Raw genomic sequence first — 56,690 nt, forward strand, 5'->3', positions numbered from 1 at the left:
ACTCAACGACAGACCCCGCCAACGATTCGACTTCTGCACCCCCAATGAGATGATCAGAACCTTCCTGTTGCGATAACCGCTAGAAACCGCCCGCTCAGAACGACCTGATCTGCTACTTACTTGGGTCAGCTTAGGTGGGTAAGCGGGGGTGTTACGCAGCGAGCCGCCTGCGAATCCATGCGGAGAACTGGTCCACCACAATGATCAGCACCAGCACGATCAGGATGTGCGTGAGCATGGAATCGAACTGGAACGACTTGATGGACTGGTTGATCAGCAGCCCGATGCCTCCAGCGCCCACCAGGCCAAGGACCAGCGAGGACCGCACGTTGACGTCGAAGCGGTACAGCAGCAGGCCCACGAACTGCGGGACCACCATGGGCAGCGTTGCGTTGGTCACCTGCTGGATCCGGTTGGCGCCGGCGGTCCTGAGGGCTTCCTGGGGCCCGGAATCGATCTCTTCCATGGACTCGGCCCACAGCTTCCCCATGACACCGGTGTTGTGGCAGATCAGCGCGAGCACACCCGCGAACGGACCAAGCCCCACAGCGGTGACGAAGATCAGCGCGAACACGATGTCCGGCACGGCACGGAAAAACGACAAGACAGAACGCGCAGCTTGGTAAACGAGGCGGTGCGGGCTGGTGTTTTCCGCTGCCAGCGCCGCGAGCAGCAGGGCGAACGGCACGGACAGCGTGGTCCCCAGCAGGCCGATCCACAGGGTCACCAGGGTGGCTTCCAACCCGGGCCGGATGGTTTTTTCCCAACTGAGGTCCGGCGGGAACGCGTCGCCAATAAACGCGGCCATGCCCTTCCACCCGTCCACCAGCAGAGCCGGTTTGAAGTCCGTCCCTTCGATGGCCACCGCGTGAAGTCCGACGACGGCGGCCGCCACTGCCGCCGTCGTGATCCACCGCAGGGGCTTCTTCGGGCGGACCAGTGCCACCCGGGTTTGCGCCGAAGGGCTGCGGCGGGCGACGGCCGGGGTGAGGGTTTGGGGTGTCATGCTGCGGATTTCCTGTCTGAAACGTCCCGGTCCGGGGCGTACAACGTGTCAAGGTGATCGGCCGTGATCTCTGTGGAGGGAAGGTCGAAGGTCATGGATCCTTGCAGCAGCCCGATGGACCTGTCCGCATACCGCAGAGCAAGATCGGGCTGGTGCAGCACCGCAGCCACGGCCAGGCCCTCCGAGTGAGCGAGTTCGCGCAGCAGCGCCATGACTTGCTCGGCGGCGTGCGGGTCAAGCGCGGACACGGGCTCGTCGGCAAGTACGACGTCGGCCCGCTGGCACAGCGCCCGGGCTACGGCCACGCGCTGCTGCTGTCCGCCGGAGAGCCTGCCAACGCGATCGAGGGCACGGTCGGCCAGTCCCACGCGGTCCAGGCAGTCGAGGGCCTCCTGTTGAACGTCAGCGGGGAACAGCAGAGGACTGAGCGAGCGAACCGTGGGGATGCGGGACAGCGCGCCAGCACACACGTTATCCAAGGCGGTGCGCCGGGGTACGAGGTGGATTTTCTGGAAGATCATGGCCATGCGCTGGCGGGCTTGCTGCAGCTCACGCCCTTGGAGGGTTTCCAGTGCGGTTCCGTCGATGCTGATGCTGCCTGAATCCGGGGCGGTGATGCCCATGACGCAGCGCAGGGTGGTGGACTTGCCCGAGCCGTTGGCGCCGAGGAAGGCCACCAGCTCACCGGCTGCAACGGAGAAGTTCACGCCTGCCAGAACCGTCCGTCCGTTGAAGGACTTCCGCAAGCCCTGGACAGAGAGCGGCATTACAGGTCCTTCTCGGTGAGGCCCATGGTCTCGGCGAGTTCGAACAGCGGGGTGTAGTTGTCCTTGGTGACCTCAAGCAGCGGGCCGGGAGGGGTGACGTCCAGGAACTCGCCAACCTTGGCCACGTCAGCGGGATCGAGGCTGAGGAAGGCGTCCTTCACGGCGGCCTTGAACGCGGGGTCGGCGTCGCCCCGGACGGTAATGGGATCGTTGGGGATGGGGTTGGACGTCCACACCTGCCGGAAGTTCTCCGGGGTGAAGGTGCCGGCGGCAATCGCTGTGGCGAGCGTCTGCGAGTTGATCTGGGCCGCGTCCACCTTGCCGTTAGTCAGGGCGAGCAGAGCCTCGGGGTGGCCACCGGTGTAGTCCATCTTGATGTCGGCGTCGGCGATCCCGGCTTCACGGAGGCCGAAGCGGGGCAACACGTCGCCTGAGGTGGATCCGACGCTGCCCAGGGCGAGAGACTTACCCTTCAGATCCCCAATAGCCTGGATGGGGCTGTCCTTGGGAACCCAAATCCCCGCCGTGTAACTGCTGAGTTCCTTCTCCGCCGTGCCAAAAGATACCAGTGGTTCGGCACCCGCCTTGGCGTCGGCGAAGACGTAGCCCAAAGGACCGAACTGGCCCAGGTCCAGCTTGCCGTTGCGCATGGCCAGGACCTCCGCGGCGTAGTCCTCCACCACCTGGACGCTGACCGGGCATTCGAGCTTCTTGGACAGCGCTGCGGCCAGGACGTCGTAGGCCGGCTGCAATTTGGCCGGGTCCTCGTAGGGCTCGATGCCGAACTTAATCTCGCCATTGGGGCAGGTAGCACTCGTGGCTTCGGGGGAGGACTGCGCCGAGCCGCCACAGGCAGTGAGCGCCAGAACGGTGGCGAGGGCAAGCGCGGAACCGGTGAGGAGCGAGGTTTTCATGGGGATCCTTATGCGAAGGGGAGGGAAGAACGGGGGAAAATCAGTACAAACGCGACACGTTGCGGTGTGCCAGGCCGAAGGACAGGGTCATGCCGACGCCGGAGGTTACAGACACCACGGTGACCCCGGGTTGGATCTCCCGGACCAGGATCGGCGCCACATCGGAGGAAGCGTAGATGCCTTGCCAGCGCTGGATGATCTCCAGCGGTTCGCCGATCCTGCCGGTGATCTCAGTGTTGAGGGTGGCTGTGACGGCTTCGTCCAGGAACGGATCGGCCGTGTGGTGGTAGTGATGCGAGTCGCCCAGGATGACGGTGCCGTCGGGGCGTTGGGTGAACATGACGTTGGCGCCGATGTCCAAGAGTTCCGGCTGTTTCTCCAATACCTCGGAGTGGAGAGCCGCGGCGGCGGGCATGTCCGTGAAAGCGGGGTAGCGCAGCATTGATGTGGCGGTGAGGACCGCTGGCGAGAATTCCACACCTGACGGTTTGGCAGCCAAGGACATTTGCAGGGCACACCGTTGGATCCTGTGTTCCGCGGCGAGATCCGGAAAGAGGTAGTCCACGTCGTGCCCGACGCACACGAAGACCTGCTTGGCCTGAAGCTTGCCACGCGAGGTCTGGACGGTCACGCCATCAGCGTTCCCGTCGAAGCCCAACGCCGCCGTGTTCCAGTGAAGTTCGACGCCGGGTTGCTGGCTGAGCCACTCGGCTAACTTTGCCACTGTGGTGCGGGGATCCACCCGGAGATCGTCCCGGAGGAAGGCGCCGCCCACCAGGCCGGGCCATGCGCCGTGGTGAGTGCCGTCGTCGTGCGCTTCGTCTGCAGCGGAGACAGCGGCACCCAAGCGGCCCCGGGTCCCTGCGGGGGACAGCAGCTCAACCTGCCCGGGTTCACGGACTGCGGAGAGCTCGCGAAGGACGTTCATTTCTGCTTCGGTGCGGGCAAGGACCACAGCGCCGGACTCGGACGCCCAGAAGCCAGCCTGTTCGGCGAACTCGAGCCAGTACTTACGGGAGGTCTGCGCGAGTTCGTAGAGTTCGCCGGACTGGGCAGTGATGCAGCAGTGGCCGAAGTTGCGCACTGAAGCGCCTGCGGCGTGGTGGTCGCGCTCGATGATGGTGACGGTCAGGCCGTTGGCAACAGCGTGGGCCGCGTGGGCCAGGCCCACGATTCCGGCGCCGACAATAACGACGTCGGTGGGCTGGCCGGGCCTGCTGATGGTGGCTTCGGGGGAGGTGCTCGGGTTGTTCACACCATTGACATTGGCGGCTGGGAAGTGGAGAAGCAAGCTCAAAAGCGACTTGTATATACAAGTTAATCAGAATTTAACGTTTGTTCATTTGAGTTCACCATCAGTTCACCTTGAAGCTTTCAAAAGCAACGATGTCAGGTGAATCAACTTGTATTATCAACTGGTGAGCACACAGCAGAACGCACCCCTCCACGTCAGGCTGAGCGAAGAACTCATGCGCCGCATCACTGACGGCGAGTGGCCTCCGGGCTACCAGTTGCCCAGCGAGGCTGAACTGTGCCGGGAGTTCGGAACATCGCGCGGTCCCATCCGCCAGGCGCTCGCCTTCCTACGCTCGGAAGGTGCCGTGACGGGCGGCCGTGGCCGTCCTCCCATGGTGCGATCTTCGGTGCCCTCGCAGTCGTTCTCCACGTTCAACTCGTTCACGGAATGGGCCAGCGGGATCGGCAAGAAGCCCGGCCAGCGAACCCTCGAAGTGGCACGGCGCGAAGCCAGTCCCGAAGCGGCGGAGGCTCTTGGCCTCATGCCAGGAACCACCGTGGTGGAGGTCCTGCGTGTCCGCTACCTGGATGAGGCTCCGGCCATGATCGAGCGGACAACCTTCACCCTTGACGTGGGCCGCAAACTGTTCGACTTCGACACCGACTCCGGGTCCATCTTCGCGTTCCTCAAGGAACAAGGCGTGGATCTGCACAGCGCCCGGCACACCATCGACGCCGTTGCGGCCAGTGACGAGGACGCCGAACTCCTGGAACAACCCGAAGGCATTCCGCTGCTGCGCGAACGCCGCATCACCCGTTCCGCCGATGGGCAGCCCCTCGAATACTCCGAGGACCGCTACCTGCCGGCACTCACCAACTTCACCATCGACAACACCGTGGAACGCAGGGCCGCCCTGGTCCGCATCCACACCGATCCTCAATCCACTCAAGGAGCCACCCCATGATCAAGCTTGTTGCCTGCGATATGGCCGGAACCACCATCGACGAACATGGCGACGTGTACGTAGCCCTTGCCCGCTGTGTTGAAGAAACCGGTGTGAGCACCACGCCCGAGGCTGTGCAGGAATGGATGGGTGCGGACAAAGTCGAGGCCATCACGGCCCTTATTGAAGCCGGTGGGGGAGCAGCTACCCAGGACGTGGTGGCCGCCGCCTTCATCCGCTTCAAGGAACTGCTCGTGGAGTTCTACGACGCCAACCCGCCCGTTGCCTTGGAAGGCGTGGAAAATGCGTTCCGCGAACTCCGCAACCAAGGCATCAAGGTGGCTCTGACTACCGGCTTCTCCCGCGACGTCGCCGAGCCCCTGCTGGAGCGGCTGGGATGGGGCGTCGGCGACGATGACCTGTTGGACGCCGTCGTATGTTCCGACGAAGTAGCCGCCGGCCGCCCGGCGCCGCACATGATCCACCGGGCCATGGAGCTGACAGGCGTGCAGGATGTCCGGACCGTGATGGCTGCCGGAGACACCGTGAACGACCTCGCCGCAGCCAACAACGCCGGCGTCACCGCCGTGGGTGTCCTCACCGGCAAGCTGGGCCGCGAAGACCTCGCCGTGCACCCGCACCACCACATCCTGGCCGGCGTGAAGGACATTCCGGCGCTGGTGTCCTAGCAGACCGCGTTTGGTGGGGGACGTCCGGCATGGAAGATTGGGACCCGTGAAATTCCTTCACCCGTCTCCCAAGTCCTCCTCCCGCGGCGTCACCATCCTGAGGGTGGTTTTCGGCGCGCTCCTCATGGTCCATGGCTTCCAAAAGTTCATGGCCGGGCATGCTGCGTTCGCCGCGTCTGTTGCGGCCATGGGCGTCCAGAAGCCGGAGATCGTGGCGTGGCTGGTGATCGCCGGGGAACTGGGCCTTGGCCTGCTCCTGGTACTCGGCGCCCTGACCCGGGTGGCAGGGTTCCTAGCAGCGATCATGTTCGCGGGTATCTGGTTCGTGACCGAAGCGGGCAAACCCCTGCTCACCGATAAATCCGGTGTTACCGCCGAACTCCTGATCATCTATGTGGCGATCTCCATCGCGTTCGTGTTCCTCGGACCCGGCGCCTTGTCGCTGGACCGTAAACTCGCACGGCAGCCGGCCCGCCCAGGGCGTTAACGCGCCTGGGTTAACTCACGACGGCGGCACGCACCACCGGGGCTGCGTCACCTAGCGTCGTTGGGGTAGCGGATGCCCAGCTGTGATCGCACCCCGTCAAAAAGGCGCATGACGTTGACCGAGTCCTCCAGCGGCATGACCGGGCTTTCGCTGAGGCCCTGCTGGATGCAACGTGTAACTTCACGGAGCTCGTAGGTGTAGCCGATGCCCACAACGTCAAACTGCTCGCGCCGCGGCTCGTCCCAACCGATCCTGATCTGCAGCTCGCGGGGGTTGTTCACGGAGCCAACGGTCTGCAGGAACCCCAGGCCACCAGCCACTGTGGCCGTCCGGGGTCCATGTGCCATCAGCGAGGACGTCAGTTGCGCCTGTGCACCCGTGTCATAGCCGAGGGTCAGGGCGTTCTGGCTATCAACACCGTCGTCGTTGAGCGTACCGATCGCGGTAACCGACTGCGGGAAGCCCAGTGTTCCCAGCGCCCAGAGCAGCGGGTAGACGGTGATGTCCAGGAGCGCTCCGCCTCCGTCATTAAGGGCCCAGATTCGTGCGGCGGGATCGTACGGCGCCGGGAAGCCAAGATCTGCGCTGACCCACTGGATCTCTCCGAGCTCCCCGGAAGCGGCGATCTGGAAAGCACGCTGCATGCTCGGCAGGAAGCGGCTCCACACGGCCTCCATGAAGAACACGTTCTGCTCCCGGGCGAGCTTCACCAGCTCGGTGGCTTCGCGGGCGTTTATGGTGAGGGCTTTCTCGCACAAGACGTGCTTCCCTGCCCGCAGAGCTGCTGAGGCGATCTGGAAGTGTTGGGCATGCGGTGTCGCCACGTAGACCACGTCCACGGCGGGATCCTCGAACAGACGCTGGTAGCCGGGTACGCCGCCGTCGTCCCCGTATCCCTTGGTGAAGCCAAGTGTGCGGGCGAACGCATCCGCGGCAGCCTGCGTGCGGGAGCTCACGGCATACAATTCCGCATCGTCAAGCAGCGCCAGGTCCTGAGACACACTGTTGGCGATGTTGCCTGTGGACACCACACCCCACCGCAGCATACGCCCGGTTGCTGCCCGGGGATCCTGGTTGGTCTGTGTAGAAAGCCACGGCACGGCGATAGGAAGTGTCATGCCGTTCATCCTCTCATTTCCCGGGTACACGGAGGTGGCGCGCGCCCCTTCACGCCGATCGCTGCCGTAACCTCGGGTGCGCCCGGCGGGATCGGGTGCGTCGTGCACGGGTTGGGCAAGCTAAGTCCTGACGAGCGTGGGTTTCGGAATGGGCATGGTGTCGCACCCTTTGACGCGGCTCGCCCCCGTAACCTCTGGTGCGTGCGGCGGGAACGGGTGCGTGCGTGGGGAACAAGGGGTGCGCGAGGCGGGTTCGGGTGCGTCGGCTGGGAATGTGGGGTGCGTGCGGCGGGTTCGGGTGCGCTGTGCGCCGGCACGGCCGGGGCATGGTTGGCCCGGACGAGTGCGGGGTTTTGAGTTTGCTTGGTGCGCATCCGTTTACGCCGCTCGCTGCCGTAACCTCTGGTGCGCCCGGCGGGTACGGGTGCGCCCCTGGGGAACTTGGGGTGCGTGCGGCGAGAAGGGGTGCGTCGTGCACGGGTCCGGCGGGATGGGGTGGGCTGGGCAAGGTCGGTCCTGGTGAGTGGGGGTGAGTTTGCTTGGTGCGCACCCTTTGACGCGGCTCGCTCCCGTAACCTCTGGTGCGTGCGGCGGGAACGGGTGCGCCCGTGGGGAACAAGGGGTGCGCCCGGCGGGTTCGGGTGCGCCCGGCGGGACCGGGTGCGTCCCCGGGGACAGTGGGGTGCGCCCGGCGGGATCGGATGCGCTGCCCCCGGAGTGGTAGCGTCGAGCGGGAAAATGCGCTTGTTGGGGGAATATGGAAACGAAAATTAAGAGGCCTTCAGCGGGCCCGCGAATTGCATCAATAGTGCTCGGCGTGGTGGGAGCAGTGCTTTCCCTACCGGTGGCAGCGCTTCTCGGTTTTGCTTTGGGGCTTTACCCAAGCCGAATGGAATGCACCACGGGGTCGTATGGCTCAGGGTGCTACGAGGGCGGTCTTCTCAACGCCACTATTCTTTTTGCTTTGGTGTACTTGCCTTTTCTTCTGCCCACGATCGCCATCACCCAACTGCAGCGGAGCAAAGGCCGCAGAACCACGGATTTCGTGCCCCTGATCGTTCTGTCCGCCGTACCAGCCGTAGTGATTGTCTTGTGTGCCGTCCTGGCCCTGATTTCTCCCGGCTCCCTCTGATATCCCGACACAGTAAGCATTCTGTCAAGTCATAAGAATGCCCGGCGTACCGAAATTCCTCGCCTAGGCTTAGGCAATCATCCCTCGCAGAGGTTCTGTGGGGAGTTACCGAAATGGAGCAGGGATGGGTACTTTTCGGCGCGTCATTTTGCCGGTTGCCTGGTTGTTGGTTTTCGCGGTTATTGCGGTGGCCTTGGTCAAAATCGCCTTTGTGGATGGCTTGGAATCGGCCGCAGCCGGTCCCGCACCTCTGGCGCAAGTGGATATCCCGGTGGTCCCGGCCACCAGAGCTACCGTCACCAACACTGTGGAAATCAAGGGCACTGTCCAGAGCGACCCCGCCGAGACCGTCCGCAGCACATCAGCCGGAAAAGTAGTCCAGGTCTTCGTTGAGCAAGGCGCAACCGTTGCCAAAGGTGACGCCCTTTTCCAGGTCAAAGCGGAGCGCGCGGTCACTACACCGCAGCCGTCGCAGGAGGGTCCGCAAACAGCGCCCAGGCCTGTGTACGACTACTTCGACATTCTCGCTCCGAGGGCCGGAACCCTGCAGCAACTCACAACCCTCATTGACCAGCAGGTCACTGTGGGCGAGTCCGTGGGCAAGATCGATCCCGGCACGTACACGGTGGCCGGTTCGGTGACGGCCGCCCAGCAGTACCGCCTGCTGGGGAAGCCCGGTCCAGCCGACATTGCTTTGGTGGGTGGTCCTGCGCCGTTCCAGTGTGCCGATGTGACGCTCAAGAACAACGCGTCCGACGACGGCGGCGCGGCCTCGGGCGGGCTGGCCGCCACAGGTGGAGGTGCCGGAATGGGCGTCGGCGCAGCAATGGTTGGTCCCGGCGGCGGAAACCAGCCGGAGGAAGGCGGCATTCCCACGGGAACGTTGAGCTGCCCGATTCCTTCGGGCCAGCAAGTCTTTGCAGGGCTTGGCGCCACCATGACAGTCAGCGCCGGCGTTGCTCCTGACGTGGTGACTGTTCCCCTCACGTCAGTGAAGGGCAGCGTGAAGGACGGGATCGTGTGGATCGCGGGCCCGGGAGGAACGGGTGCCGCTCCCGAGCAGCGCACTGTTCAACTGGGGCTCAACGATGGTTCCGTGGTGGAGGTGACCTCCGGGTTGGCGGAGGGCGAGCAGGTCCTGGAATTCGTTCCCGGGGCACCGGCCGTTCAGGATCCCATGATGGGTCCTGGCCAGGCCGTCTACGGTCCGATGGGCTAAGGGCATGGACGAAACTAAAGAATGCCTGGTCAGCCTGCGGTCAGTGACCCGATCGGTCAGGCTGCCTGATGACCAACAACTGGATATCCTCAGGGGCGTTGACCTGGAGGTTCACAGTGGAGACCACACGGCCATAGTGGGCCGTTCCGGTTGCGGCAAATCAACACTGCTCAACCTGCTGGGACTTCTGGACATCCCGACGTCGGGGAAGTTGGAATTCCTGGGTCAGCCCGCGGATCGGCTGGGCAACAACGCCCGTGCCCGGTTGAGGGGTTCCACTGTTGGCTTCGTATTCCAGCAGTTCAACCTCTTGCCCGGCCGTAGTGCCTTGGACAACGTCATTACTCCGTTGTTCTATGCCAAGGGCAAGGAGTTTTGGCGCCGCCGTGAGATTGCCATGGACATGCTGGACCGGGTTGGCCTCGCTTCCCGGGCCAACACCATGCCCAATATGCTCTCCGGAGGCGAACAGCAGCGCGTCGCGATCGCCCGTGCCCTGGTGCGTAGGCCGAGGCTCATCCTGGCCGATGAACCAACCGGTGCGCTGGACGTGGAAACAGGGCAGTCAGTGATGGCCCTCCTGGACACAGTGGCCACGGAAACAGCTGCGGCCCTGGTGACCATCACGCACGACACCAACGTCGCAGCCCTGGCCCGGGCGTGCTACCGCCTGGATTCCGGGGTGCTCAGCCCGCTTGCCGTAGCGGAAACCGCAGGGGTGGGCGCATGACCGGCTTCATTTCCACGCTGGTTGAAGCATGGCAGGAACTCCGCATCAACAAAGTGCGCATCCTTCTGGCACTTCTTGGTGTTGCCCTGTCCGTAGCGGCGTTGACCTCGGTGGTGGGCGTAGGGAGTCTGGCCCGCGAAGGCATGAAGGTTCAGTCCGAACGAAATGGTGGCCGGGTGGCCACGCTCTCCTTGATGGTGCACGGGCAGAACATACCGGATCCCGCCAAACTTGAGAAGGCGTACCAAGGTATTCAGCAGCGCTACGGCATCACTACTTCCACGCACGTTAGCCAGACCCAGGCCGGATTTCAGTTCCCCCGCGGCGTGACTACTGTGAACGTGACCATTGTGGATGTGGGCTATGGCATCATCCACCGCGTCCCGCTGCAGCAAGGTAGCTGGTTCGCAGCCGACGATGGCACAAGGCTCGCACCCGCCGTCGTCGTCTCCGAAGCCTTCTACAACCAGGCGGGCAGGCCCAACCTGGCCACCCATCCCACGGTGAGCATCCCGGGAGACCAGCCGGCCACGGCGGTGATGATCGGCGTCGTGCCCGATTCTTACCCGGACACTCCGCCCTCGGCGTTCATCCTCGCCGAGGGTGCGGCCATGACCGGGATCAAACCCCAGATGTCCGAGTTCAAAATATGGGTAGGCCAGGAACAGGCCGGCGCCCTCACTGCGGCAATCACCGCCGATCTCCAAGGCCAGTTCCCCGGCTACTACGCCCAAGCCAGCCGGATGGACTATGCCGCATGGGGTGACCCTTTGGCTCCCGTCCAGCTGGTGGTGGGCGGCGTGGCCGGGCTGGTGCTCCTGCTCGGAGCCGTGGGAATGCTCAATATCTCCATGGTGACCGTCCGCTACAGGGTCCGTGAAATAGGCATCCGGCGAAGCTTCGGTGCAACCTCCGGACGCATCTTTGTGGGCGTCATGATGGAATCCGTGGTGGCCACCGCGGTTGCCGGCCTTGCAGGAGTCATGTTGGCAGTCGCAGTGGTGAAGCACCCGTGGATCGAATCGAAGGTGGCGCCGGGACTGACCGAATATCCGGCCTTCCCCATCGAAGCCGCCCTGATGGGGTTCGGCGCAGCAGTCCTTGTGGGCGCACTCGCCGGAGCCATTCCCGCGCTCGTGGCTGTGCGCGTCAAGGTCATCGACGCGATCCGGTTCTGACCTCCTCGGTAAGCCTGCCCTGCTGAAGCCGGAAGCAACGCTCGGTTTTCTGCGCCAGGCTGCGATCGTGCGTGACTACCAGGATGGTGGTGTTGTGATCGCGGCTCAGGGAGCTCAACAGCTCGATGATGTGCTCGCCGGTTTGCTCATCCAGGTTTCCGGTGGGCTCATCGGCGAGGATCAGCTTGGGCTCGTTGGCCAAAGCACGGGCAATCGCCACACGCTGCTGCTCGCCACCGGACAATCGGTTGGTGCGGCGCGAGTGCTTCTCCGGGTCCAACTGCACCTGCTCCAACAGCTCTTTGGCCCGCTGCAGCCTGGCCGCTTTGCGGACACCGGCGAACTCCATGGGCAGCATCACGTTGTCCACTGCGCTGAGGTTGGGGATCAGGTTGAACTGCTGGAACACGAACCCGATGTCCCGGCGGCGGTACTCCGTCAGTTTGCCGTCCGGCAGACCGGCGAGGCTGACGCCATCCACGACGACGTCTCCTGAGGTGGGTTTGTCCAGCGCACCCAGGAGGGACAACAGTGTGCTTTTGCCACTGCCGCTCTTGCCCACGATGGACGCCAACGAGCCCTTCTCGAGTTCGAAGCTGACGCCGTTGACCGGCTTGATGGTCCGGTCACCGGACTTGAACTGACGGACCAGGTCCTTGACTACAATCACGGCTATTCTCCTCGGAGTACTTCGATGGGACGGATGCGGGCGGTCAGCAAAGCCGGGACCAACGCGCCGATGATGGCTACTGCGAACACGGCTGCGATGCCGGCAGCGAGCACGCCGGGGGAGACACTGGCTGTGACCGAGGTGAGCAGCTGGGACGCGCCGCCGAACGGACCACCCTGGCCACCTCCCAGACCGCCACCGGGCATCCCGCCACCAGGAACTGCGCCGTTAGGCATGGCCCCGGCCAGTCCTCCGCCGCGCTGGGTGGTGGTGGCCGCCGTCGTGGTGGTGTTCGAACTGATGAGGGCCGAGGCGATTCCGCCGCTGGCCAGTGAAGCAATCACGGCACCCACAACACTGCCAAGGGCAACCAGGACCAACGACTCAAGGACGAACTGCAACCCGATAGTGCGGTTCCGGGCGCCGATGGCTTTCAGAACGCCGATTTCGCGGCGGCGCTCACGGACCAACATGACCATGATGAGCAGGATGATGATTCCGGCAGTGGCCAGTGCTGCGATGAACGCGATCAGCGAGATGTTCTTGACGCTGTCCAGTGAGCTGACGGCCGTTTCGAGGTTGCGCTGGCCCTGGGTGACGTCCGCTTTGTCTGTGCCGAGCGCGTCCTGAACGGCGGTTTTGGTGCTGTCCACGTTTTCCATGCTGTTGACCGTGACGATCATGGTGGAGAGTTCATCCGGGGTCTCGGCCAGTGTTTGGGCTTCCGGGAGGGTCACGTAGACGGCGTTGTTGCCAAAGGTGGTTCCGGCGTCGAAGATGCCAGCCACGGTGAAGGTCTTGTCCTGGATGGTGAACGTGGAGCCCACCGTCAGGCTGTTCTTCTCAGCCAGCGACGTACCCACCAGGGCCTTCGCCTCCGATGCCGTGTAGTCGCCCAAGCCGGTACCGCTGGTGATGTCCAAGGCCTTGCCGGTGCCGTCCACCTCGGCGCCAATGCCCGTCGCCGTGATGGGGAGAGTGCGCGCGGGCTGGGTGGTGGTGCCCGTGCTGCCGCTCGTGTTGTTGCGGTTGCCGAGCGTACCGGCGTCGACGGCGGCCGTCAGGTTGGTACTGACCGTCGCCTGCTGACCGCCGGGGCCGAAGCCGCCGCCAGGTCCCTGCTGCGTGGTGCCGGCCGTTGAATCCGTTGTTGTCGTAGTTGTTGTCTGGAGGCGCAAGGCCTTGGTACCAACTACAGAAGTCACATTGGCGACCGCTGCCGCAGTCTCAGCTTCCGCCGTCGTGAGTGGTTCGCCGCCGCCTTCGAAGCCCTGGCCGCCCGCCGGATTCACCGTCAGGGTGGTCCCCACCGAAGCGTTGAGCTCCTGGACCTTGGCGCCCACGGCCTGGTTGGCAACGAGCATGGCCAACGCCAGTCCGATGGCTACGGCCAGCACAGCTACAACCGCTGCCGTTCTGATTTTGTTGCGGAAGGCATTGCCTACGCTTCGGGCAAGGACGCTCACGTTTCTCCTCTTGACCTGCAAGTTTGTGGGCCCACTGGACGTGGGCTGCAGATCCAAGACTGCTGAGCGCTGCTGTGCGGCACACCTGCCGAAGCTATGCGTGGGCTGTGAAAGCGGCGGGAAAGCGAAAGCCCCGGCCCGCCTGATGGCGGACCGGGGCTTGCTTGTGGGTGGTGCTAAGAGGTGTTACTTGGTGATCGGGCCGAGTACCGGATCGTCGACGTAAGCGGTCTTCACGTTCTCTGCAGTAACGATCTGCGGAGGCAGGAGGAACGCCGGGACGGTCTTGACGCCGTTGTTGTAGGAGTCCTTGTCGTTGATTTCCAGTTCCTTGCCGGCCTGGAGGTCCTTCACCATGGTGATGGCGTGCTCAACGAGCTTGCGGGTGTCCTTGTTGATGGTGGAGTACTGCTCACCGGCGATGATCGACTTCACGGACTCAACTTCGGAGTCCTGGCCGGTCACGACGGGGAGCGGCTTGCCGGCGGCCTTGACGGACGTCAGCACTGCGCGGGCTAGGGTGTCGTTCGGGGACAGAACGCCATCCAGGGAAGCGGTACCGTAGCTGCCGGTCAGCAGTGTGTCAGCACGACGCTGAGCGTTTTCTGCCTTCCAGCCCTGCGTAACAGCCTGCTCGAACGAGGTCTGGCCGGAGACAACCTTGAGGGTGCCGTCGTCGATCTTCGGCTTCAACACGCTCATGGCACCGTCAAAGAAGACCTTCGCGTTGGCATCATCGGGGGAACCGGCAAAGAGCTCAATGTTGTACGGCCCAGTGGCCTTCTTGGCCTTCATTCCGTCCAACAGGGCCTGGCCCTGCAGGACACCAACCTTGAAGTTGTCGTACGCCACGTAGTAGTCCACGTTCTCGGTGTTGAGAAGCAGGCGGTCGTAAGCGATAACGGTTGCGCCGGAGTCCTTGGCCTGCTGGAGCTGCGTACCCAGCTGTGCGCCGTCGATAGCACCGACGATGATGACCTTGGCACCCTTGGTGACCATGGCACTGATCTGGTTCTGCTGCTCGGACACGCCGCCGTTGGCGAACTGGACGTCGGCCTTGAAGCCGGCGCCGGTGAGGCCATCGTTGAACAGCTTCTCCGCGAGGACCCAGTTTTCACTGGTTTTCTGCGGAAGTGCGACGCCGATCAGCGAATCCTTGGGGAACGCTTCCCCGCCTGCCGTGCTGGTGCTTGAGCCGCTGTCAGTGCGGCCGCAGGCTGTCAGCGCCAGTGCCGCGATGGCAGCGACTGCTGCTGCCTTTCCTGCTTTACCAAACATTCGCATATCTTGGTTCACTTTCTGTGTGGGTGGGGTGGAGCGAGTCGTGAGGAAACGGATTACGCTTCCTTGGAAATGACCTCTTTGGTGGACGTGGTTTCGTCCGGCTTGATCTCGTTGTTGTTTCGCTGGAATCCCTTGATCAGCATGCCCGTGATGGACCGCTTGCCCTGGGACTTGTTGTAGACATCGAAGGCGACTGCGGCCAGGAGCACCAGGCCCTTGATGATCTGGGTGAGGTCGGCGCCAACACCCAGGAGCTGAAGGCCGTTGTTCAGGACAGCCATCACCAGGCCACCTACGATCGAGCCGATCACGGTACCGACACCACCGGTAACGGCGGCGCCACCAATGAAGACGGCTGCGATGGCGTCCAATTCCCAACCGACGCCGTCGAACGGGCCGGATGCCGTGGAGCGGGCAACGAAGATCATGCCGGCCAGGCCAGCCAGGATGGACATGTTCATCATGACCATGAAGTTGACCTTCTTGGACTGGACGCCCGAGAGTTCGGCTGCGTGGCGGTTGCCACCCACGGCGTAGACGTGACGGCCGAGGACCGTCTTGTCAGCGATGAACCCGTAGATGAGGACCAAGACCGCGAGGATCAGGCCGGGGATGGGGAAGGAAGTTCCGGGGCGGCCGGTTGCGAACAGGTACGTTGCGTAAAGGATGGCACCGCAGATCAGGACCAGCTTGGTGACCTCAACCCAGAGCTCGGGAACGTCAGCGCCAAGGGCCTTGGCTGCTGCACGGGCACGCAGGGACATGATCACAACGAATGCTGCCGCCACAACGCCGATGAGCAGTGTGAGGTTGTTGAATCCGGTGTTAGGGCCGATCTCGGGCAGGTAGCCGGAACCAATGAATTGGAACTCCTTGGAAACCGGGATGGTGTTGGACTTGCCCACAAACTGGTTGAAGCCACGGAACAGGAGCATGCCGGCCAAGGTCACGATGAAGGCCGGGATGCCCACATACGCCGTCCATAGGCCTTGCCAAGCGCCGATCACCGCACCCAGAAGCAAGCCGAAGAGCACGCCTGCCCACCAAGGCAGGCCCCAGTCCCGCATGGCCAGGGCAACCGAAACGCCCACGAATGCTGCCACGGAACCCACCGAGAGGTCGATGTGACCGGCGATGATGACCAGGACCATGCCAATTGCCAGGATGAGGATGTAGGAGTTGCCGTTGAACAGGTTGATCACGTTGCCTGGGGTCAACGTGCGGCCCCCGGTGAAGATCTGGAAGAAGACGATAAGTGCCACCAGGGCGAAGATCATGCCGAACTGGCGGGTATTGCCACCAAATAGCTTCTTGAGCGCGTTCATTGTTTTGGTCCTTGTGTCAGGAAGGGGTCAGGCTGGGCCAACGGTCAGGCTGTCTTGCGGGCGGAAGTCATGAGCTTCATGAGGCTTTCCTGGGTTGCTTCGTTCTTGTCCAGGACACCGGTGATGGCGCCTTCAAAAATGGTGTAGATACGGTCGGACAGGCCCAGAAGCTCCGGAAGCTCCGAGGAAATGACAATCACTCCCTTGCCCTGGTTGGCGAGCCTCTGGATGATGCCGTAGATCTCGTACTTGGCACCCACATCGATTCCACGGGTGGGTTCATCCAGGATCAGAAGGTCCGGGTCAGTGAACATCCACTTGGCCAGCACCACCTTCTGTTGGTTACCACCGGAGAGTTTGGCAACGCCTTCCTCAACCGACGGAGTCTTGGTCCGCAGTGATTTCCGGTATTCCTCGGCTACGGAGAACTCCTTGCGGGTATCCACCACCGTGTAGTTGCTGATCTTGTTCAAAGCAGCCGAAACCGTGGTGGTCTTGATGTCGTCCAGCAGGTTCAGGCCCAGCGACTTGCGGTCCTCAGTGACGTAACCGAGCCCCGCATCAATGGCCGAACGGACGCTGCGGAGGTTGACCGGCTTGCCGTCCTTGTACACCTGCCCCTTGATGAAGCGGCCGTAGGAGTGGCCGAACAGGGACCGGGCAAGTTCCGTGCGTCCGGCACCCATGAGACCGGCGAAGCCAACAATTTCGCCCCGGCGGACGTAGAAGTTGGAGCCTTTGCAGATCAGGCGGTCCTGGATCTGGGGATGTCCCACGGTCCAGTCCTTGACCTCGAAGAAGACTTCACCGATCTTCGGCTCGTGATCGGGGAAACGGGACTCGAGAGTCCTGCCCACCATGCCTTTGATGATGCGGTCCTCGTCCACGCCATCGCGCTTGACGTTCAACGTTTCGATCGATTTACCGTCACGGATGATGGTGATCTCGTCCGCGATCTGTTCGATCTCGTTGAGCTTGTGGGAAATGATGATCGAGGTGATGCCTTTGCCTTTGAGGCCAAGGATCAGGTCCAGCAGGTGCTGGGAATCGGATTCGTTCAGAGCGGCGGTGGGCTCGTCCAGGATCAGCAGCCGAACGGATTTGTTCAGTGCCTTGGCGATTTCCACCAGTTGCTGCTTACCAACGCCGATTTCCTTGATGGGGGTGTCCGGGTCCTCCCGGAGGCCCACCCGGGCCAGCAGTTCCATGGAACGCTTGCGCGCTTCTGCCCAGTCGATCACACCCCACTTGGTGGGTTCGTTGCCCAGGAAGATGTTCTCCATGATGGACAGTTCCGGGATCAACGCCAGTTCCTGGTGGATGATCACGATGCCCGCTGCTTCGCTTGCGCGAATGTCCTTGAACTGCTGGGTTTCAGCCTGGTACACGATGTCGCCCGTGTAGCTTCCGTAGCCGTAAACGCCAGACAGGACTTTCATGAGCGTGGATTTACCGGCGCCGTTTTCTCCACAGATTGCGTGGATTTCGCCGGCCATCACGCGCAGGTTCACATTCGACAAGGCCTTCACGCCGGGGAATTCCTTCGTGATCGAGCGCATCTCCAAGAGGATGGGATCACCTTGCGTGTCGAGGGATGTCATCAGCCCTTACGCCTCCAATGCATGACTTCGTTGTCGGCCCCGCAATGGCGAGGCTGTCTGATGAAAAAGTAAACTGGATCACCCGTCTTGTCGTCAAGACTTGAACGCATGATCCAGCTAACGATTTCGTTACCTACCGGTAATACCGGCGTGTTGGAACACTAAAGCAGCCGCTCCAAGCGCTTCCGCTCGCGCCCCGAGGGAGGACATCGCCAGGTGCGTCGTCTCACCCACCACGGGCACGGCGTGACGCACCAGCCCCCTCCGGATGGGGTCCAAAAGAAGGTCGCCGAGGCCCGCCAGTGGGCCTCCGACCACGATGACTTCGGGGTTAATCAGGTTGGAGACGTTGCCCAGCGCGCGGCCTACCGCCAGGCCGGCGTCGTCCACTACGCGTTGGGTTGCAGAGTCGCCGGCGAGGCAGTTACGGACGATGTCCTGTGGCGTCAACAGTGCCTCCTGACCGCGCCCCAACAACTCGATCATGGTGGTGGTGGACGCTATCGTTTCGAGGCAACCCCTGTTCCCACAGCGGCACACCAGACCGTGCTCATGAATGGTTGCGTGGCCGATTTCGCCGGTGATGCCAACGTTGCCGTAGTAGGGGAATCCATTGAGGATCAGGCCGGCGCCGATGCCCGAGCCGATCTTGAGGAACATCAGATTTGAGACTCCGCTGTGCGGCCCCCAGGTCACCTCTGACAGGGCGCCCAAGTTCGCGTCGTTATCAACAAACACGGGGCAGTTCAGTGCTTCCTCCAGCCGATGGAGGATGTCGATTCCCACCCATTCGGGCAAGATGGCTCCCTGTGCCACGGTGCCGGATCGGCGGTCGATGGGGCCCGGGATGCCCGCGCCTGCTCCCACTACCGCAGTACGGTCGATCCCGTTCTCCTGGAGCAGTTTTTCAAGCAGCAGGACCGCGGCCTCGATGCCTTCCTCGGCCTGGTGACCCAGCGGCAACTCGATGTAATCCTCGGCAATGACGTGATAGCCCAGCGAGGCAAGGACTACCCGCAGGTGGCGCCGTCCGAAGTCGATTCCGACGGCGACCGCACCGTTGCTGTTCAGCCGAACGTTGGTTGCCCGGCGGCCGGAGCTCGTGGTCGGCTCCGTTGATACCAGCCCGGCATCCTGCATGATTTTGACGATGTTGGACACCGTTGCCGTGGAGAGTCCGGTCTGCCGCGAGAGCTCTGCCTGCGTGGACGGCCCGCTCAGCAGGCACTCGATGATGCGCTGTTGATTCAGGTGGCGCAGTGCGGACTGCGAGCCGGGTTTTCTTGGGTGGCTCTTCGTTGAGCGCTGCGTTGCGGACATGACAAGAAGATTGCCCCACAAACGAGCTTGTAGTCAAGAAGTGAACACAAGGAGTCAAGCATTGCCGACATACTCCAACGCAAGAACACCTGTCACGTACCCCTTGTGGGGCCCGTTATGCGTTCCAACTCCATGCTTTAGGGCGCAAAGTGGGCCTCGCAACGAGTGGCGGTGTGGGAGTGGGTGTTGTGGGGCCTGGTTTGCGCCCTAAGATCCCGGGTTGGCACGCAGAGCGGGCCTCGCAACGTGTGGGGATGCGTGCATTGCGTCCTGTTCCGGACAGATGCGGGTCCAATTGCCTCACCACCACCCTGCTTCACGCGCCTACGCTGGACATAAGAAACCTCCCGGGCGTGCGAAGCAGGCATCGGGATCAGGCGAAACCAAGGGGTAATGATGCTGCTCTCAGTCCTTCAGGCGAACGCTTCCGTCATGGACGTGGAGGCGAACCTGCGCACCATCGACGACGCCGCGCAGCGCGCCGCCCAAGCAGGGGCAGGCCTGCTCCTGACGCCGGAGTTGTTCCCCGTGGGATATGCCCCGCTGCGTCTGCATGCCGAATTGGACCCCGCCATTCTCCCGGACCTTCGCGAACGCCTGGCCACGATTGCCCGCATGCACAGGATTGGCTTGGTCTACAGTCTCCCGGCGCTGGCGCAGATTCAGGAGCAGCACGACGACGCCGCGCAGCCGCCTCACGCTGATGGCGCCTGGCACATCACGGCTACTTTGCTGGACGCGGAAGGCAACGAGGTGCTCAACTACGCCAAGGTGCACCTCTTCGGCCCGGAAGAGCACAAGGCGTTCGTGGCCGCCCAAGAACCTCCCGCCGTCGTGGACTTCAACGGAATCCGTACGTCGATGCTGATCTGCTACGACGTCGAGTTTCCCGAAGCCGTTCGTGCCGCCGCCACCAGAGGCGCCGAACTTCTGCTGGTGCCAACGGCCTTGTCTGCCGGTTTCGATAATGTCCCGCAGGTGCTCATCCGCGCCCGTGCGTTGGAGAGCCAGTTGAACGTTGCGTATGCCAATCACAGCGGGCACGAGGATGTGTACAACTTCCTGGGCGGCAGCGTGGTGGCCGGGCCGGACGGCTCTTTGCTTGCGGCCGCGGGGGAGTCCCCCACGCTGCTGTTCGCCGAGGTAGGCACGGAAGCGGTCAAAGCCGCGCGTGAGGAAGTTCCGTACCTGCGCGAACGCCGGCCGGAACTGTACGAGGAGTGGGAGCAGCGCGCCTAGTCGCCCGTTCCATCGGCAGGTAGACCAGCCACCAGCTCGTCCACGTACTGCAACGCGAACCACAACTCAGCACGCACCTGCGCCTGGTTGAGGTCCATGTCCAGCAGTTCGCCGAGCACGCCGATCTGCCGCCGCACACTGTTCCTGTGCAATCCCAGCAGCTTTGCGGAGCCGTCCCAGCTGCCGTTTTCGCTGAGCCATCCCCGCAGCACGCTCAACAGAGGGTCCCGACGATCGGCTTCCAGCGCGAGCACCGGCGCAAGGAGCCGCTCGGCCAGCAGGGTTCCGGCTTCACGCCCCAAAAGTCCGGCAACGGACCAGGTCACCTCATCCACGCGTGCGCTCTTGCCGGTGGTAACAACGCGACTCCGCAGTGAACTCGCCCGTTGGTAGGCGGCCGTCAGCCCGGTGAGTTCCGCGGGTTCGCCGATCACCAGCCGCCACCCCAGCTTCTCGACGTCAGCCAGCAGGGAGTCATCAACCTTCAGCCGGGTGATCGCAGCGAAGCCGTACTCGGTAATCTCTACGAGTTTGGTGTCGAACAGCCTCCGCCACTGCAGCAGCTCGCGGACGGGCCCGTCGTCGGCAGCACCGTCCACCCTGACGCCTTGAACCACCCGCATCTGTGCGGATCGGGTAGACGAGAGACTCTGCGCCACCAGGTCCTTGAGCCCGTTGACATGCTTGGTCCCGCCGGAGGTTATCGAGTCCGGGTGCAATAGAACCGCCGTGGCCAACTGGCTCGGAGCAAGCGAACCGCTGGTCCGCTGCCGCACCAACAGCTCCAGCAAGCCCACGGCCGACTGCACCACGCTGTTTTGGGCAGGAGTCAGGGGAGCATCCGAGCCGAGGATCAGGGCGCCCAGGTTGGCGTCCTTGGTACTCCGCAAAGGATGCCCGAACACCAGCGCCGATCCCGGTTGGTCAAAACCGTCCATTTCCACGCGCGGCCCGCTGCCGGTCAGCAACCGCTCCAGCATGGGCGCCAGCAAAGAATGCTCGACGCCGGTGCTGCCGCCGGCATGGTGCCCGCCGGTGCTGCCGCCGGCGTTGTGTCCACTGGTGTTATGCCCGCGGGCCCTGACCCGCCCGTCCGCGCCAACAAGGACAGCCCACACGGGCACCCGCTGAACAAGGGCCGCGAGCAGTTCGTGCTCCGGTCTGGGGGAGAGGACTGCCCGCATGAGTTGGCGATTGGTGTCTGCCAGTTGCCGGAAGACCCTCGCGTTGTCCGTTTCCAGGAGCTGCGAGAATTCCAGCCCGATCGCTGCGAACGGCAAGGATTCCGGAACTTCGAACAAGGTGAGGTTGTGCCGGCGGCAGGCATCCACCAAGACGTCGGGGACGGCGTCGAAATAGGGCCTGATCCCGAAGCCCAGCGCCGCCACCTTCGCCTCCACCAGCCGCTGGACGTAGGCATCCACCTTCGCCGCCGAGCCACCCTTCCCCAGGAAAGGCAGCCCGGCGGTCAGGAGAAACTCACCCTCCGGGAGGTAGGGCGTGGGGTCCTCCAGCTCACTGGGTTCCACCCACCGCAGCAGCGAGGCGCCGCTGCCGCCGTCGTGAAGCATTTTCAACTCCGGCGGCAACTGCTCCAGGAACTGTTCGAGCGTGACGAAACTCAGGCGGGCGGTGGCGGGCTCAGGCGACATTGCCCTGCCCGGCGGCGGCCGGCTCCTGGTAGTCGGGGCACCGGTACGCACTAGTCGCGTACGCCCGGGGGAGCCGGGGCGCAATCCTGTTGATGATCTCGTCCCCGTGGCTTCCGATCGCGGCACCCCAATCGTCGGCGCTCGCCGCCCCAGATGCCGGGTCGCCGAACAACACGGCGGTGTCGCCGACGTCGATTCCTCCTGCATCCGGTCCCAGATCCACCATGAACTGGTCCATGCACACCTTGCCGATCACGGGCACGCTGCGTCCTCCAATGTTCACCACGGAGCGGCCACTGATGCCCTTGGGGATGCCGTCCGCATAGCCGAGCGGGATGAGGCCGAGGTACCGGGGTTCGTAGGTGATGGCCTGGTGTTCGTAGCTCACGCCGGTGCCGGCTGGAACTTTTTTGACCATGACCAGCGGTGCCGTCACGCTGAGCGAGGGACGCAGTCCGAAGTCCGCCGGGTCCAGGTGATCAGCGGGGGCGAGGCCGTAGATGGCGAGCCCTGCGCGGACCATGTCGAAGTGGAATTCGGGCCGATCCAGGATGTTCGCGGAGCTGGAGACGTGCCGGAGTTCGGGGTTCAGCCCGGCTTCGTGCGCCTCGCGGACGGCGTCCTCGAACTCGGCCACGGCGGTGGCGTTCCCTGGATGTGCGGGGACGTCGGCCCAGGCCAGATGGGTCCAAAGGCCACGAACGCGCAGGGTCCCGTCCAGTTCGGCTTGCCGCGCCCGGGCCACGAGTTCGGCCCAATCTTCCTTGCGCGCGCCGCCGCGGCTCAGGCCGCTGTCCAGTTCCAGATGCACGACGGCGGGACGGCCAAGGCGCGCAGCGATGCCTTCCAGCACCTCAAGTTGGCCGACGCTCCCGAGGGACACATCGACGTCGTTTTCGAGGGCTTCAAGAATGGTGGCGCTGGTCTGGGATGCCAGATACAGCCACGAAAGGATGGGTAGTGTGATCCCCGCTTGCCGCAGGGAGATGGCTTCCGTGAGCTGGGCTGTTCCCAGCCAGTCAGCCCCTGCATCCACTGCGGTTCGCGCCACTTCCACCAATCCGTGGCCGTACGCGTTTCCCTTTACCACGGCCATGAAATACGGGGCCTTGGTGCGCTTTTTCAGGGCTTTGACATTGTCTGAAATCGCGGACAGGTCCACGGTGACCTGTCCCGAAAGGGCCGCCGGGGCAGCCACTTGATATTGTGCATTACGTCTCATGGTTGAACACTATAGGTCATTTTGCACCGCGGTGAGAGGTGGCTCACATGCCAGTCTTGTGGAGGGGAAATCGAAACTACTTTGAAGGGACGTCAAGGGTGACTGTGCCTGTGAACACCGAAAATTCAGCGGCGCCGGCCGTCGCGAGGCCAAGCCTCGGGGCTCAGCTTTTGCGCCGCAAGCCCATTGGCCAGATGGTCAGTGAAGCCGGAAGCAGCGAGGGCGGTACGCCTCTGGTCCGCAGCTTTGGCGTCCTCCAACTGACCATGATCAGCGTGGGCGCCACGCTCGGCACCGGCATCCTGGTGATCCTTGGTGAGTCCGTTCCGCTGGCAGGCCCGGCTATTTGGATCTCCTTCGTCATCGCCGGCCTCGCAGCGCTGCTCTCCGCTGTGTCCTACGCGGAAATGGCGGGGCTGGTCCCCGTGGCAGGCTCCAGCTACTCCTACTCCTACGCCACCATGGGCGAGGGCATGGCTTGGATCTGTGGGTGGTGCCTCGTGCTGGAGTACGCAGTCTCCGTGGCCGCGGTAGCCGTTGGTGCTGGGCAGTACGTCAATGAGACGCTGGCGGCCTTTGGACAGTTCCTTCCGGACGCCGTGAGCCAGCCGCCCGGCGACGGCGGCGTGGTGAACCTCCCTGCGATGGTCATCGTGGTGCTGGCCATGATTCTTCTGGTGCGCGGTGCCCGTGAGAGTGCGTGGATCAATACGGCCATCGTCATCATCAAGGTGGGCATTCTGATCTTCTTCTGCGCCGTGGCGTTCACGGCCTTCAATGCAGGTAACTTCGAGCCACTCCTGCCCATGGGTGCAGCCGGCGTTTCCGCCGCAGCCTCGAGTGTCTTCTTCTCTTACATCGGCTTCGATGCCGCCTCCACCGCGGGCGAGGAAGCCAAGAACCCCAAGCGGGACCTGCCCCGGGCCATCATGCTCTCCATGGTGATCGTCACCAGTATTTACGTCCTTGTTGCCGTGGCAGCCATCGGCGCCCGGCCGTGGAACTGGTTCGACGGTACCGAAGCTGCCCTCGTGCAGATCCTCCACGAGATCACCGGCCAGCCGTGGATCGCTTTGGTCTTTTCCATCGGTGCTGTGCTTGCGATCGCCAGCATTGTGCTGACGGTTCTCTACGGCCAGACCCGCATCATGCTTTCCATGTCCCGCGACGGCATGGTGCCCAAGGTCTTTGGCCGTGTGTCCCGCCGTACCGGCACGCCGGTGGCTGGGACGCTCATCATCGGTATCGCTGTTGCCCTCACCGCAGGCTTGGTCCCGCTCGGCGCCCTGGCTGACGCAACCAGCATCGGCACACTCTTCGCTTTCGCGCTGGTGAACGTCGCGGTCATCTACCTCCGGCGCAACCGTCCCGATCTTGAGCGGAGCTTCCGGGTCCCGCTGTATCCCATCACGCCGATCCTGGGCACGTTGATGTGTGCCTACCTGATGCTCAACCTGGGCGCCGACACCTGGATCACCTTCGGCGTGTGGATGCTCGTGGGCATCGCCATCTACTTCGGCTATGGACGCCGGAACTCCAAGGTAGCCGCGCTCAGCGAGCAGGACTACCGTGAATTAACCACCAGGGCCGTGAGCCCGGAACCTGTGAAAGCAGAAAACTCATGACCATCGCCACTGAACTCCCTGTCCTCGATAAACCAGACGCATCCGCGGACGCCGCTGGAGCGCCCATCACCATGCTGAACCCGGACTTCCCGTTCAGCTACGACCACTACCTGGCACACCCGGACGGTTTGGGCGCTGTGCCCGAGGAGCTGTACGGAACGGAAGTGGCCATCATCGGTGCCGGCCTGTCCGGGCTGGTCACGGCGTATGAACTCATGAAGCTCGGCCTCAAACCGGTCATCTACGAGGCCGACCAGATCGGTGGGCGCCTTAGGACAGCAAGCTTCCCCTCGGCTCCCGGTGTGGTGGCCGATCTCGGTGGCATGCGGTTCCCGGTGTCCGGCAAGGCCTTCTACCACTACGTGGACCTGCTCGGCCTGGATACCAACGAGTTCCCCAACCCCATGGCGCCGGCCACGTCCAGCACGGTGATCGAGCTCGCGGGCAAGAAGCACTACGCCACCACGGCCGACGAACTGCCGGAGTTCTTCCGCGAAGTGGCCGACGCCTGGAAAGCCGCCGTCAACGATGGTGCTGCCTTCGCTGAAATGCAGGAGGCCATCAAGGCCCGCGATACCAAGCGGATCAAAGAACTCTGGAACGCGCTCCTGCCTGAGTTGGATGAGCAAACCTTCTACGGCTTCATTGCGGCCAGCAAGTCCTTCAAGGAGGCCGGCTTCGCTCACCGGGAAGCGTTCGGCCAAGTGGGCTTCGGCACCGGTGGTTGGGATACCGACTTCCCCAACTCCATCCTCGAAATCCTCCGCGTGGTCTACACCGACGCCGACGACCAGCACCGCTCCATTGCGGGAGGAGCGCAAAGGCTCCCCGAGGCACTCTGGAACCACGCGCCGTCGGGCCTTAAGCACTGGCCGGAAGGCACCTCGTTGGCTTCCCTGCACTCCGGTTCGCCGCGCGGAGCCGTGGACAACATCCGCCGGGCGGAGAACGGGGACCTCCTGGTCCGCGAGAACTGGGGGCGCGAGGCCAGGTACCAAGCCGTGGTGACCACCTGCCAGTCCTGGCTGCTGTCCACGCGCATCCACACCGAGGAAGCGCTGTTCCCAGCCGAGTTGTGGACCGCGATCGAGCGCTCGCACTACATGCAGTCGTCCAAGACGTTCGTGATGGTGGACCGGCCGTTCTGGAAGGACATCGATCCCGAGACCGGCCGCGAGGTCTTGTCCATGACCCTCACCGACCGCCTCAACCGGGCAACGTACTTGCTCGACGACGGTCCGGACAAGCCCGCTGTGATCCTCCTGTCCTACACATGGAATGATGACGCCCTGAAATGGCTTGCGCTCACCGCCGAGGAACGCGTGAAACTCATGCTGCACTCCTTGGAGCAGATCTACCCGGGCGTGGACATTTCAAGCCACATCATCGGGCAGCCGATCACGGTGTCCTGGGAAGCGGACCCCAACTTCATGGGCGCGTTCAAGGCCAACCTGCCCGGACACTACCGGTACCAGCAGCGCTTGTTCACGCACTTCAAGCAGGACCAGCTGGCGGAGCACCAGCGCGGAATCTTCCTCGCGGGGGACGACGTCTCCTTCACCGCCGGATGGGCCGAGGGTGCCGTGACCACGGGCCTGAACGCCGTGTGGGGAGTGGTGAACCACCTGGGTGGCGCATCCGCTGCCGGCAACCCGGGTCCGGGTGACCTGCTGGATGAGCTCGGCCCGATCTCACTGGACTGATCTCCTTTTATACGTTGCGAGGCCCGCTCTGCGCCCCAAACCCTCGGGTTAGGACGCAGAGCGGGCCTCGCATTTGGCGTTAAGCGTGCATTTCCCTATGTGCCGCAGCGAGTTCCTTGTAGTGGGCAGCGTTGTGCTTGACGCCCTCAAACTCCTCATCGGTCAGTTCACGGCGGACCTTGGCTGGTACTCCGGCCACTAGGGAGCGGGGCGGTATGACCGTGCCTTCAAGAACCACAGCGCCGGCAGCAATGAGCGAGCCAGATCCGATCACCGCGCCGTTGAGGATGGTGGCGCTCATGCCGATGAGGCAGTCGTCCTCCACAGTGCAGCCATGGACCACAGCGCTGTGTCCCACGGAGACGCGCTCGCCCACAGTGCAGGGGAACCCGGGGTCGGCATGGAGGACCACGTTGTCCTGGAGGTTGGACCCTGCGCCGACGCTGATCGCGGCTGTGTCGGCTCGAACGGAGACGCCGTAGAAGGCGCTGGAGTCCTCGGCCAGGGTGGCCTTGCCGATGATGGACGCAGTGGGTGCCACGAAGGCGGTTTCATGGATGGCCGGGGTATCTCCGGCAAAAGTGTAAGAGGGAGCCATGGCCCCAGCCTATTCCCAAGTAGGTCGCAGATCAGGCCGTTCTCAGCGCTGGGAACGACCTGATCTGCTACTCAGTTGGGTGCGGGTCAGTTGGGTGCAGGGGTGCGGAAGACAAGGAATTGGTAATGCTGGGACCAGTTTCCCGCGCCCGGCCCCGACTCCGTGCCTACGCCTTCCGGCCACGTCTGGAAGTGTTCCACCGAGCCGTGTTCGCCAAAGATCCTATGCACGGTATCGTCGCTGCGGCGGCTGAAGAAACGCTGCGGTTCTTCAAGGTCTTCAGGGTTAAGGACTTCGCAGTCCTCACCTGACCAGAGCCCGACGGCGATTGGCGCACCAGGTGCGGTGACCCGCACAAGTTCGCGGACGACGTCGCGAATTCCGCTGTTGGGGACATGAAGGAGAGTGCTCATGGTCCATGCAGCATCAAACACTGAATCCGGAAACGGCAGGCTGCGCCCGCTTGCTACTGAGGCGTCGAGCCCTGCCGAGCACGCCACATGCACGCTTTCCGGTGACAAATCCACGCCCGTGTAATGAATCCCGGCGCGGACGAACTCCAGGCCCTCCACCCCTGTGCCACAGCCGAGCTCCACCAACGAATGACGATGTTCGGACTTCAACAGACGGACAAACCATTCCCGGCGTTCAATCCGGTGCGGGGTCAGGGAGCGGGTGTTCCGGACGGCAGCATGGCGGTTGTAGTAAACCGCCAGGTCAGCTTCGTGATCGGCCTCGGGGATGCCGTGCATACCCTCAGCATAGGAGCGGTGCTAGTTGAACACCACGGTGCGGGTGCCGTCCAGGAGGACCCGGTGTTCGGCGTGCCACTGGACCGCCTGAGCCAGCGTGCGGCCCTCCACATCGCGGCCCATCTGGACGAACTGGGCCGCCGTCCGGGCATGGTCCACGCGGATGACTTCCTGCTCGATGATCGGCCCCTCGTCGAGGTCGGCCGTCACATAGTGGGCGGTGGCGCCGATGATCTTCACCCCTCGGGCGTGCGCTTGGTGGTAAGGCTTGGCACCCTTGAACGAGGGCAGGAAGGAGTGGTGGATGTTGATGGCCTTGCCGTTCAACTCCGTGCACAGATCGTTGGAGAGCACCTGCATGTACCGGGCGAGGACGGTGAGTTCAGCATCGTGTTCGGCGATCAGCTTCAGCAGCTGAGCCTCGGCCTGTGGCTTGGTTTCGGGGGTCACCGGAATGTGGTGGAACGGGATGCCGTAGAACTCTGCCAACGGCTCAAGGTCGCGGTGATTGGACACGATGGCCGGAACGTCAATAGGCAAGGTGCCGGTGCGCTGCTGGAACAACAGATCGTTGAGGCAGTGGGCGTCTTTGGAGCACAGGATGATGGTGCGGACCTTTTCGCCCACGGGGTTGATCTGCCAGGTCATCCCGAAGGATTCGGCCACCGGCCGCAGGGCCGCAGCCAGTTCCGCCTGGGAGCTCGACGTCGTTGCCTCCACCCGCATGAAAAAGTTGCCAGTGCTGGGGCTTCCGTACTGCTGGGAGTCGGCAATATTGCAGCCGGCCTCGAGGAGGGCTCCGGCTACCGCGTGGACAATGCCGGGGCGGTCGGGGCAGGAGAGTGTTACAACGAAAGCGGTGGAGTCAGTCACACGATCAAGCCTACCTGTGCCGCGTTGTTGTACTGTTAACGGGTCGCAACTGGCGTTGGGTGGACTACCACCAGGGAGCGGCAATCATGAAGACCACGGATCGTACGCCTGGGCCGAGGGTCATGTCTTACCGTTGCACGCACGTGACCGATCCCTCCGTCAAAAAGGGGACGCGGGAATGCTGCTGCCGGTAGCCTGACCTGTAGCACCACCCGTTGCCTAGCCAGGAGATTTCCGTGACTACCACAACCACTTCCGCGTCTGTCAGCAACCAGTCGCTCGCCGATCTCGATCCCGAGATCGCAGCAGTCCTCAACCAGGAACTTGGCCGCCAGCGCGGCACCCTGGAAATGATTGCGTCCGAAAACTTCGCACCCCGCGCCGTCATGGAAGCCCAGGGATCGGTCCTGACCAACAAGTACGCCGAGGGCTACCCGGGCCGCCGCTACTACGGCGGTTGCGAGTACGTCGACGTCGCCGAGCAGCTTGCGATCGATCGCGTCAAGGAACTCTTCGGTGCTGAGTTCGCCAACGTCCAGCCGCACTCCGGTGCGCAGGCCAACGCTGCCGCTCTCTCCGCCATGATCACTCCCGGCGACAAGATCCTGGGCCTGTCCCTGGCACACGGTGGGCACCTGACCCACGGCATGAAGCTGAACTTCTCCGGCAAGCTCTACAACGTAGCTGCTTACCAGGTTGAAGAAGACAACTTCCGGATCGACATGGACAAGCTGCGCGAGCAGGCCATCGCCGAGAAGCCGCAGGTCATCATTGCCGGCTGGTCCGCGTACCCGCGCCACTTGGACTTCGCTGCCTTCCGGTCCATCGCCGATGAAGTGGGCGCCCTCCTCTGGACGGACATGGCGCACTTCGCCGGCCTGGTTGCAGCAGGGCTGCACCCGAGCCCGGTGCCGTACTCCGACGTCGTCACCTCCACGGTCCACAAGACCCTGGCAGGTCCCCGTTCCGGTGTGATCCTTGCCAAGCAGGAGTGGGCCAAGAAGCTCAACTCCAGCGTTTTCCCGGGCCAGCAGGGTGGGCCGCTCATGCACGTCATCGCCGCCAAGGCCGTTGCCTTCAAGATTGCCGGCAGTGAAGAGTTCAAGGAACGCCAGGAGCGCGTCCTTGAAGGTGCCAAGATCATCGCCGACCGCCTCAACCAGTCCGATGTCGCCGAAGCCGGCGTCTCGGTCCTCACCGGCGGTACCGATGTGCACCTGGTCCTGGTTGACCTCCGCAACTCGCAGCTTGACGGCCAGCAGGCCGAAGACCTCCTACACTCCGTGGGCATCACCGTGAACCGCAACTCTGTTCCGTTCGATCCCCGCCCGCCGATGGTCACCTCCGGCCTCCGCATCGGTACGCCTGCCCTGGCTACCCGCGGATTCGGTGCCACCGAGTTCACCGAGGTTGCCGAGATCATCGCCACCGCGCTCAAGGCCGGTTCCTCGGCAGACGTCGAGTCGCTGCAGGCCCGCGTGGACAAGCTCGCCGCTGACTTCCCGTTGTACCCGCAGCACGAGCAGTGGTAACCCGCGCTTCCGCGGATAAGTAACGCATCACCCGGGCATTGAACCGGAGCCAACGGGATCCGCCGCCACACCTTCGGCGGTGGGTCCCGTTGGCATGAGCCAACAGGTCACCCACCAGAAAGAGCAGATGGAATGACACAGTCCACCGCACAGATCCTCGACGGCAAGGCCACCGCCGCCGCCATCAAGGCAGAACTGACCACTCGCGTTTCCGTCCTGGCCGCCAAGGGAATCGTCCCCGGTCTGGGCACCATCCTGGTGGGCTCGGACCCCGGCAGCACCTGGTACGTCGGCGGCAAGCACAAGGACTGCGCCGAGGTGGGCATCCAGTCCATCCGCCGCGACCTCCCTGAGGACATCAGCCAGGAAGACCTCCTCACGGTTGTCCGCGAGCTCAACCACAACCCGGAATGCACCGGCTACATCGTCCAGCTTCCGCTGCCCAAGCACATCGATCAGGACGTCATCCTGGAGGCCATGGACCCTGAGAAGGACGCCGACGGCCTGCACCCCATGAACCTTGGCCGCCTGGTGGCCAATGTCAACGGCGAAATGAAGTCCCCGCTGCCCTGCACACCCAAGGGCTGTGTGGAGCTGCTCCGCCGGCACAACATTGAACTCAAGGGCAAGCGAGTCCTGGTGGTTGGCCGCGGCGTGACCATCGGCCGCCCGATTGGCCTCCTGCTGACCCGCAAGGAAGTCAACGCCACGGTCATCCTGGCCCACACCGGAACGGTGGACCTGCCCGCAGAACTCAAGCAGGCCGACGTCGTGATTGCCGCTGCCGGTGTGCCGCACATGATCAAGGCTGAAGACCTCAAGCCGGGCGCCATAGTGCTCGACGTCGGCGTCAGCCGCGTGGACGATGGCAACGGCAAGGCGGTTGTCACCGGAGATGTGGACCCGGCAGCTGCCGACGTCGCCGCTTGGCTGTCCCCGAACCCGGGCGGCGTGGGTCCGATGACCCGCGCCATGCTGCTCGCGAACGTTGTGGAGAGCGCTGAACGCCAGGCAGGCATCGCCTAGGGTTACTCGGACTTTTCCATTTCCAGCGCCCCAATTTCGGGGGTTCCCTGCGAAACATGCCGTGCGCACGGCACGAACAGCAGGGAACCCCCGAAATGGGGCAGGGCGTACTCCTCCGGGAGTAGGCACCCTGCTCCAATAACCCGACGACAGACCCGGGGACCAAAGCTAGGCTCTGTGTATGCAGCCCCGTTCCCCTGAGCCCACGCGGTATCCGGGGCCACCGCACATCGCAGGCCCCCGGCGTTTTGCCGGCCCGCCCACCAGTTTCATCGTCATTACGGTGGCTGTGATCCAGGTGGTGGGGACGCTGTTCTCCGCAAGCCACCAAAACGCGCCACGCCCCCTGGATGCCCTCGCGATCCTCCTGCTCCTGGCCGGGCCGGTTGGCCTGGCGTTCCGGAAGCGCTCACCGCAAGTGATGCTGCCTGTGGCTCTCGCTGCCACCGGAACCTACCTGGCTTTGGGCTACGCTTGGGGGCCGATCGTGTTGTCCTTGGCGCTGGCCATCGTCTTGACCGCTGCGGCGGGGCTGCGCTGGCAGGCGTGGGCGGGGGCGGGGATAGCAGCGGCCGCCGTGATCACAGGTGCCGCCCTGACCGGCGATGAAAACTGGCCCGTGCGGGCGTCCGCCGGCGTCGCCTGGGCTGCGATCCTGGTCCTGATAGGGCAAGGATTCCGACGCCGGAGCGAACGTTTTGCAGAATACCGGCGGCGCCGCGAGGAAGCACAGAAGGCGGAGCGAGACGAGTACAGGCTCACCCTTGCCCGGGACATTCACGATGTGGTTGCTCATTCCCTGTCCATGATCAACGTCCAGGCATCAGTTGCCTTGCACGTGGGAGCGGACGATCCGGAAAAGCTACGGCCAGCGCTGGAAGCGATCAAGGCCGCCAGCAAGGAGTCGCTCACCGAGGTCCGCCAGCTTCTAGGCGTGCTGCGCGAGGATGTCCCCCTGGCGCCGGCCGCGCGTCCTTCACTGGCCAGGCTCCCTGAACTCATCAACACCGCGGAGCTCGGCGGGCTGAAAGTGACGCTGCAGGACCTGTCGAACCCCGAAACGGTGGGGGAGGCCCAGCACGAGGCCGCCTACCGGATCATCCAGGAAGCGCTGACCAACGTCGGTAGGCACTCGGGTGCCCGATCCGCCGTCGTGCGTGTTGTCCAAACCGCGGGGGCACTGGCCGTGACCATAGACGACGACGGCGGCGGTATGCGTGGCGCGCTCCCCGGCAACGGGCTGACGGGGATGCGGGAGAGGGCGGTGGCCTTAGGCGGGACGCTCACCTTGCAGGAACTGGAGCCGGGACTGCGCGTCGAAGCGATCTTGCCCATACATTACGAAGGAACCCGCCCGTGATCCGCATCCTTCTGGCCGACGACCAAACCCTCATCAGGGCAGGATTCCGCGCGCTCCTGGACTCTGAACCAGACATGGAGGTGGTGGCAGAGGCCGGCACTGGTCGCGACGCCGTTCGCCTGGCAACACGGGACAAGCCGGACGTCATCCTCATGGACATCCGCATGCCGGACGACGACGGCCTCACCGCCAGCCGCAAGATCCTGGGGGACCCGAACCTGGCCGGAACGCGCATCATCATCCTCACCACCTTCGAACTCGACGAGTACATTGCCGAAGCCGTCCGAGCCGGCGCCGCAGGGTTCCTGGTCAAGGACACCGAGCCCGCCGAACTGATCCGGGCAGTCCGGGTGGTCCATGACGGCGATGCGTTGTTATCGCCCTCGGTGACCCGGCGCATCATGGCCCAGCTGGCATCGCAGAGCCGCGCGGCAGCTAAAGTAGTGCCGCTGGAGCAGGTGACGGACCGGGAACGGGAAGTGCTGGCGCTGGTAGGCGAGGGCTTGAACAATGCCGAGATCGCAGAACGGCTCTTCATCACACCCCTCACGGCCAAGACCCACGTCTCGCGCATCATGACCAAATTGATGATCCGCGACCGCTCACAACTGGTGGTGTTGGCCTACGAATCCGGGCTGGTGAAGCCCGGATGGAGCAGTTGACCCGTCAAGGGCCACTCCTGACGGAGTAGGCTGACGCGGCAAGTTCACTCCCGAGGGCGGACGCCTCGCCAGCGGCATCAGAGAAGACTCGAACCAGAGCCGAAAGACGGTTCACGCCGGGCACCGGCGGAGAGAGTTTGGATCACTGACATGTTCACCGCATTCACTTCAATTGTTGGGGAGCCCACAACGCTCGGGGGAGCGCTGGCGCAGGTGCCGGCCGCCGTCGCCATGCATGGTCCGTGGGGAGACGGCGTCGCTTGGCCGTTCTTCCTGCTGTTCCCGCTGTTCTGGATCCTCGTGATCGGTTTGTTCATCTTCATCGCACGCAGGACGTGGCGCCGCAATCATCACTGGGCCGCGACACAAGGCGCAGAGGGCGTACTTCGTGAGCGCTATGCACGGGGAGAGATTGATGAGACCGAGTTCCGTCAGAGGCTGGAGGTACTGCGCTCGCAGCCCGGCAGCTGACAGATCACCTCGCCGAAACGGGAGGGCTCTTGCAAGAATATCTGCAAGAGCCCTTTCACATGTCAGTGGGCGCTACTAGTCTGCTGAGGGTGCACAATGAAGCAATCCGCTCCGCAAACCCTTCAGAAGCGTCGCAATCCGGCGTGGACGTGAACCGACCAACCGTCATCAGCGCCCGTAACCTCACCAAGAGCTACGGCGATCTCACTGCCGTGGACAACATCTCCTTCGACGTACCGGCGGGGGAGTCCTTCGGGCTACTGGGACCCAACGGCGCCGGCAAGTCCACCACCATGAAGATGATCGGCGGCGTCTCCCAACGCACGTCCGGCTCGCTGACCATCATGGGCTTGGACCCCGAATCCCACGGCCCTGAGGTCAGGGCGCATCTGGGTGTGGTTCCGCAGCAGGACAATCTCGACGAAGAGCTCAAAGTCCGCGAGAACCTGATCGTCTACGGCCGCTACTTCGGCCTGCCACTGAGCTACTTAAAGCCGAAAGCCGATGAGCTCCTGGAGTTCGCGCAGCTGACGGACAAGGCCAATTCCAAGGTGGATGCACTCTCCGGGGGCATGAAGCGGCGGCTCACTATTGCGCGGTCGCTCATCAACGAGCCACGGATCCTGCTCTTGGACGAGCCCACCACCGGGCTGGACCCGCAGGCTCGCCACATCCTCTGGGACCGCCTGTTCCGGCTCAAGGAAAGTGGTGTGACCCTCATTCTCACCACGCATTACATGGACGAAGCTGAGCAACTGTGCGATCGCCTGATCGTGGTGGACAAGGGCCGCATCATGGCCGAGGGCTCGCCGGCTGCCCTGATTCGCGAGCACTCGTCGCGCGAAGTACTCGAGCTCAGGTTCGGGTCCGAGCGGAACGCGACCATCGGCGTCGAACTTCAATGCATCGGCGAGCGGCTGGAAACGCTGCCGGACCGCGTGCTCATCTATGCGCACGACGGCGAGGCTGCCCTGGAGCAGGTCAGTGCCCGCGGGTTGCGACCCGTGACGTCGCTGGTACGCCGCTCGTCGCTGGAGGACGTGTTCCTTCGGCTGACCGGCAGGAGCCTCGTTGATTAGGCGACAGTTGACTGACTCCGCGAACAAACCAATGACGACGTCGGCGCCTCCGTTGCGGGCCCACTCACCTGAGGTTTCGGCTGCCCGCGCGCGCCGGTGGGGTGCCTTCTTCTACGCGGAGCAAGTGCTTCGTGTCATGCGCAACTACGGTTGGTCCGTGGTCCTGTACAGCGTGGGACAGCCGGTGGCGTACCTGTTCGCCATGGGAGTGGGGCTGGCTAGCCTGGTGGATGCCAACAGCGAGGCTGCGTTCGGGGGCGTCAGCTACCTGGAATTCGTGGCTCCGGCATTGCTGGTTTCCGCGGCTGTGATGACGGCGTCTGGAGAGTTTTCCTACCCCATCATGGACGGCTTCAAGTGGCGCAGGGTGTTCTACGGCCCGCATGCTTCGCCGTTGATTCCGCAGCAGATCGCCAGCGGCCACATCATGGCCAGCTCCTTGCGGTTTCTGTTGCAATCGGTGGTCTACTTCGTGGTGGTGGCCATGTTTGGTGCTTCACCGAGCCCGTGGGGATGGGTGTCGGCCATCGTGGCAACGGTGGCAGCGCTGAGCTTTGGTTTGCCGCTGATGGCCTATGCCGCAAGCATCACCCAGGACAAGGGGCAGTTCGCCTTGGTTCAGCGCTTTATTGTGATGCCGCTGTTCCTGTTCTCGGGGACGTTCTTCCCTCTGGATTCGCTGCCGATCGCGGTGCGTTGGATCGGCTGGATATCACCGGTGTGGCATGGAACCGAGCTGGGCAGGGTCTTCACGTATGGCATGGATCAGGACCCGTTGCTGACCATCACGCATGTGGTGTTCCTGCTGGCCACGGCAACTGTGGGCTGGGTGCTTGTCCGGCGCCAGTTCGTCAAAAGGATGGGCTCATGAGTGTCCTGACTGGTGGCCACAGCGCCACGGACCTTGCCCGGGAGCGGAAATTCGGTTCCCTGTACTCCCGCAATGCGAAGGCTGTTGTGGGCCGTGGGCTCATGGCGGCCAAGTCCAGCACGTGGCTGGTGATGGTGTCCGGTTTCTTCGAGCCAGTGTTGTTCCTGCTGGCCATGGGCGTGGGCATGGGCTCGATTGTGGGAACGGTTCAGGGGCCGGGCGGCGAGGAGATCAGCTACGCGGCCTACATTGCCCCCGCGCTGTTGGCGGTCTCTGCCATGAACGGGGCCATTTACGACTCCACGTGGAATGTCTTCTTCAAGATGAACTTCGCCAAGCTCTACCAGGGGATGCTCTACACATCATTGGGTCCTCTGGACGTAGCCATTGGAGAGATCTTCCTGGCCCTCCTGCGCGGGCTGCTGTATGCCACCGGATTCACGGCCGTCATGGGGGTGATGGGGTTGCTGACCAGTTGGTGGGCCATCCTGGTGATTCCCGCCTCGGTGTTGATCGCGTTCGGATTTGCGAGCTTCGGGATGGGTATCACCAGCTTCATGAAGACGTTCCAGCAGATGGACTGGATCAACTTCTTCCTGTTGCCCATGTTCCTGTTCAGTGCCACGTTCTACCCGCTCAGCGTCTACCCGCAGGTCATCCAGTGGTTCATCCAGGCAATGCCCCTCTGGCACGGCGTGGAGTTGTTGCGGCAGATCAGCGTTGGCTCGTTCAGTCCTGCCACAGCCATTCATGTGGGGTACTACGTGGTGATGATCGCCCTCGGCATCATGCTGACCACCGGAAGGCTGCGCCAGCTGTTCCTCAAATGATGGAGTTTTTGTACAGCTAATGCCCCTAAAACGGCGTCTTAGGGGCATTAGCTGTACGAAAACTTAGGCCGTCTCGATCTCGGCCATGGTCAGCTTGGCGTTGTCGCGCAGGCCCCAGGAGCAGAGACCCATCACGGCCAGCGCGGAGACGGTGTAAATCACGACGCCGATCGGGTCACCGTGGGTTGCTATCAGCAAAGCCGTGGCCACGGTGGCTGCCGTACCGCCACCCAGGGCTGAGCCGATCTGGTAGCTGGCCGAGATGGCCGAGTAGCGCGATGCTGCCGGGAACTGTTCACTCAGGAAAGCGGGAAGGGGCCCCTGCGGCACCGTGTTCAGTGCGCCGCCCAACGTGAACATCAGCAGGGCCAGCCACCCCGTGTGTGTCTCGATGGCGGGAAAGAACGCCAGGAAGTAGATGATGAGCATCGCTGCGCCGCCCACCATGACCGGTTTGCGGCCGATCTTGTCCGAAAGGATTGCGGCGAGGGGTGCGGAGATGACGCTGGCTACGGCACCCCATAGCTGGAACTGCAGCGATTCGCTGCCCGTGTAGCCGTGCTGGATCACGTAGGACATGAGGAACACGGTGGCGATATAGGTGAAGGTGTTGTAGCCGTAGCTCACGCCGATGGACATCAGGATCCGGCGGGGGTGCGACTTCATGACAGCGAGCAGTGGAATGCGGGGTGTCTCCGTAGTGGAGGGCCTCTCGTCCTGCGGGAGCGTCAAACGCGCCACCAGGCCAGCCACTACCAACAGGCCACCGATCCAGAACGGGACACGCCAAGCGAAACCGGTCACGTCGCCGCCGGCAACTGCGTCCGTCAGAGAGAACACGCCGGAGCCCAACAGCACGCCCAGCCCGATGCCCATGCTGGTGAAACTGCCCCAGAAACCGCGTCGGCCTGCAGGTGCCGCTTCGATTCCCACCAGGGCAGCCCCGCCCCATTCGCCGCCGGCTGAGAACCCCTGGACCAGGCGCAAAACAATCAGCAGAAGGGGAGCTGCCGCACCGATTGAGTCCGCGCTGGGGAGGCAGCCGATCAGGAACGTGCTGCTGCCCATGAGCAAGAGTGTCAGGATCAGGATCTTGCGCCGGCCGAGGCGGTCCCCGAAGTGACCCAGGACTATGCCGCCCAAGGGACGGGCCAGGAAGCCTGCACCAAAGGAGGCGAATGCCACCAATGTCCCGGTCAGCGGGTCGAGGCTGGGGAAGAAGACTTGCGGGAACACCAATGCGGCGGCCAAGCCGTAGATGGTGAAGTCATAGAACTCCAACGCGGTTCCAAAGCAGGAGACAAAGAAGGTGCGCAGGGCGGATACGGAGCGCTTGGCCGGAGGATCATGCGGTTCCAGCGCGACGTCGGGCCGAAGGGATGGTGGCATGGAGGTGCCTTTCGTGTGAGTAGTGGTGCGGGTGGTTGGGGAAAGGGGTCAGAAAGTTTGGAAACCTGCGGAAGCGGCGTCGGCAGGGTTTGCGGCCGCATAGTCCAGGGAGCCGTCGTCGGCATTGACGCTGATGGTCAGCAGCGTCTGCCACTGTTCATGCCGCGGGGCGGTCGCGTCGGGATGGAAGCAGACCACGGAGGACGCGCCCTCGGAAGAGCAGAACTGCTTGGCCCTGTCGGTGACGCCCAGCCCGGTCAGCTCTGTCCGCACCCGCCCAAGGTGGGCCAGTCGCTGGGGCGACAACGCGCCGTCGTCGATTGCGTCGCCCTGCGCCAAGTGCGGATCGAGGAAGTGGTTCGTGTGGAGCAGCCAACCGTCACTGCCGGTATCCACGACGGCACTGCCGGCGGGGGAAACCTCGATGCTCACCGCCCGGCGCGTGGTGCTGGCAGCGGTTGCGGTGAACACCGTGTAGACAGTGGAGGCACTCACCCTGGCTGACGAAGCGATGGCGATCGCGTCGTCGATGCTGGATGCCTCATCGAGGATGCGGCGGGCGATGGCGTGGACCGGCACACCGGCGGACTCGTCATCGCGGCTATGAGCCAGGATGTTGAAGTGCAGGCCAAGGCCCTCGCTGTTCACGCCGATCTTGCCCAGCGTCCCGAACTCGGTGAACGTTTTGGTGATTCGTCCCGGAGAAGGCGTCACCTCCAGCAGCAGTCCCTCTGGAGCGAGGTGGTGGTGCCAGTCCCAGGTTTGCAGGGTCTGCGGGGCCGCTGCCCCGGCAGGTACGTAGACCGCCGTCGAACATTCATGGGAGCCGGGCTTCTTCGGGGCGGCAGCCAAAATCTCTGTACGGGCGTTGACCACACTAAGTTGCCAGATTTCCAGTCCGGCGCCGTCAGCCCATCCCTCCGCTTCTTCGGCAAGAGCGGGGCTCCAGGCGCTGAGGGCCTCGTGGCTCTGCTCGGCGATGGTGCGCACTTTCCGGGCATCGATGCCGAGGGTAGCGAAGAAATCGCCGTAGACCTTTGCGGTGTTGCGTGTTTGCGCTTTCCAGGTGCTGCCGATATCCAGGCCGCGCTCGCGGGGATTGAGCGCGGCGGAAGTATGGCGGTGAAGCTGCATGGGTCTCCTTGAGGGCGCCACCCCGCTTGGGACGGATGGCGCCGGAATGATGTGGATCACTTGTGACGCTCAAAGTACGGAACAAAAACGTTTTTGTGTAGCTGGCTCCGAAGATTTATTCTTGTGGTCGCACATCTGATCCCCAGGAACCACAGATTGGGAGCCAATGGCCCGCGAACTTCAGCACGGAGCCACCATTTGGGATGTTGCCCGCCGGGCGGGAGTCTCCATCACCACGGTGTCGCACTCCCTCAATGGCAAAGGCAACATCAGCCAGGCCACCCGGGAGCGGGTCCGAGCCGTCGCAGCGGAGATGGGCTATGTGGCGGATGCCATGGCGCGTGGGCTGCGAAGCTCGAAGATGAATGCGATCGGGCTCGTCTTCCGTTCCCTGGACAGCCTGGGCAACTACGGCCCCAACGGTGTGGACGTTTTCATGAAACTTGCCGGAGCGGCAGCTGCTGAAACACTCAACCGCAACCTGGGCCTGATGCTGGTACCGGACCTGAGCCGTGGGCCCTTGCCGCCGTTCTCCATGTCCTTGGACGGATACATAGTGTTCGCCCCACACCTGGATGATCCCGTAGTGGCCTTGCTGGAGAAGCGCGGGATTGCCTATGTGACGTGGGATCGCGATCCTGGCCGGCCCGACTTCCGGAACTGGGTGGCGCACGACGACGCTGCATCCACGCGGATTGTCCTGGATCACTTGGCGGCCGCGGGAGCTGGAACCATCGCCTATGTGGGCGGCACCGACAGAAATGCTTGGAACTTCGATTGCGAGGCCGCCTATGTTGCGTGGTGCCTGGAAACCGGAGCTGAGCCAAGGATTTACCACGTTCCCGAACGCGACGGCGTGGAGGGTGGCCAACAGGTGGGCGAACGGATCTTGGCCGATGGGTTACCCGGTGCGGTGTTCTGCCTAACGGGCAGGCACGCCAGCGGCGCAGCCCAGGCCCTGCAAGAGCGGGGAGTCCGCATCCCGGGGGATCTCCTGGTGTGTACGGGATCGGATTCCGAACACTCTCGGCAACACAAGCCCCCAATTTCCGCCCTCGACGTGGATATTCCGGCAGCGGCGGCGGCACTGGTTCAACGGCTATGCGAGGTCATGGAAGGAACCTCGGAGCCGGACCCGGTGCTTCTGGCAGCAAGGTTCCACCACCGCAAATCCACGTCTCCGGGGAAGGCAAGGACCAAGCCGCGTCCAGGGTCCTAAGCAGGCCTGTTCGCCGTCCGTGGAAGCGGGCACGGGCACTATTCCACGTTTGAGACAATTGAGCCATGCAATCTCTCGGTGACCCGCACCCGTCCACGTCCCCCGCCGGCAAAGGCATGTTCAAGGGCTTCCGCATCGGCGGCCTGGGGATGACCGTCGTCATCATCGCTTTCCTGGTAGCCGTCATTTTCGCGGCCAACCAGAACGATGTTGTGGGCTGGGTCGTGGCAGTAGTGGCCTTTGGCTGGCTGGCCCTTGCAACATTCGTGGTGCTGAGTATCCGCAAGGCCGCGCAGCGGGCCGGTGCCAAGTTGACTGAGGCGCAAAATGCTTTCAACGCCGCGGCCGGCCGCGCGCCGTCGTCGTCCGCTGCCGATCATGGTGGCACCAGGGTTGTTGCCGAGCGCAGTCAGGCCGACGAGGTACGCGACCTCAAGCTGGACCACTCATTCAAAATCGTCCAGGTGCAGGTCCGTGTGGTGGACGAGGAACGTGCCAAGGGTGGCGCAGCTGACCAGGACACCATCAACCGCGCCTTGGAAACCATCGCCATTACGGCAACCAACGCACGGGACATGATCAAGTCCTCCGGAGGCTCGGAAGAGCCCATGTCCGGCACCATCATCGACTAGAGTGGACCGGGTGAGTACGGCATTGAAGAAGGACTTCCTTCGCATCGCATCAGTAAACGTCAATGGCCTGCGGGCTGCCTACAAGAACGGCATGGCGGAGTGGCTGGAGCCTCGCGAGGTAGACATTCTCTGCTTGCAGGAAGTCCGGGCCCCTGACGACATCGTCAGGAAGTTGATCGGCGAAGGATGGTACATCCTTCACTCCGAGGCTGAAGCGAAGGGCCGCGCCGGCGTAGCCATCGCGTCCCGCGAGGAGCCGACCGCCACCCGCGTGGGAATTGGCGACGATTACTTCGATACTTCCGGCCGCTGGGTTGAAGCGGACTTCTCCGTCAAAAACAGTGCTGGCGAACCTGCCACCCTCTCCGTGGTCAGTGCCTATGTGCACTCCGGAGAAGTGGGAACTCCCAAGCAGGACGACAAATTCCGGTTCCTGGACGCCATGACTGTCCGGCTGCCGGAACTTGCCAAGCACAGCGACCATGCGCTGGTCGTTGGCGACCTCAACGTCGGACACACCGAACTCGACATCAAGAACTGGAAGGGCAACGTCAAGCGTGCCGGCTTCCTCCCCGAGGAGCGTGCGTACTTTGACCGCTTCCTCGGCGAAGAAATCGGATGGAGGGATGTCCACAGGGGCCTGGCAGGAAATATCGCTGGCCCCTACACCTGGTGGTCCCAGCGCGGTAAGGCCTTTGATACTGACACTGGCTGGCGCATCGACTACCACCTGGCCACTCCTGGTCTCGCAGCAGCCGCTTTCTCGGCTGTGGTTGACCGGGCGCCTTCGTGGGACACCCGCTTCTCTGACCACGCACCGCTGGTAGTCGACTACCGGCTCTAAGCTTCCTAAGGTATTCCTCCATGACTAGTTCCACCACGACTGAAACCGGCACGGCCGCCGCTGATCCCAAGTCCGTGACGTCCACCAAGCTTGCAGTTGGCGCCAAACACCGCGTCCTGTCCGGTATGCAGCCCTCCGCCGACTCGCTGCACCTTGGCAACTACCTGGGTGCCCTGGTGAACTGGGTCCGGATGCAGGACGAGTACGACGCCGTCTACTTCATCCCGGACCTCCACGCGATCACCGTCCCGCAGGATCCCGCAGAACTCGCGCGCCGCACCCGTGTCACCGCGGCCCAGTACATCGCCGGTGGCGTCGACGTGAACAAGTGCACCTTGTTCGTCCAGTCTCAGGTTCCCGAGCACGCCCAGCTGGCATGGGTCCTTAACTGCATCACCGGCATGGGTGAAGCCGCCCGGATGACCCAGTTCAAGGACAAGGCCCAGAAGCAAGGTTCGGACCACGCAAGCGTTGGCTTGTTCACCTACCCCATCCTGCAGGCCGCGGACATCCTCCTGTACCAGCCGCACGGTGTGCCGGTGGGCGAAGATCAGCGTCAGCACGTGGAGCTCAGCAGGGACCTCGCCAACCGCTTCAACAGCCGGTTCGGTGAGACGTTCCAGGTGCCCGAGGCCTTCATCCAGAAGGAATCGGCAAAGATCTACGATCTCCAGAACCCCACGGCCAAGATGTCCAAGTCGGCCGAGTCGCCCGCCGGATTGATCAACCTGCTGGACGATCCCAAGACGGTGGCCAAGCGCATCAAATCGGCAGTCACAGACACCGAGACCGAGATCCGCTACGACCGCGAGAACAAGCCGGGCGTCTCTAACCTGCTCACCATTTACTCTGCCATCAGCGGCACTCCGGTGGAGAAGATCGTGGCGGACTATCAGGGCAAGATGTACGGCCACCTCAAGGTTGACCTCGCGGAGCTGGTCTCCAGCCACTTGGCTCCTATTCGGGAACGCGCCAACGAACTCCTGGCCGATCCGGCGGAACTGGACCGGCTCTTGGCGCTCGGAGCGGACAAGGCCCGTGAGATTGCCTCCGGCACCCTTGCTGATGTCTACTCCAAGGTTGGGTTCCTGCCCTACCGTGGGGATTCCGCACGCGGCGAGCAGGGAGTCCGCTAACTCCATGTGCTCTGCTGGCCAGTTCAACGTCAAGACCGACACCCGTCGTGGTGCCGGTCCGGACGATTCCAGCCAGCTGGCTGTCACCGGTACTGATTGCGGTGCCGGTGACACCATGTGCGTGGGCGTGATCCTTGGGTTCCCACCGGAAATTGCCCGCGAACTCCAAGAGTGGCGGGCCTCCTTCGGTGATCCCATGGCCGAGGTTATCCCCGCCCACATCACGCTGATCACCACAACGCCTACTCAGGACTGGGCCGCCACCCGCGAGCACGTACGGGACGTCGCCAAGACGCAGGAACCGTTCAACATCACTATCTCGGGCACAGGGTCCTTCCGGCCTATCTCGCCTGTGGTGTTCGTCAACGTCGAAGAGGGCTTCGAGGAATGCGTGCAGTTGCACGAGAAACTTCAAAGCGGTCCACTCGAACGCATGCTGCCCTTCCCGTACCACCCACACGTCACGGTGGCCCACGATGTGGCCCAGGAAAATCTCGACGAAGCCGAAACGGTGCTCAGAGATTACCGGGCGACCTTCCCAGTGGTTAGCATGGGACTTTACGAGCACGACACCAATGGAATTTGGCAGCTACGGGAAGAGCTCGACTTTGGCGGCGATACTGACGAAGAACAGCAAGCGGATTCAAGCCACAGAGGCGGACGTTCCTCCGCTGCCAATTGAGCTGGCCAAGCTCAAACTGGAGCTTCTCCGTAAGCGGCAGGACTGGGGCCACGCCAAGCGCTCCGGCGGCGGCCTGCACCAGAAGGCCGGCGCGTTCTTTGCGCTCTTCATGGCCAAACTCAACACCATCCGGCCCATGCGTGCCTTCCAGCATTACACCCGCCAACACGGGCCACTGCTGAGCGCAGGTATCGGCTTCAACATGTTCTTCTCCGTGACCGGTTTGCTCACCACTGGTTTCGCGGTGGCAGGCATCGTGCTGGGCGGAAACCCGGCCCTGCAGAATGCTGTGATCAACAGCGTGGCAGCGGCCGCCCCGGGGCTCCTGCAGGTGAATGGCGGTGAAGGCCTGGTGGATCCACAATCACTGCTCAACCCATCAGGACTTGGGTGGACGGCCCTCATCGCAGCGGTGATCACTGTCTTCGTGTCCCTGGGCTGGATCGCAAGCATCAGGGAAGGACTCCGCGGGGTCATGAGCGCCGACCCCTTGGTACGCAACCCGATTCTTCAAAAGCTCATCGACGCCGGCACTCTGCTGCTCCTCGGTGTCATCCTTGTCATTAGTGCAGGCGTTTCGCTCGTCTTTGGCACGGCGGCGGACTGGCTCATCGAGTTGCTCAAGCTGGACGAGGCCATCACTGGGCCCATCGCTGCGACCGTCAAGATTGTGGTTCCGCTCCTGCTGAACTGCGCGACGGCGGCGGTGCTGTTCCGGATCGCGGGTGGCCTGAAGTTGGGGCGCCGCGCGTTCCTGGAGGGCGTGGTGCTGGCGGGCGTTGGGACCACGGTCCTGCAGTTCTTCAGCACGGAGCTTCTTGCACGCTCCGGCAACAATCCGGTTCTGGCTTCGTTTGCCATCATCATCGGCTTGCTGATCTGGTTCAACCTTGTGAGCCAGGTGTATCTCGTCTCGGCGTCGTGGTCAGCCATTCGCGAAGCTGACACGGAGTCGGGAGAGTCCCCGCGCAAGAAAGTCCTCGGATCGCGTCGGGTAGCGCCTCGCACCTGACAGTTCCAAACGGGAGTCGCCATGAACAACCAGCTGTGGATCGCTTGTCTTGTAGGGGCTGCGGCCGGACTCGTTGTTGGGCAGCTGATTTTCAACTCGCCCTTCCTGGGCATCCTCATTGGTGTTGGTCTCGGCGCGCTGGTTGGGGCGGCCGTGGGACCCCGCCGCGGTTAGCCGGAGAGGTCCCACGGAGCCAGTTTCTGCTGCCGCAGGGCCTCTAGGGCGCCTGCACCAGCCCTTCCCACGCTACGGTCCAGTCGGAGGGGAACCCTGGCGCGTGACACTTCGGTCCGTTATCCCAGCCGGCGGCCATCAGTGCCACCGCGGCCAGAAGACCACCATTACCAGGCAGGTAGAGCGGCAGTGAGTCGGTCTGGCGATTGTGTCCATTGGGGAGGACCGTATTCTTGCCGGCGCCCAGGAGGAGCGCATCAACTGCGGCCTCCGGGTCCTCGAGCCGGGCAGCAGTCATGGCCATCACCGGGTAGTCCCAACCCCAGGTGCTGGCCCAGTCCCAGTCGGCCAGGACGTCGGTGAGCGTCGCGCGCATGATGGCCGGATCAATAAGATCGGTCTGCGGGAGGACTCCGAGAGCGCACAGCATGGACGGGTGGTCGGTGCGGATGGTGAAAGGCTCCACGTCGATCGCTGCGTACACACCGTCAATGACCCGGGGCGGAACCATCCCATCGGCCACCTCCAACCATTCCTGCACGGATTCGAGTCCCAGCCGGTCCCGCCAAGCGGCAGCAGTCCGAAGGCCCCACTGCCAGTACGCCAGTTCAAACGTTGGGTTGGTGACCTTGGCCCGGATGGAGCCGTAGCTTTCCTGCGCCGGAATCAGGGGTGCGCCCAGCTCAAACCCACGTGAGGTGGGATGCGCGAAGCTGGCCATGAAGGCAGCCGATTCGAACACGATCTCCGCGAACTCCTCCAGCACTTCCTGGCTCGGATCGGCCCGGTACACCAGCTCGGCGAGGTGTATGGGGTGGGGCTGCTGCCAGATCAGGAAGGTGCCGATGGGGCTCGGGCTTTCCCTCCCGTCCGGACCTACTTGCTTGGGCCAGCGGACGCCGTCGAATCCTTGCGCCTTGGCCGTCTGGCGTGATGTCTCCAGCACGCTGGTGTACCACCGTAGCGACGGCAGGAGCAGCTCCACCCGGTTCCAGTGAGCAAAGTGCGCGGCGTGCCACCAGTGCATCTCCAGATGAAAACGGCCACGCCACGAGTTACAGACCAGCCCTGTTTCCTGCGGAGGCAACGAGCCTGAACAATTGATGGCCGTCAGGTACTGGGACAACACGATCCTGCGCTCCAGTTCCTTGGCCCGGGGATCATCTGTGGCATCAAGCTCGATTGCCCCGCCCGAGGACCAGAACTCCGGCCAGTAGGACGCGGATGCCTCCATGACGGATCGTGCAGCTGAAAGCTCGACGCCGTTGCCCGCCTTCGTGGAGCGGGTTGGCTGGTGTGTTTGACTGGCGTGCCTGTTGTTGCCTCTGGGGATGCAGTCACCATCCCCGGCGGAAACGAAAGCAACGGTGAAGTCCAGGACGCCATCGGAACCGCTGGGGGAGACCCGTAGCCGGTGCTGTTCGGTCTGCTCCACCGCAAGGTCCGCACCGGTGATCACCACTTGATAGCGGGAATCGTCCAGTTCGCGGTGGGCTGTCCAAACCGCTGGGGAGTGGTGGTCTTGCACAGGCGATGGTTCGCTCAGCGTTGTGGTGTGCGCGTCCGGGCTGTTCCAGTCCGCGGCATCATGCCAGGCTTCGGAACCGTACGGGAATCCGATACCCACAACCAAGCCGGCACCAAGCGCCGGCGACTCAACGCGGAACGCGAGCTCATCGCGGTCCGGGTGGCACGCCGTCGTGACCTTCACCGGGCGCCCGGCCACGGTGAAGCGGCTTGTCACCACTCCTGTCCAGAGATCCAGAGTTTGTTCAGTACCGGTGATGTCTGCTGGGATGAGCGGACGTTCGGTTCCGTCCTCCATCCAGCGGAAGCCAACGCGTCCCAGGTCCAGGCGATGAGAGTTAGCGCGGAGCCATGTTTCTGCTTGGGAGGTGTCCGTCTCGCGGTCGTTGACGATGTCGCCCACCATATCCACGTAAGGCACAGGACCTCGCGGCGAATCATAGAGGACGGTGGAAGCAGCCAAGTGGTAGGGCTCCGGGGGCGGAACCGAGTGCCAACCCCACTGCGCCTGAGTGCCGAGCAATGTTCCCGGTGGCAGCTCGTCGCGGGCGCCCACGGGGTAGGCCTCAGGCAATGATTGCAGGCCGGTGAGATCCATGGTGAACGCAAACTCGCCGTTGCCCACTGAAACAGGGCTTCGGGGGTCGAGGCGTTCCTGGTGGACGTTGTGGCGCTGAACCAGTGCCTTGCGATCGATGGGGGAGTCTCCGGAAGGGGAGTCCGATTCCAGCTCCACGGTGTCCTCAAGCTCTGTGAGCGGGAAGAACGCCGCCCGCTCGTGCGGACTCTTGTTGGGCTGGTGGAGCGTCAGGAACAGGCTGCCGTCGAGGTCCCGGCCGATCATGCCGTGCCCGCCATCGGTGCTCCAGAGGGGTTCTGGTTCCTGGACCCAGGGCCCCACAACTGTTCCGGATTGGCTTCGCGCGATTCCCATGGCGTAGCCCTGATCGCCGAAGCTGGACCAGAGCATGATGAGCTTCCCGCTGGAAAGCCGGAAGAGGAACGGGCCGTCGGTGACGTACACGGGAAACTCCCTGTTCCGGACTGAAGGGACGTCCAGGGCGCGGGACCATGGAGCCTCCGAAGCACTGAAGAGGAAGACCGGTTCACCCTCAGCGGTCCGCAGGTCAGGGCTAAGCCGCTGCGCCATCATGGTGCCGTCGTGGACCTGCTTCCACTCGTGGCAGAACACCATCCACGGGTTCCCTTCATGGTCCACATGGAGCGTTCCGTCCAGGCACTCCCAGTCGCCGGGAGTGACCGGACCATCGCTCCATGGCTCGTAGGGGCCCTCTGGCTTGTTCGCTGAAAGTATCTGCGTTCCCCGGGCATGCCCAGGAGCGGTGAACGTTGCAAACATAAAATACCGCCCGTGGTACTCATGGACCTCGGGCGCCCAATACTGCTCGTGGCTCCAGAAGTCGGGGGATGGGCGGAAGGCAGGCAGCGGACCCTCCCATGTCTCCAGATCGGTGCTTCGGTAGCAGTCGAAGCCTGTGGCCGGTCCCGACCAAATGTTCTTGTCAGTGCTTCCGAAGAGGAGATACTCCCCGGATTCCGGCAGGGTGAGGACGAAGGGATCCCGGATCTGGATCTGGTCCAAGTGGTGGGTCAAAGCGTGCTCCTTTGCAGGCCTAAATAGTTCACGGTGGAAACTATTGACGAATATACACTGCCTTGATACGTTTCAGGAACCGTTTTCTTGAGTCTGAAAGAAGCTTACCCAATGGCGCGTAAATCTCCCCGCAGTATCCGAAAATCCATTGCATTCTTCACTGCGGTGGGCCTGCTTGGCCTCACCACAGCGTGTTCCAGCCCGTCGTCCAACCAGCCCGAGGATGGCCCGGTCGAGATTCGGTTTTCGTGGTGGGGCAACGCCACCCGTGCCGAACTGACCAACAAGGCCATCAAGGAATTCGAGGCAGCCAACCCCAACATCAAGGTCAAGCCCGAGTACGGGGACATCGGAGGCTACTTCGACAAACTGGCTACCCAGGTCGCGGCCAACGACGCCCCCGATGTCATCACCATGGGTGGCGCCTACCCGGCGGAATACGCCAACCGTGGCGCGCTGCTGGATCTGTCCAAGGTCGAAGGACCGCTGGACCTCTCAAGAATGGATCAGGGGGCCTTGGAAAACGGTCAGGTCCAAGGTAAGCAGTACGGTGTCTCAACGGGCGCCAATGCCCTGGCCATCGTGGTCAACCCCGCCGTCTTCCAAGCTGCTGGCGTTGCCCTTCCGGACGACAGCAAGTGGTCCTGGGACGACTTCGCAAAGACAGCCGAGGACATCACTGCCAAGAGTCCCAAGGGAACCTACGGCACCGCCACCGTCCTCACCCATGATTCACTGGATGCCTTCGCCCGCCAACGCGGCGAATCCCTGTACACGCAGGATGGCCAGCTGGGACTGAGCAAGGAAACCGTTCAGGACTACTTCGATTTCTCCGTCAAGCTCAGTGAGTCCGGGGCAGCCCCCAGTGCTTCCGAAACTGTGGAGAAGCTCAACGTCAGCACCGAGCAGACACTCATGGGGATGGGGCAGGCCGGCATGATGCTCACTTGGACCAACTCCTTGACCGCCCTCAGCAAAGCCTCCGGCGCTGAACTCAAGCTGCTCAAACTGCCCGGCGAGACCCCAACCCCCGGCATCTGGCTTCAGTCATCGCAGTTCTACACCATCTCCGCCCGCAGCAAGCACACGGACGCTGCAGCAAAGCTGGTCAGCTTCCTCGTCAACAATGAGGCTGCCGCCAAGATCATCCAGAGCGACCGCGGCGTGCCCAGTAACTCCGGCATGCGCACGGCCATCCAAGACCTTCTGACACCTCAGGGCAAGGTGGAAGCCGCCTACATAGATCAGATCGGCAAGATGGACTTCGCGCCAACATTCATCGGTCCCACCGGTTCAACGGCAGTCTCCGAGATCACGGCACGCATCAACACCGAGGTCCTGTTCAAGAGGCTGAGCCCGGAGAAGGCCGCCGAGCAGTGGTTGAGCGAAAGCAAAGCGGCCATCGGCAAGTAGGCACCCATGTAGGTAGCAGATCAGGTCGTTACGAACGCTCATAACGGCCTGATCTGCTACTCAGTTGGGCGTGCAGGGCGCCTTAGTTGGCGTCCTGGACCTCAAGGTACGGGTCTGCCCAGGCTCCGATGATCCGGGCAACCCGTGCCGCCTGGCCCTTCCCGGTGAGGAGATGCTCGCTGCCCTCCAAGGAGATAAAACTCCGGGGATGACGGGCAGTACGGAAAATTTCACTGGCGTTGTCGATCCCCACGGTGTTGTCAGTGGGGGAGTGCATCACCATGAGCGGCTTGTGAAGGGTGCGGATGCAATCGCGCAGATCAGCGCGTTCCACGTCCTCCACAAAGTGGCGCCGAACCTCCATGGGCCTACCGCCCAGGTCCACCACAGCGCTGCCATCGCGCAGGATGGAGTCGATCTCGGTGTCAAACATGTGCTCAACATGCTTGGGCTCGTAGGGCGCGGCAACGGTTACCACGGCGTTCAGGCCGGGGATGTCGCGGGCTGCGGCCAGCACGGCGGCACCCCCAAAGGAGTGGCCCACCAGGAGCGAGATTCCCCTGCCTTGGTCCTGCATGAAGGTGGCAGCCAGGATGGTGTCGGCTACCTTGACACTGAAGGAGCCGGCCGACCATTCACCGGCGGAGCCGCCCAGGCCCAGGTTGTCGAAGCGGAGCATTCCAATGCCCTGATCCCCGAGCCCTTTGCAGATGCGTGACGCTGCCGGGCTGTCCTTGCCGAGAGTCAGGCCGTGGGAGTACAAACCCCAACCGCGCACGGGTCCCTCGGGCACGTCCACGATGCCGGCCAAGGTGTCGCCGGTGCTTCCGGTGAAGCTGATCTTCTCAGAGCGTGACACGCTGATCTCCTTGCGTTGGGGTGTCGATTTGAGGCGACGGCTGCGGCTGATTAACGACGACGGCGCCACTCACCATCAGTGGTGAGCGGCGCCGTCGTCGTGCTTGTTCTTAGGTGAACGCTGAACTAGATCTTGCGGGCCAGAATGGCCTGCTTGACCTCGGCGATTGCCTGGGTCACCTGGATGCCACGGGGGCATGCTTCCGAGCAGTTGAAGGTGGTGCGGCAACGCCACACGCCTTCTTTGTCGTTCAGGATCTCAAGGCGCATGTCGCCGGCGTCATCGCGGGAATCGAAGATGAAGCGGTGGGCGTTGACGATCGCGGCCGGACCGAAGTACTGGCCGTCGGTCCAGAAGACCGGGCAGGACGAGGTGCAGGCAGCGCAGAGGATGCACTTGGTGGTGTCATCAAAGCGCTCACGGTCTTCAACGGACTGCAGACGTTCCTTGGTGGGCTCGTGGCCCTTGTTGATCAGGAACGGCATGACTTCGCGGAAGGACTGGAAGAACGGTTCCATGTCCACAATCAGGTCCTTCTCCACAGGGAGGCCCTTGATCGGCTCGACGGTGATGGGCTTGGTGGTGTCCAGGTCCTTCAGCAGCGTCTTGCACGCGAGGCGGTTGCGGCCGTTGATGCGCATGGCATCGGAGCCACACACACCGTGGGCGCAGGAGCGACGGAAGGAAACGCTGCCGTCAATCTCCCACTTGACCTTGTGGAGGGCATCCAACACGCGGTCCGTGCCGTACATGGTCAGCTTGTAGTCATCCCAGCGTGCCTCGTCCGAAATCTCGGGATCGTAGCGGCGCACGCGCAGCGTGATGTGGAACGTGGGAATTTCACCGTCGCCGGCAACGCTTGCCGGGAGCTCGATCTTGGAAGCGGGCTCTGCCATTTCGGTCGTCATTAGTACTTACGCTCCATCGGCTCGTAACGGGTGAAGATGACGGGCTTCGTCTCAAGACGGATGCCCGCGACGGATTCCGCCGAGGAGTCGACGGTGACGGAGTTGTCCAGGTAAGCCATGGAGTGCTTCATGAACTTTTCGTCATTGCGGTCCGGGAAGTCTTCGCGGTAGTGGCCACCACGGGACTCTTCACGGTGCAGTGCACCAACGGTCATGACCTTGGCCATGTCCAGCAGGAAGCCCAGTTCCACTGCTTCCAGGAGATCCAGGTTGAAGCGCTTGCCCTTGTCCTGAACGGTGACGTGCTTGTACCGCTCTTCGAAGGACTCGATGTCGCGGAGGACCTGCTCCAAGGATTCCTTGGTGCGGAACACCTGCATGTTGGCGTCCATGGTGTCCTGCAGTTCCTTACGGATCTGCGCAACACGCTCGGTGCCGTTGCCCTCCAGCAAGCCGCTGAGGATGCCGCGGGTCATAGCCTCGGGATCCTCGGGGAGCTCCACGTAGTCGGCCGTCTTCGAGTACTCCGCAGCGGCGATGCCGGCGCGCTTACCGAACACGTTGATGTCCAGGAGCGAGTTGGTGCCCAGACGATTGGAGCCGTGAACGGACACACAAGCAACTTCACCGGCTGCATAGAGGCCCGGGACGATCGTGTCGTTGTCCTGAAGCACTTCAGTGGTGATGTTGGTGGGGATGCCACCCATGGCGTAGTGAGCCGTGGGGAACACGGGAACGGGATCGGTGAACGGTTCCACACCAAGGTAGGTGCGGGCGAACTCCGTGATGTCCGGAAGCTTGGCCTCGATGTGTGCAGGCTCAAGGTGGGTCAGGTCCAACAGGACGTAGTCCTTGTTCGGACCACAACCGCGGCCTTCACGCACCTCGTTGGCCATGGCGCGGGCCACGATGTCACGGGGTGCAAGGTCCTTGATGGTGGGGGCGTAGCGCTCCATGAAGCGCTCACCTTCCGAGTTACGCAGGATGGCACCTTCACCACGTGCACCCTCGGTAAGGAGGATGCCCAGGCCGGCGAGGCCGGTCGGGTGGAACTGGAAGAACTCCATGTCTTCCAGGGGGATGCCACGGCGGAACGCAATGCCCATGCCGTCGCCCGTGAGGGTGTGTGCGTTGGACGTGGTCTTGAAGACCTTGCCGGCGCCGCCGGAGGCGAACACAACAGACTTGGCCTGGAAGACGTGCAGTTCGCCGGAGGCGAGGTCGTAGGAGACCACGCCGGCAACACGCTTCTGCTTGTACGGGGTACCGTCTTCGCGTACTGCGTCCTCTTCGACGATCAGCAGGTCAAGGACGTAGTACTCGTTGTAGAACTCAACGTTGTGCTTGACGCAGTTTTGGTACAGCGTCTGCAGGATCATGTGACCGGTACGGTCAGCTGCGTAACACGCACGGCGGACGGGTGCCTTGCCGTGATCGCGGGTGTGGCCACCGAAGCGGCGCTGGTCAATCCGGCCCTCGGGCGTGCGGTTGAACGGCAGACCCATCTTTTCCAGGTCCAGCACGGCGTCAATGGCTTCCTTCGCCATGACCTCGGCGGCATCCTGGTCAACCAGGTAGTCGCCACCCTTGATGGTGTCAAAGGTGTGCCATTCCCAGTTGTCTTCTTCGACGTTGGCTAGTGCTGCGCACATTCCACCCTGGGCTGCACCGGTGTGCGAGCGGGTGGGGTAGAGCTTGGTCAGTACCGCGGTGCGTGCTCGCTGACCGGATTCGATCGCGGCGCGCATGCCGGCGCCACCTGCACCGACAATGACGACGTCGTACTTATGGACCTGCATACCAGATGCTCTCTCTTTCAAAAATTCAGATGGTCGGCGGAGGCTGCTCCGCTACGTCAGGCGAACCGGTTCACTCACTGGGAGCCACCGGGAAGCGCCGCTACGGGGCCGGGCAGAAACCGCCAGGCAACTGAACGCCGTCGACGACGGGGCACGGGTTGAAGGTGAAGATCACCAGCGTGCCAAGGATGATGATGACCAGGGTGGCCGCGTAGAGGACCATCTTGAGCCAGAAACGCGTGGAGTCCTTCTCGGCGTAGTCGTTGATGATGGTGCGGACGCCGTTGGTGCCGTGCAGCATGGCAAGCCACAGCATGGCGAGATCCCAGAACTGCCAGAACGGATCGGCCCACTTACCTGCAACAAAGCCGAAGTCGATTGCGTGGATGCCCTCGCCCACCAGCAGGTTCACGAACAGGTGGCCGAAGATCAGCACCACCAGGATGATGCCGGAGAGGCGCATGAAGAGCCAGGCGATCATTTCGAAGTTGCCACGGCTGGAGCCGGTGCGGTTGTACTTCGGTGTGATCTTGCCGCTGCGCGGAGATTCGATGGTTGTCATGGCTTAGTGGCCTCCCAGCGCAAGGGAAAGGTGGCGGATGGCGAAGCCTGCGAACGTGACAAGCCACAGCGCAAGCACGACCCAGAGCAACTGGCGCTGGTACTTTGCGCCCTTCTTCCAGAAGTCAATGGCGATCACACGCAGGCCGTTAAAGGCGTGGAAAATGATCGCGGCGACCAGGCCCGTTTCACCCAGGGCCATGAGGGGGTTCTTGTAGGCACCAATGACGGCGGTGTAAGCCTCCGGGGACACGCGCACCAATGAGGTGTCCAACACATGGACCAACAAGAAGAAAAAGATCACTACACCTGTAATGCGGTGTCCAACCCAGGACCACATGCCTTCACGGCCGCGGTACAAGGTGCCAGCTGGTTTTGTCGGCACTGATTAAACCTTCCTGCAACACAGCGGCGCTGGCATGGGATCCACGCGGGGGGAACGCCTGCTGCGAGAGCACTCGTAGCTCACGCCTAAATCTAGGCTTCGCTCACAGCATATTCAATTTAGGACGGGCTTCTCTCCTTGTTAATTCCATGTTTCCTGCCGATATTCAGGCGTTTTGTGGCCACTGCCTGAGACGAACGCCACACGTGTGTCCTGCTGCAGGGCTTCCCGCCAGCACAGGATAAAGTGTTGCGGTGAGTACAGAAGACGCGAATTACCCGGAATCGCCATTGAACCGCTTCCATGCGGTTATTCCGGCGGGCGGTGTGGGGACCCGGCTTTGGCCACTCTCGCGTGCCGCTGCGCCCAAGTTCCTCCACGACCTGACCGGTTCCGGCAGCACGTTGTTGAGGGCTACCTACGACCGCCTGGAACCCCTGGCCGGTGAACGGGTCCTTGTTGTGACCGGCGAGGCGCACCGCGCCGCCGTATGCCGCCAACTCCCCGAAATAGGGGACGACGAACTGGTGCTGGAAAGCGAGCCCAAGGACTCCGGCGCCGCCATCGGCCTTGCCGCCGCCATCCTTTACCGCCGCGATCCGGAAACCATCATGGGTTCCTTCGCTGCGGACCAGGTCATCAGCCCGGACGATCTCTTCCTGGAGACCGTGCGCGAGGCCATCTTCACCGCGGCCACTGGCAAGATCGTCACCATCGGCATCAAACCGACCCACCCCTCCACCGGCTTCGGTTACATCCGTTCAGGCGCTGCCCTCAACGTCGAAGGTGCTCCGAACGCACTTGCCGTGGCTGAGTTCGTTGAGAAGCCCAGCCAGGAAGTTGCCAACAAGTACGTCGAGGCAGGGGACTACGTCTGGAACGCCGGCATGTTCGTGGCTCCCGTAGCCCTCATGCTCAAGCACCTTGAGGCGAACCAGCCGGAGCTCTTCGCAGGCTTGCAGGAAATTGCCGAGGCCTGGGACACGCCCCAGCGCGCAGAAGTGACCTCCCGTGTGTGGCCGACGCTGCCGAAGATTGCCATTGATTACGCCGTTGCGGAGCCCGCAGCGGAAGCCGGCGATGTCGCCGTCGTGCCTGGCACATTCCGGTGGGACGATGTTGGCGACTTCGCAGCGATCGGCCGCCTGAACAACGCAGGTGACGTTGATGAAGTGACGGTGCTTGGCGAGGGCGCACGGGTGTTCGCCGAGAACGCCAGCGGCGTGGTGGTTTCCGATACCAAGCGCGTCATCGCCTTGATCGGCATCAAGGACGTGGTCATTGTGGACACTCCGGACGCGCTCCTGGTCACCACCAAGGAACACGCACAGCTGGTCAAGGGCACTGTTGACGCCCTGAAAGCCAGCGGCGATACGGACGTGCTGTAGTACATCTGCCTTATACCGTGAGCCACCTCTTTGGTTGTCCTGCGTCTGAACGCAGCGTAACCAAGAGGTGGCTTTCGTTCTTCAGGAGCCGCGCATGGCTAGAGTTGTGACGTGCGCAATTACACCACTGAAACCGAGCCCGCTCCCGTTGTGAGTCCTTGGGTTGATGAACTGCTCCCCGGACTCATCGAATTCCGGCGCGACCTCCATGCGCACCCGGAGTTGTCCTTCAAGGAGTTCCGCACCACGGACAAGCTTGTGGAGCGGCTGGAAGCAGCCGGGTTGAAGCCGCGGCGGTTGGAGGAGACCGGGCTGACGGTTGACGTGGGCGAGGGCCCCATTGCCACGGCTCTCCGCGGGGACATTGACGCACTGCCCATCATTGAGGAAACCGGTCTGCCGTTCGCCTCGAAGAACCATGGCGTCACCCACGCATGCGGCCACGATGTCCACACCACTGCCATGCTCGGCATTGCCCTCACGCTCCAGCGGATGCACAAGAACAATCCTCTGGGCGGCACGGTCCGGATCATTTTCCAGCCAGCCGAGGAGACCATGCCGGGAGGTGCGCTGTCCTGCATTGAGCAGGGAGTGCTGGAAGGCGTGCCGCGCATCCTGGCACTGCATTGTGACCCCCGGATTAACGTGGGCCAGATCGGCACCCGCATCGGTGCCATCACCTCGGCCTCGGACACCATCAAAATTGAGCTCTCAGGCCGCGGCGGCCACACGTCACGGCCGCACCTGACTGAGGACCTCGTGTTCGCGCTGGCGCAAATTGCGGTCAACGTTCCGGCCGTCCTTTCCCGGCGGGTGGACGTACGCAGTGGCGTATCGGTGGTCTGGGGCCAAATCTCTGCCGGGTCCGCACCCAACGCCATCCCGGGCTCCGGCTACATGGCAGGCACCATGCGCTGCCTGGATCGCGATGCCTGGCATAGTGCGGGGGAGTTGCTGGACGACGTCGTGCGGCAGGTTGCCGCGCCCTATGGCGTGGACGTGCACCTGGAACACACCCGTGGCGTGCCGCCCGTGGTGAACTCGGAACACGAGACGGCCCTCATCGAAGCCTCGGCCCGCGCTGAGCTGGGTGAGAACGCAGTGGTCCTCACTCCGCAGTCCATGGGCGGCGAGGACTTCGCCTGGTTCCTGGCCGACCTTCCGGGAGCCATGATGCGCCTGGGAACGCACACTCCCGGCGGCGAAGAGTACGACCTCCACCGCGGCGACTTCATTGTTGACGAACGCGCCCTCGGCTACGCCATCCGCGTCCTGACCGCGGCTGCCCTGCGTACCATCCGCGACCTCGAGCAGTAAACCCAACTGAGTAGCAGTTGAGGTCGTTCTGAGCGCGCTGAATCATGCGGTGATCGCAACACCTGAATATTGAAGGGTGTCGATTGCCATGGTGAAGTTCACGAATCGTTTGGTC

At 63.1% G+C, this 56,690-nt stretch carries 52 protein-coding genes and 1 pseudogene; 28 read left to right on the forward strand and 25 right to left on the reverse strand.

What is annotated here, in order from left to right; all coding sequences use genetic code 11:
• Window positions 1-151: 151 nt before the first annotated feature.
• Genes phnE through ACIQH5_RS20995 form a run of 4 tightly spaced genes read right to left on the reverse strand, consistent with a single transcriptional unit; the run spans window position 152 to window position 3,942 of the window.
• The gene (phnE, locus tag ACIQH5_RS20980; RefSeq protein WP_400407340.1) at window positions 152-1,006 is read right to left on the reverse strand and encodes a phosphonate ABC transporter, permease protein PhnE; all 855 of its coding nucleotides are present in this window, start codon (window positions 1,004-1,006) and stop codon (window positions 152-154) included.
• Window positions 1,003-1,773 (reverse strand): phosphonate ABC transporter ATP-binding protein, encoded by a 771-nt coding sequence (locus ACIQH5_RS20985; RefSeq protein ID WP_400407343.1) that lies wholly within the window; start codon window positions 1,771-1,773, stop codon window positions 1,003-1,005. The genes phnE and ACIQH5_RS20985 overlap by 4 nt, the downstream gene beginning before the upstream one ends.
• Window positions 1,773-2,687, reverse strand: coding sequence for a phosphate/phosphite/phosphonate ABC transporter substrate-binding protein (locus tag ACIQH5_RS20990; protein WP_400407345.1), 915 nt, complete (start codon window positions 2,685-2,687; stop codon window positions 1,773-1,775). Before ACIQH5_RS20990 ends, ACIQH5_RS20985 begins: the two co-directional genes overlap by 1 nt.
• A 40-nt stretch (window positions 2,688-2,727) precedes the next feature.
• Window positions 2,728-3,942 carry a TIGR03364 family FAD-dependent oxidoreductase gene (locus tag ACIQH5_RS20995; RefSeq protein WP_400407347.1) on the reverse strand — a complete coding sequence of 405 codons (1,215 nt, stop codon included), beginning with the start codon at window positions 3,940-3,942 and terminating at the stop codon, window positions 2,728-2,730.
• Between the two features lie 163 nt (window positions 3,943-4,105).
• Between ACIQH5_RS20995 and ACIQH5_RS21000 the strand changes: the two genes are divergently transcribed.
• Genes ACIQH5_RS21000 through ACIQH5_RS21010 form a run of 3 tightly spaced genes read left to right on the forward strand, consistent with a single transcriptional unit; the run spans window position 4,106 to window position 6,043 of the window.
• The gene (locus tag ACIQH5_RS21000; RefSeq protein WP_400407350.1) at window positions 4,106-4,888 is read left to right on the forward strand and encodes a GntR family transcriptional regulator; all 783 of its coding nucleotides are present in this window, start codon (window positions 4,106-4,108) and stop codon (window positions 4,886-4,888) included.
• Window positions 4,885-5,556 carry a phosphonatase-like hydrolase gene (locus tag ACIQH5_RS21005; RefSeq protein ID WP_400407352.1) on the forward strand — a complete coding sequence of 224 codons (672 nt, stop codon included), beginning with the start codon at window positions 4,885-4,887 and terminating at the stop codon, window positions 5,554-5,556. Before ACIQH5_RS21000 ends, ACIQH5_RS21005 begins: the two co-directional genes overlap by 4 nt.
• 46 nt (window positions 5,557-5,602) lie before the next feature.
• A complete protein-coding gene (locus ACIQH5_RS21010; protein ID WP_062066779.1) occupies window positions 5,603-6,043 on the forward strand; it encodes a DoxX family protein in 441 nt (146 codons plus the stop codon).
• 47 nt (window positions 6,044-6,090) lie between these two features.
• Here the strand turns inward: ACIQH5_RS21010 and ACIQH5_RS21015 are convergent, their stop codons facing one another.
• Window positions 6,091-7,161, reverse strand: coding sequence for a Gfo/Idh/MocA family protein (locus ACIQH5_RS21015; protein ID WP_400407355.1), 1,071 nt, complete (start codon window positions 7,159-7,161; stop codon window positions 6,091-6,093).
• A gap of 889 nt (window positions 7,162-8,050) precedes the next feature.
• Between ACIQH5_RS21015 and ACIQH5_RS21020 the strand changes: the two genes are divergently transcribed.
• From ACIQH5_RS21020 to ACIQH5_RS21035, 4 genes are all read left to right on the forward strand, one after another.
• A complete protein-coding gene (locus tag ACIQH5_RS21020) occupies window positions 8,051-8,293 on the forward strand; it encodes a hypothetical protein (RefSeq protein ID WP_400407357.1) in 243 nt (80 codons plus the stop codon).
• A gap of 124 nt (window positions 8,294-8,417) precedes the next feature.
• Complete coding sequence (locus ACIQH5_RS21025; protein ID WP_400407359.1) at window positions 8,418-9,512, forward strand: biotin/lipoyl-binding protein; 1,095 nt, start codon at window positions 8,418-8,420, stop codon at window positions 9,510-9,512.
• A gap of 4 nt (window positions 9,513-9,516) precedes the next feature.
• Window positions 9,517-10,242, forward strand: a complete 726-nt coding sequence (locus ACIQH5_RS21030; protein ID WP_400407361.1) for an ABC transporter ATP-binding protein — start codon at window positions 9,517-9,519, stop codon at window positions 10,240-10,242.
• A complete protein-coding gene (locus ACIQH5_RS21035; protein ID WP_400407363.1) occupies window positions 10,239-11,420 on the forward strand; it encodes an ABC transporter permease in 1,182 nt (393 codons plus the stop codon). Before ACIQH5_RS21030 ends, ACIQH5_RS21035 begins: the two co-directional genes overlap by 4 nt.
• Here the strand turns inward: ACIQH5_RS21035 and ACIQH5_RS21040 are convergent.
• From ACIQH5_RS21040 to ACIQH5_RS21065, 6 genes are all read right to left on the reverse strand, one after another.
• Window positions 11,398-12,090 carry an ABC transporter ATP-binding protein gene (locus tag ACIQH5_RS21040; protein WP_024820032.1) on the reverse strand — a complete coding sequence of 231 codons (693 nt, stop codon included), beginning with the start codon at window positions 12,088-12,090 and terminating at the stop codon, window positions 11,398-11,400. The genes ACIQH5_RS21035 and ACIQH5_RS21040 overlap by 23 nt on opposite strands.
• 2 nt (window positions 12,091-12,092) lie before the next feature.
• Window positions 12,093-13,556 (reverse strand): ABC transporter permease, encoded by a 1,464-nt coding sequence (locus tag ACIQH5_RS21045; protein ID WP_400407366.1) that lies wholly within the window; start codon window positions 13,554-13,556, stop codon window positions 12,093-12,095.
• Window positions 13,557-13,742: 186 nt separating this feature from the next.
• Window positions 13,743-14,840: a substrate-binding domain-containing protein gene (locus ACIQH5_RS21050; RefSeq protein ID WP_400407368.1), complete on the reverse strand. Its 1,098-nt coding sequence runs from the start codon at window positions 14,838-14,840 to the stop codon at window positions 13,743-13,745.
• A gap of 53 nt (window positions 14,841-14,893) precedes the next feature.
• Complete coding sequence (gene mmsB / locus ACIQH5_RS21055; RefSeq protein WP_400407370.1) at window positions 14,894-16,165, reverse strand: multiple monosaccharide ABC transporter permease; 1,272 nt, start codon at window positions 16,163-16,165, stop codon at window positions 14,894-14,896.
• 44 nt (window positions 16,166-16,209) lie between these two features.
• Window positions 16,210-17,766, reverse strand: a complete 1,557-nt coding sequence (gene mmsA, locus ACIQH5_RS21060) for a multiple monosaccharide ABC transporter ATP-binding protein (RefSeq protein WP_024820036.1) — start codon at window positions 17,764-17,766, stop codon at window positions 16,210-16,212.
• 129 nt (window positions 17,767-17,895) lie between these two features.
• Entirely contained in the window at window positions 17,896-19,086 is a 1,191-nt protein-coding gene (locus tag ACIQH5_RS21065; protein ID WP_400407372.1) for an ROK family transcriptional regulator, read from the reverse strand.
• Window positions 19,087-19,479: 393 nt separating this feature from the next.
• On the opposite strand from ACIQH5_RS21065, the gene ACIQH5_RS21070 reads away from it, so the two are divergent.
• Window positions 19,480-20,325, forward strand: coding sequence for a carbon-nitrogen hydrolase family protein (locus ACIQH5_RS21070; RefSeq protein ID WP_400407374.1), 846 nt, complete (start codon window positions 19,480-19,482; stop codon window positions 20,323-20,325).
• Here the strand turns inward: ACIQH5_RS21070 and ACIQH5_RS21075 are convergent.
• Window positions 20,322-21,977, reverse strand: a complete 1,656-nt coding sequence (locus tag ACIQH5_RS21075; protein WP_400407376.1) for a PucR family transcriptional regulator ligand-binding domain-containing protein — start codon at window positions 21,975-21,977, stop codon at window positions 20,322-20,324. The two genes, ACIQH5_RS21070 and ACIQH5_RS21075, sit on opposite strands and share 4 nt — an antisense overlap.
• Window positions 21,967-23,199, reverse strand: a complete 1,233-nt coding sequence (gene alr / locus ACIQH5_RS21080; RefSeq protein WP_400407378.1) for an alanine racemase — start codon at window positions 23,197-23,199, stop codon at window positions 21,967-21,969. Before alr ends, ACIQH5_RS21075 begins: the two co-directional genes overlap by 11 nt.
• Window positions 23,200-23,309: 110 nt before the next feature.
• On the opposite strand from alr, the gene ACIQH5_RS21085 reads away from it, so the two are divergent.
• Window positions 23,310-24,824, forward strand: coding sequence for an amino acid permease (locus tag ACIQH5_RS21085; RefSeq protein ID WP_400407380.1), 1,515 nt, complete (start codon window positions 23,310-23,312; stop codon window positions 24,822-24,824).
• Window positions 24,821-26,527 carry a flavin monoamine oxidase family protein gene (locus ACIQH5_RS21090; protein WP_400407381.1) on the forward strand — a complete coding sequence of 569 codons (1,707 nt, stop codon included), beginning with the start codon at window positions 24,821-24,823 and terminating at the stop codon, window positions 26,525-26,527. Before ACIQH5_RS21085 ends, ACIQH5_RS21090 begins: the two co-directional genes overlap by 4 nt.
• Before the next feature lie 79 nt (window positions 26,528-26,606).
• Here ACIQH5_RS21090 and ACIQH5_RS21095 read toward each other — a convergent pair whose 3' ends face one another.
• From ACIQH5_RS21095 to purU, 3 genes are all read right to left on the reverse strand, one after another.
• Entirely contained in the window at window positions 26,607-27,125 is a 519-nt protein-coding gene (locus ACIQH5_RS21095) for a gamma carbonic anhydrase family protein (protein WP_377667444.1), read from the reverse strand.
• Between the two features lie 86 nt (window positions 27,126-27,211).
• Window positions 27,212-27,877, reverse strand: coding sequence for a class I SAM-dependent methyltransferase (locus ACIQH5_RS21100; protein WP_400407384.1), 666 nt, complete (start codon window positions 27,875-27,877; stop codon window positions 27,212-27,214).
• 21 nt (window positions 27,878-27,898) lie between these two features.
• Complete coding sequence (gene purU / locus ACIQH5_RS21105) at window positions 27,899-28,750, reverse strand: formyltetrahydrofolate deformylase (RefSeq protein WP_400407386.1); 852 nt, start codon at window positions 28,748-28,750, stop codon at window positions 27,899-27,901.
• A gap of 236 nt (window positions 28,751-28,986) precedes the next feature.
• Here purU and glyA point away from each other — a divergent pair, with 236 nt between their 5' ends.
• From glyA to ACIQH5_RS21145, 8 genes are all read left to right on the forward strand, one after another.
• Window positions 28,987-30,282, forward strand: a complete 1,296-nt coding sequence (glyA, locus tag ACIQH5_RS21110; RefSeq protein WP_400407388.1) for a serine hydroxymethyltransferase — start codon at window positions 28,987-28,989, stop codon at window positions 30,280-30,282.
• Between the two features lie 132 nt (window positions 30,283-30,414).
• Complete coding sequence (locus tag ACIQH5_RS21115; RefSeq protein ID WP_400407390.1) at window positions 30,415-31,308, forward strand: bifunctional methylenetetrahydrofolate dehydrogenase/methenyltetrahydrofolate cyclohydrolase; 894 nt, start codon at window positions 30,415-30,417, stop codon at window positions 31,306-31,308.
• Between the two features lie 181 nt (window positions 31,309-31,489).
• Window positions 31,490-32,668, forward strand: a complete 1,179-nt coding sequence (locus tag ACIQH5_RS21120) for a sensor histidine kinase (RefSeq protein ID WP_400407392.1) — start codon at window positions 31,490-31,492, stop codon at window positions 32,666-32,668.
• Window positions 32,665-33,330 (forward strand): response regulator, encoded by a 666-nt coding sequence (locus tag ACIQH5_RS21125; protein ID WP_400407394.1) that lies wholly within the window; start codon window positions 32,665-32,667, stop codon window positions 33,328-33,330. The genes ACIQH5_RS21120 and ACIQH5_RS21125 overlap by 4 nt, the downstream gene beginning before the upstream one ends.
• Before the next feature lie 150 nt (window positions 33,331-33,480).
• The gene (locus ACIQH5_RS21130) at window positions 33,481-33,801 is read left to right on the forward strand and encodes an SHOCT domain-containing protein (RefSeq protein ID WP_400407396.1); all 321 of its coding nucleotides are present in this window, start codon (window positions 33,481-33,483) and stop codon (window positions 33,799-33,801) included.
• A 149-nt stretch (window positions 33,802-33,950) separates the two neighbouring features.
• Entirely contained in the window at window positions 33,951-34,880 is a 930-nt protein-coding gene (locus ACIQH5_RS21135; protein ID WP_400407424.1) for an ABC transporter ATP-binding protein, read from the forward strand.
• Between the two features lie 31 nt (window positions 34,881-34,911).
• Window positions 34,912-35,751: an ABC transporter permease gene (locus ACIQH5_RS21140; protein WP_400407425.1), complete on the forward strand. Its 840-nt coding sequence runs from the start codon at window positions 34,912-34,914 to the stop codon at window positions 35,749-35,751.
• Complete coding sequence (locus ACIQH5_RS21145; protein ID WP_011773963.1) at window positions 35,748-36,581, forward strand: ABC transporter permease; 834 nt, start codon at window positions 35,748-35,750, stop codon at window positions 36,579-36,581. Before ACIQH5_RS21140 ends, ACIQH5_RS21145 begins: the two co-directional genes overlap by 4 nt.
• 63 nt (window positions 36,582-36,644) lie before the next feature.
• Here ACIQH5_RS21145 and ACIQH5_RS21150 read toward each other — a convergent pair whose 3' ends face one another.
• Together ACIQH5_RS21150 and ACIQH5_RS21155 are read right to left on the reverse strand one after the other, a co-directional pair.
• Window positions 36,645-37,970, reverse strand: coding sequence for an MFS transporter (locus ACIQH5_RS21150; protein ID WP_400407399.1), 1,326 nt, complete (start codon window positions 37,968-37,970; stop codon window positions 36,645-36,647).
• Window positions 37,971-38,018: 48 nt separating this feature from the next.
• Window positions 38,019-39,104 carry a C45 family autoproteolytic acyltransferase/hydolase gene (locus tag ACIQH5_RS21155; RefSeq protein ID WP_400407401.1) on the reverse strand — a complete coding sequence of 362 codons (1,086 nt, stop codon included), beginning with the start codon at window positions 39,102-39,104 and terminating at the stop codon, window positions 38,019-38,021.
• Window positions 39,105-39,270: 166 nt separating this feature from the next.
• Here ACIQH5_RS21155 and ACIQH5_RS21160 point away from each other — a divergent pair, with 166 nt between their 5' ends.
• The 7 genes from ACIQH5_RS21160 (at window position 39,271) to ACIQH5_RS21190 (ending at window position 44,803) form a co-directional block, all read left to right on the forward strand.
• Window positions 39,271-40,323 (forward strand): LacI family DNA-binding transcriptional regulator, encoded by a 1,053-nt coding sequence (locus ACIQH5_RS21160; RefSeq protein ID WP_400407403.1) that lies wholly within the window; start codon window positions 39,271-39,273, stop codon window positions 40,321-40,323.
• A gap of 65 nt (window positions 40,324-40,388) precedes the next feature.
• Window positions 40,389-40,955, forward strand: a complete 567-nt coding sequence (locus ACIQH5_RS21165) for a hypothetical protein (RefSeq protein WP_024820053.1) — start codon at window positions 40,389-40,391, stop codon at window positions 40,953-40,955.
• 10 nt (window positions 40,956-40,965) lie between these two features.
• Window positions 40,966-41,799: an exodeoxyribonuclease III gene (locus ACIQH5_RS21170; RefSeq protein WP_400407405.1), complete on the forward strand. Its 834-nt coding sequence runs from the start codon at window positions 40,966-40,968 to the stop codon at window positions 41,797-41,799.
• Window positions 41,800-41,819: 20 nt separating this feature from the next.
• Window positions 41,820-42,935 (forward strand): tryptophan--tRNA ligase, encoded by a 1,116-nt coding sequence (gene trpS, locus ACIQH5_RS21175; RefSeq protein WP_400407407.1) that lies wholly within the window; start codon window positions 41,820-41,822, stop codon window positions 42,933-42,935.
• Between the two features lie 4 nt (window positions 42,936-42,939).
• A complete protein-coding gene (locus ACIQH5_RS21180; protein ID WP_400407409.1) occupies window positions 42,940-43,617 on the forward strand; it encodes a 2'-5' RNA ligase family protein in 678 nt (225 codons plus the stop codon).
• A complete protein-coding gene (locus tag ACIQH5_RS21185; protein WP_400407411.1) occupies window positions 43,544-44,629 on the forward strand; it encodes a YihY/virulence factor BrkB family protein in 1,086 nt (361 codons plus the stop codon). Before ACIQH5_RS21180 ends, ACIQH5_RS21185 begins: the two co-directional genes overlap by 74 nt.
• A 21-nt stretch (window positions 44,630-44,650) precedes the next feature.
• Window positions 44,651-44,803 carry a hypothetical protein gene (locus tag ACIQH5_RS21190; protein WP_400407413.1) on the forward strand — a complete coding sequence of 51 codons (153 nt, stop codon included), beginning with the start codon at window positions 44,651-44,653 and terminating at the stop codon, window positions 44,801-44,803.
• Window positions 44,804-44,846: 43 nt separating this feature from the next.
• Here ACIQH5_RS21190 and ACIQH5_RS21195 read toward each other — a convergent pair whose 3' ends face one another.
• Complete coding sequence (locus ACIQH5_RS21195) at window positions 44,847-47,027, reverse strand: hypothetical protein (RefSeq protein ID WP_400407426.1); 2,181 nt, start codon at window positions 47,025-47,027, stop codon at window positions 44,847-44,849.
• A gap of 102 nt (window positions 47,028-47,129) precedes the next feature.
• Window positions 47,130-47,945, reverse strand: a pseudogene (locus ACIQH5_RS21200) (glycoside hydrolase family 43 protein); the annotation flags it as partial.
• Window positions 47,946-48,056: 111 nt separating this feature from the next.
• Here ACIQH5_RS21200 and ACIQH5_RS21205 point away from each other — a divergent pair.
• Window positions 48,057-49,358 carry an ABC transporter substrate-binding protein gene (locus tag ACIQH5_RS21205; protein WP_400407415.1) on the forward strand — a complete coding sequence of 434 codons (1,302 nt, stop codon included), beginning with the start codon at window positions 48,057-48,059 and terminating at the stop codon, window positions 49,356-49,358.
• Between the two features lie 82 nt (window positions 49,359-49,440).
• Here the strand turns inward: ACIQH5_RS21205 and ACIQH5_RS21210 are convergent, their stop codons facing one another.
• The 5 genes from ACIQH5_RS21210 to sdhC form a co-directional block, all read right to left on the reverse strand.
• Window positions 49,441-50,217: an alpha/beta hydrolase family protein gene (locus ACIQH5_RS21210; protein WP_400407417.1), complete on the reverse strand. Its 777-nt coding sequence runs from the start codon at window positions 50,215-50,217 to the stop codon at window positions 49,441-49,443.
• Window positions 50,218-50,342: 125 nt separating this feature from the next.
• The gene (locus tag ACIQH5_RS21215; protein ID WP_011773975.1) at window positions 50,343-51,125 is read right to left on the reverse strand and encodes a succinate dehydrogenase iron-sulfur subunit; all 783 of its coding nucleotides are present in this window, start codon (window positions 51,123-51,125) and stop codon (window positions 50,343-50,345) included.
• On the reverse strand, window positions 51,125-52,924 hold the full coding sequence (gene sdhA / locus ACIQH5_RS21220; protein WP_400407419.1) for a succinate dehydrogenase flavoprotein subunit: 1,800 nt from the start codon (window positions 52,922-52,924) through the stop codon (window positions 51,125-51,127). The genes ACIQH5_RS21215 and sdhA overlap by 1 nt, the downstream gene beginning before the upstream one ends.
• A 100-nt stretch (window positions 52,925-53,024) precedes the next feature.
• Window positions 53,025-53,486, reverse strand: coding sequence for a succinate dehydrogenase hydrophobic membrane anchor subunit (locus ACIQH5_RS21225; RefSeq protein WP_400407420.1), 462 nt, complete (start codon window positions 53,484-53,486; stop codon window positions 53,025-53,027).
• Between the two features lie 3 nt (window positions 53,487-53,489).
• On the reverse strand, window positions 53,490-53,870 hold the full coding sequence (gene sdhC, locus ACIQH5_RS21230; RefSeq protein ID WP_011773978.1) for a succinate dehydrogenase, cytochrome b556 subunit: 381 nt from the start codon (window positions 53,868-53,870) through the stop codon (window positions 53,490-53,492).
• 254 nt (window positions 53,871-54,124) lie between these two features.
• Here sdhC and ACIQH5_RS21235 point away from each other — a divergent pair, with 254 nt between their 5' ends.
• Window positions 54,125-55,258, forward strand: coding sequence for a mannose-1-phosphate guanylyltransferase (locus ACIQH5_RS21235; protein ID WP_400407422.1), 1,134 nt, complete (start codon window positions 54,125-54,127; stop codon window positions 55,256-55,258).
• Window positions 55,259-55,369: 111 nt separating this feature from the next.
• A complete protein-coding gene (locus ACIQH5_RS21240; RefSeq protein ID WP_024820064.1) occupies window positions 55,370-56,575 on the forward strand; it encodes an amidohydrolase in 1,206 nt (401 codons plus the stop codon).
• Window positions 56,576-56,690: the final 115 nt, after the last annotated feature.

This window comes from Paenarthrobacter sp. NPDC091711 (assembly GCF_044756605.1).
GTDB lineage: Bacteria > Actinomycetota > Actinomycetes > Actinomycetales > Micrococcaceae > Arthrobacter.

What these genes read in the sequence shown, in the direction of transcription:
- phnE (WP_400407340.1), bottom strand. Translation starts at nt 1,006, where the DNA reads ATGACACCCCAAACCCTCACCCCGGCCGTCGCCCGCCGCAGCCCTTCG.
- ACIQH5_RS20985 (WP_400407343.1), bottom strand. Translation starts at nt 1,773, where the DNA reads ATGCCGCTCTCTGTCCAGGGCTTGCGGAAGTCCTTCAACGGACGGACG.
- ACIQH5_RS20990 (WP_400407345.1), bottom strand. Translation starts at nt 2,687, where the DNA reads ATGAAAACCTCGCTCCTCACCGGTTCCGCGCTTGCCCTCGCCACCGTT.
- ACIQH5_RS21005 (WP_400407352.1), top strand. Translation starts at nt 4,885, where the DNA reads ATGATCAAGCTTGTTGCCTGCGATATGGCCGGAACCACCATCGACGAA.
- ACIQH5_RS21015 (WP_400407355.1), bottom strand. Translation starts at nt 7,161, where the DNA reads ATGACACTTCCTATCGCCGTGCCGTGGCTTTCTACACAGACCAACCAG.
- ACIQH5_RS21020 (WP_400407357.1), top strand. Translation starts at nt 8,051, where the DNA reads ATGGAATGCACCACGGGGTCGTATGGCTCAGGGTGCTACGAGGGCGGT.
- ACIQH5_RS21025 (WP_400407359.1), top strand. Translation starts at nt 8,418, where the DNA reads ATGGGTACTTTTCGGCGCGTCATTTTGCCGGTTGCCTGGTTGTTGGTT.
- ACIQH5_RS21030 (WP_400407361.1), top strand. Translation starts at nt 9,517, where the DNA reads ATGGACGAAACTAAAGAATGCCTGGTCAGCCTGCGGTCAGTGACCCGA.
- ACIQH5_RS21035 (WP_400407363.1), top strand. Translation starts at nt 10,239, where the DNA reads ATGACCGGCTTCATTTCCACGCTGGTTGAAGCATGGCAGGAACTCCGC.
- ACIQH5_RS21050 (WP_400407368.1), bottom strand. Translation starts at nt 14,840, where the DNA reads ATGCGAATGTTTGGTAAAGCAGGAAAGGCAGCAGCAGTCGCTGCCATC.
- mmsB (WP_400407370.1), bottom strand. Translation starts at nt 16,165, where the DNA reads ATGAACGCGCTCAAGAAGCTATTTGGTGGCAATACCCGCCAGTTCGGC.
- mmsA (WP_024820036.1), bottom strand. Translation starts at nt 17,766, where the DNA reads ATGACATCCCTCGACACGCAAGGTGATCCCATCCTCTTGGAGATGCGC.
- ACIQH5_RS21065 (WP_400407372.1), bottom strand. Translation starts at nt 19,086, where the DNA reads ATGTCCGCAACGCAGCGCTCAACGAAGAGCCACCCAAGAAAACCCGGC.
- ACIQH5_RS21070 (WP_400407374.1), top strand. Translation starts at nt 19,480, where the DNA reads ATGATGCTGCTCTCAGTCCTTCAGGCGAACGCTTCCGTCATGGACGTG.
- ACIQH5_RS21075 (WP_400407376.1), bottom strand. Translation starts at nt 21,977, where the DNA reads ATGTCGCCTGAGCCCGCCACCGCCCGCCTGAGTTTCGTCACGCTCGAA.
- alr (WP_400407378.1), bottom strand. Translation starts at nt 23,199, where the DNA reads ATGAGACGTAATGCACAATATCAAGTGGCTGCCCCGGCGGCCCTTTCG.
- ACIQH5_RS21090 (WP_400407381.1), top strand. Translation starts at nt 24,821, where the DNA reads ATGACCATCGCCACTGAACTCCCTGTCCTCGATAAACCAGACGCATCC.
- ACIQH5_RS21095 (WP_377667444.1), bottom strand. Translation starts at nt 27,125, where the DNA reads ATGGCTCCCTCTTACACTTTTGCCGGAGATACCCCGGCCATCCATGAA.
- ACIQH5_RS21100 (WP_400407384.1), bottom strand. Translation starts at nt 27,877, where the DNA reads ATGCACGGCATCCCCGAGGCCGATCACGAAGCTGACCTGGCGGTTTAC.
- ACIQH5_RS21115 (WP_400407390.1), top strand. Translation starts at nt 30,415, where the DNA reads ATGACACAGTCCACCGCACAGATCCTCGACGGCAAGGCCACCGCCGCC.
- ACIQH5_RS21120 (WP_400407392.1), top strand. Translation starts at nt 31,490, where the DNA reads ATGCAGCCCCGTTCCCCTGAGCCCACGCGGTATCCGGGGCCACCGCAC.
- ACIQH5_RS21130 (WP_400407396.1), top strand. Translation starts at nt 33,481, where the DNA reads ATGTTCACCGCATTCACTTCAATTGTTGGGGAGCCCACAACGCTCGGG.
- ACIQH5_RS21140 (WP_400407425.1), top strand. Translation starts at nt 34,912, where the DNA reads ATGACGACGTCGGCGCCTCCGTTGCGGGCCCACTCACCTGAGGTTTCG.
- ACIQH5_RS21145 (WP_011773963.1), top strand. Translation starts at nt 35,748, where the DNA reads ATGAGTGTCCTGACTGGTGGCCACAGCGCCACGGACCTTGCCCGGGAG.
- ACIQH5_RS21150 (WP_400407399.1), bottom strand. Translation starts at nt 37,970, where the DNA reads ATGCCACCATCCCTTCGGCCCGACGTCGCGCTGGAACCGCATGATCCT.
- ACIQH5_RS21155 (WP_400407401.1), bottom strand. Translation starts at nt 39,104, where the DNA reads ATGCAGCTTCACCGCCATACTTCCGCCGCGCTCAATCCCCGCGAGCGC.
- ACIQH5_RS21160 (WP_400407403.1), top strand. Translation starts at nt 39,271, where the DNA reads ATGGCCCGCGAACTTCAGCACGGAGCCACCATTTGGGATGTTGCCCGC.
- ACIQH5_RS21165 (WP_024820053.1), top strand. Translation starts at nt 40,389, where the DNA reads ATGCAATCTCTCGGTGACCCGCACCCGTCCACGTCCCCCGCCGGCAAA.
- trpS (WP_400407407.1), top strand. Translation starts at nt 41,820, where the DNA reads ATGACTAGTTCCACCACGACTGAAACCGGCACGGCCGCCGCTGATCCC.
- ACIQH5_RS21180 (WP_400407409.1), top strand. Translation starts at nt 42,940, where the DNA reads ATGTGCTCTGCTGGCCAGTTCAACGTCAAGACCGACACCCGTCGTGGT.
- ACIQH5_RS21190 (WP_400407413.1), top strand. Translation starts at nt 44,651, where the DNA reads ATGAACAACCAGCTGTGGATCGCTTGTCTTGTAGGGGCTGCGGCCGGA.
- ACIQH5_RS21205 (WP_400407415.1), top strand. Translation starts at nt 48,057, where the DNA reads ATGGCGCGTAAATCTCCCCGCAGTATCCGAAAATCCATTGCATTCTTC.
- ACIQH5_RS21215 (WP_011773975.1), bottom strand. Translation starts at nt 51,125, where the DNA reads ATGACGACCGAAATGGCAGAGCCCGCTTCCAAGATCGAGCTCCCGGCA.
- sdhA (WP_400407419.1), bottom strand. Translation starts at nt 52,924, where the DNA reads ATGCAGGTCCATAAGTACGACGTCGTCATTGTCGGTGCAGGTGGCGCC.
- ACIQH5_RS21225 (WP_400407420.1), bottom strand. Translation starts at nt 53,486, where the DNA reads ATGACAACCATCGAATCTCCGCGCAGCGGCAAGATCACACCGAAGTAC.